General features: G+C 67.8%; 53 protein-coding genes (2 of these 53 only partly in view). 18 read left to right on the forward strand and 35 right to left on the reverse strand.

Translation table 11 applies throughout. The annotated features are described in order from the left end of the window. The 9 genes from FHS74_RS13115 to mog form a co-directional block, all read left to right on the forward strand. Positions 1-432: the final stretch of a nitrate/nitrite transporter gene (locus FHS74_RS13115; RefSeq protein ID WP_184801083.1), read on the forward strand. Its footprint begins 2319 nt before the window's first position; the window shows 432 of its 2751 coding nt (coding positions 2320-2751); its start codon lies off the left edge, out of view; it ends in the stop codon at positions 430-432. A 15-nt stretch (positions 433-447) separates the two neighbouring features. Beyond that, the gene (locus tag FHS74_RS13120; RefSeq protein ID WP_184801085.1) at positions 448-4191 is read left to right on the forward strand and encodes a nitrate reductase subunit alpha; all 3744 of its coding nucleotides are present in this window, start codon (positions 448-450) and stop codon (positions 4189-4191) included. After that, positions 4188-5714: a nitrate reductase subunit beta gene (narH, locus tag FHS74_RS13125; protein WP_184801087.1), complete on the forward strand. Its 1527-nt coding sequence runs from the start codon at positions 4188-4190 to the stop codon at positions 5712-5714. The genes FHS74_RS13120 and narH overlap by 4 nt, the downstream gene beginning before the upstream one ends. Next, on the forward strand, positions 5714-6403 hold the full coding sequence (narJ, locus tag FHS74_RS13130; protein ID WP_184801089.1) for a nitrate reductase molybdenum cofactor assembly chaperone: 690 nt from the start codon (positions 5714-5716) through the stop codon (positions 6401-6403). The genes narH and narJ overlap by 1 nt, the downstream gene beginning before the upstream one ends. Before the next feature lie 14 nt (positions 6404-6417). Further along, on the forward strand, positions 6418-7164 hold the full coding sequence (narI, locus tag FHS74_RS13135; protein WP_184801092.1) for a respiratory nitrate reductase subunit gamma: 747 nt from the start codon (positions 6418-6420) through the stop codon (positions 7162-7164). Between the two features lie 6 nt (positions 7165-7170). Then, entirely contained in the window at positions 7171-8067 is an 897-nt protein-coding gene (locus FHS74_RS13140) for a peptidylprolyl isomerase (RefSeq protein WP_246463101.1), read from the forward strand. A 9-nt stretch (positions 8068-8076) separates the two neighbouring features. Next, on the forward strand, positions 8077-8358 hold the full coding sequence (locus FHS74_RS13145) for a hypothetical protein (protein ID WP_184801094.1): 282 nt from the start codon (positions 8077-8079) through the stop codon (positions 8356-8358). Then, positions 8355-9359, forward strand: coding sequence for a GTP 3',8-cyclase MoaA (gene moaA, locus FHS74_RS13150; protein WP_343066912.1), 1005 nt, complete (start codon positions 8355-8357; stop codon positions 9357-9359). Before FHS74_RS13145 ends, moaA begins: the two co-directional genes overlap by 4 nt. 122 nt (positions 9360-9481) lie before the next feature. Continuing rightward, positions 9482-9907 (forward strand): molybdopterin adenylyltransferase, encoded by a 426-nt coding sequence (gene mog / locus FHS74_RS13155; RefSeq protein ID WP_343066913.1) that lies wholly within the window; start codon positions 9482-9484, stop codon positions 9905-9907. 39 nt (positions 9908-9946) lie between these two features. On the opposite strand, the gene FHS74_RS13160 is transcribed toward mog, so the two are convergent. Continuing rightward, on the reverse strand, positions 9947-10939 hold the full coding sequence (locus FHS74_RS13160; RefSeq protein WP_184801096.1) for a LacI family DNA-binding transcriptional regulator: 993 nt from the start codon (positions 10937-10939) through the stop codon (positions 9947-9949). Positions 10940-11101: 162 nt separating this feature from the next. Here FHS74_RS13160 and ptsP point away from each other — a divergent pair, with 162 nt between their 5' ends. The 4 genes from ptsP to FHS74_RS13180 all read left to right on the forward strand — a co-directional run bounded on the left by ptsP (position 11102) and on the right by FHS74_RS13180 (position 17789). Beyond that, positions 11102-13621 (forward strand): phosphoenolpyruvate--protein phosphotransferase, encoded by a 2520-nt coding sequence (ptsP, locus tag FHS74_RS13165; RefSeq protein ID WP_184801098.1) that lies wholly within the window; start codon positions 11102-11104, stop codon positions 13619-13621. Further along, positions 13618-14598, forward strand: a complete 981-nt coding sequence (gene pfkB / locus FHS74_RS13170; RefSeq protein WP_184801100.1) for a 1-phosphofructokinase — start codon at positions 13618-13620, stop codon at positions 14596-14598. The genes ptsP and pfkB overlap by 4 nt, the downstream gene beginning before the upstream one ends. A gap of 39 nt (positions 14599-14637) precedes the next feature. Continuing rightward, complete coding sequence (locus FHS74_RS13175) at positions 14638-16377, forward strand: fructose-specific PTS transporter subunit EIIC (RefSeq protein ID WP_184801102.1); 1740 nt, start codon at positions 14638-14640, stop codon at positions 16375-16377. A gap of 80 nt (positions 16378-16457) precedes the next feature. Further along, positions 16458-17789 carry a carbohydrate porin gene (locus tag FHS74_RS13180; RefSeq protein WP_184801104.1) on the forward strand — a complete coding sequence of 444 codons (1332 nt, stop codon included), beginning with the start codon at positions 16458-16460 and terminating at the stop codon, positions 17787-17789. 5 nt (positions 17790-17794) lie between these two features. Here the strand turns inward: FHS74_RS13180 and hypF are convergent, their stop codons facing one another. The 22 genes from hypF to FHS74_RS13290 all read right to left on the reverse strand — a co-directional run bounded on the left by hypF (position 17795) and on the right by FHS74_RS13290 (position 39042). Then, a complete protein-coding gene (hypF, locus tag FHS74_RS13185; RefSeq protein ID WP_184801106.1) occupies positions 17795-20116 on the reverse strand; it encodes a carbamoyltransferase HypF in 2322 nt (773 codons plus the stop codon). Beyond that, the gene (locus FHS74_RS13190) at positions 20116-21570 is read right to left on the reverse strand and encodes a nickel-dependent hydrogenase large subunit (RefSeq protein ID WP_184801108.1); all 1455 of its coding nucleotides are present in this window, start codon (positions 21568-21570) and stop codon (positions 20116-20118) included. Before FHS74_RS13190 ends, hypF begins: the two co-directional genes overlap by 1 nt. Continuing rightward, positions 21567-22592, reverse strand: a complete 1026-nt coding sequence (locus FHS74_RS13195; RefSeq protein ID WP_184801110.1) for an NADH-quinone oxidoreductase subunit B family protein — start codon at positions 22590-22592, stop codon at positions 21567-21569. The genes FHS74_RS13190 and FHS74_RS13195 overlap by 4 nt, the downstream gene beginning before the upstream one ends. Then, complete coding sequence (locus tag FHS74_RS13200; RefSeq protein ID WP_184801113.1) at positions 22576-23910, reverse strand: sensor histidine kinase; 1335 nt, start codon at positions 23908-23910, stop codon at positions 22576-22578. The genes FHS74_RS13195 and FHS74_RS13200 overlap by 17 nt, the downstream gene beginning before the upstream one ends. A gap of 3 nt (positions 23911-23913) precedes the next feature. Next, the gene (locus tag FHS74_RS13205; RefSeq protein ID WP_184801115.1) at positions 23914-25428 is read right to left on the reverse strand and encodes a sigma-54-dependent transcriptional regulator; all 1515 of its coding nucleotides are present in this window, start codon (positions 25426-25428) and stop codon (positions 23914-23916) included. Positions 25429-25440: 12 nt separating this feature from the next. Further along, complete coding sequence (hypE, locus tag FHS74_RS13210; protein WP_184801117.1) at positions 25441-26469, reverse strand: hydrogenase expression/formation protein HypE; 1029 nt, start codon at positions 26467-26469, stop codon at positions 25441-25443. Beyond that, on the reverse strand, positions 26466-27608 hold the full coding sequence (hypD, locus tag FHS74_RS13215; protein WP_184801119.1) for a hydrogenase formation protein HypD: 1143 nt from the start codon (positions 27606-27608) through the stop codon (positions 26466-26468). Before hypD ends, hypE begins: the two co-directional genes overlap by 4 nt. Then, on the reverse strand, positions 27605-27877 hold the full coding sequence (locus FHS74_RS13220) for a HypC/HybG/HupF family hydrogenase formation chaperone (RefSeq protein WP_184801121.1): 273 nt from the start codon (positions 27875-27877) through the stop codon (positions 27605-27607). The genes hypD and FHS74_RS13220 overlap by 4 nt, the downstream gene beginning before the upstream one ends. Before the next feature lie 10 nt (positions 27878-27887). Beyond that, positions 27888-28805, reverse strand: coding sequence for a hydrogenase nickel incorporation protein HypB (gene hypB, locus FHS74_RS13225; protein WP_184801123.1), 918 nt, complete (start codon positions 28803-28805; stop codon positions 27888-27890). Next, entirely contained in the window at positions 28805-29146 is a 342-nt protein-coding gene (hypA, locus tag FHS74_RS13230) for a hydrogenase maturation nickel metallochaperone HypA (protein WP_184801125.1), read from the reverse strand. Before hypA ends, hypB begins: the two co-directional genes overlap by 1 nt. After that, positions 29146-30111 carry a hypothetical protein gene (locus tag FHS74_RS13235; protein ID WP_184801127.1) on the reverse strand — a complete coding sequence of 322 codons (966 nt, stop codon included), beginning with the start codon at positions 30109-30111 and terminating at the stop codon, positions 29146-29148. Before FHS74_RS13235 ends, hypA begins: the two co-directional genes overlap by 1 nt. Continuing rightward, positions 30108-30662 carry a [NiFe]-hydrogenase assembly chaperone HybE gene (gene hybE, locus FHS74_RS13240; protein ID WP_184801129.1) on the reverse strand — a complete coding sequence of 185 codons (555 nt, stop codon included), beginning with the start codon at positions 30660-30662 and terminating at the stop codon, positions 30108-30110. Before hybE ends, FHS74_RS13235 begins: the two co-directional genes overlap by 4 nt. After that, positions 30659-30883 (reverse strand): rubredoxin, encoded by a 225-nt coding sequence (locus tag FHS74_RS13245; protein ID WP_184801132.1) that lies wholly within the window; start codon positions 30881-30883, stop codon positions 30659-30661. The genes hybE and FHS74_RS13245 overlap by 4 nt, the downstream gene beginning before the upstream one ends. Then, entirely contained in the window at positions 30880-31758 is an 879-nt protein-coding gene (locus tag FHS74_RS13250; protein WP_246463102.1) for a hydrogenase expression/formation protein, read from the reverse strand. Before FHS74_RS13250 ends, FHS74_RS13245 begins: the two co-directional genes overlap by 4 nt. Positions 31759-31768: 10 nt before the next feature. After that, a complete protein-coding gene (locus tag FHS74_RS13255) occupies positions 31769-32212 on the reverse strand; it encodes a thioredoxin domain-containing protein (RefSeq protein WP_184801134.1) in 444 nt (147 codons plus the stop codon). Next, positions 32209-32541: a HypC/HybG/HupF family hydrogenase formation chaperone gene (locus FHS74_RS13260; RefSeq protein WP_184801136.1), complete on the reverse strand. Its 333-nt coding sequence runs from the start codon at positions 32539-32541 to the stop codon at positions 32209-32211. Before FHS74_RS13260 ends, FHS74_RS13255 begins: the two co-directional genes overlap by 4 nt. Continuing rightward, positions 32541-33242, reverse strand: coding sequence for a HyaD/HybD family hydrogenase maturation endopeptidase (locus FHS74_RS13265; protein WP_184801138.1), 702 nt, complete (start codon positions 33240-33242; stop codon positions 32541-32543). Before FHS74_RS13265 ends, FHS74_RS13260 begins: the two co-directional genes overlap by 1 nt. A gap of 234 nt (positions 33243-33476) precedes the next feature. Next, entirely contained in the window at positions 33477-34184 is a 708-nt protein-coding gene (gene cybH / locus FHS74_RS13270) for a Ni/Fe-hydrogenase, b-type cytochrome subunit (protein WP_184801140.1), read from the reverse strand. A gap of 13 nt (positions 34185-34197) precedes the next feature. Beyond that, complete coding sequence (locus FHS74_RS13275; protein ID WP_184801142.1) at positions 34198-34779, reverse strand: HupE/UreJ family protein; 582 nt, start codon at positions 34777-34779, stop codon at positions 34198-34200. Between the two features lie 18 nt (positions 34780-34797). Beyond that, positions 34798-36597: a nickel-dependent hydrogenase large subunit gene (locus FHS74_RS13280; RefSeq protein ID WP_184801144.1), complete on the reverse strand. Its 1800-nt coding sequence runs from the start codon at positions 36595-36597 to the stop codon at positions 34798-34800. After that, positions 36597-37697 (reverse strand): hydrogenase small subunit, encoded by a 1101-nt coding sequence (locus FHS74_RS13285; RefSeq protein WP_281384647.1) that lies wholly within the window; start codon positions 37695-37697, stop codon positions 36597-36599. Before FHS74_RS13285 ends, FHS74_RS13280 begins: the two co-directional genes overlap by 1 nt. Positions 37698-37881: 184 nt before the next feature. After that, positions 37882-39042: a LysR family transcriptional regulator gene (locus FHS74_RS13290; protein WP_184801280.1), complete on the reverse strand. Its 1161-nt coding sequence runs from the start codon at positions 39040-39042 to the stop codon at positions 37882-37884. 289 nt (positions 39043-39331) lie between these two features. Between FHS74_RS13290 and FHS74_RS13295 the strand changes: the two genes are divergently transcribed. Next, entirely contained in the window at positions 39332-40594 is a 1263-nt protein-coding gene (locus FHS74_RS13295; RefSeq protein ID WP_184801146.1) for a gallate dioxygenase, read from the forward strand. A gap of 54 nt (positions 40595-40648) precedes the next feature. On the opposite strand, the gene FHS74_RS13300 is transcribed toward FHS74_RS13295, so the two are convergent. From FHS74_RS13300 to FHS74_RS13320, 5 genes are all read right to left on the reverse strand, one after another. Next, positions 40649-41686 carry an amidohydrolase family protein gene (locus tag FHS74_RS13300; RefSeq protein ID WP_246463104.1) on the reverse strand — a complete coding sequence of 346 codons (1038 nt, stop codon included), beginning with the start codon at positions 41684-41686 and terminating at the stop codon, positions 40649-40651. Then, entirely contained in the window at positions 41683-42531 is an 849-nt protein-coding gene (locus FHS74_RS13305) for an NAD(P)-dependent oxidoreductase (RefSeq protein WP_184801148.1), read from the reverse strand. The genes FHS74_RS13300 and FHS74_RS13305 overlap by 4 nt, the downstream gene beginning before the upstream one ends. After that, positions 42528-43592 carry a 4-oxalomesaconate tautomerase gene (locus tag FHS74_RS13310; protein ID WP_184801149.1) on the reverse strand — a complete coding sequence of 355 codons (1065 nt, stop codon included), beginning with the start codon at positions 43590-43592 and terminating at the stop codon, positions 42528-42530. Before FHS74_RS13310 ends, FHS74_RS13305 begins: the two co-directional genes overlap by 4 nt. Before the next feature lie 4 nt (positions 43593-43596). Further along, complete coding sequence (locus tag FHS74_RS13315; protein ID WP_184801151.1) at positions 43597-44289, reverse strand: 4-carboxy-4-hydroxy-2-oxoadipate aldolase/oxaloacetate decarboxylase; 693 nt, start codon at positions 44287-44289, stop codon at positions 43597-43599. A gap of 380 nt (positions 44290-44669) precedes the next feature. Next, positions 44670-45029: an SbtR family transcriptional regulator gene (locus FHS74_RS13320; protein ID WP_184801153.1), complete on the reverse strand. Its 360-nt coding sequence runs from the start codon at positions 45027-45029 to the stop codon at positions 44670-44672. A gap of 268 nt (positions 45030-45297) precedes the next feature. Here FHS74_RS13320 and FHS74_RS13325 point away from each other — a divergent pair, with 268 nt between their 5' ends. Next, positions 45298-46692, forward strand: coding sequence for a peptide MFS transporter (locus FHS74_RS13325; RefSeq protein WP_184801155.1), 1395 nt, complete (start codon positions 45298-45300; stop codon positions 46690-46692). Next, positions 46664-47404, forward strand: a complete 741-nt coding sequence (locus tag FHS74_RS13330; RefSeq protein WP_184801157.1) for a creatininase family protein — start codon at positions 46664-46666, stop codon at positions 47402-47404. Before FHS74_RS13325 ends, FHS74_RS13330 begins: the two co-directional genes overlap by 29 nt. 139 nt (positions 47405-47543) lie before the next feature. Here the strand turns inward: FHS74_RS13330 and FHS74_RS13335 are convergent, their stop codons facing one another. Both FHS74_RS13335 and FHS74_RS13340 read right to left on the reverse strand, forming a co-directional pair. After that, the gene (locus FHS74_RS13335) at positions 47544-47882 is read right to left on the reverse strand and encodes a Rieske 2Fe-2S domain-containing protein (RefSeq protein WP_211106270.1); all 339 of its coding nucleotides are present in this window, start codon (positions 47880-47882) and stop codon (positions 47544-47546) included. 80 nt (positions 47883-47962) lie between these two features. After that, the gene (locus tag FHS74_RS13340; RefSeq protein ID WP_184801159.1) at positions 47963-49705 is read right to left on the reverse strand and encodes an N-acyl-D-amino-acid deacylase family protein; all 1743 of its coding nucleotides are present in this window, start codon (positions 49703-49705) and stop codon (positions 47963-47965) included. Between the two features lie 206 nt (positions 49706-49911). Between FHS74_RS13340 and FHS74_RS13345 the strand changes: the two genes are divergently transcribed. Further along, complete coding sequence (locus tag FHS74_RS13345; RefSeq protein ID WP_184801161.1) at positions 49912-50253, forward strand: RidA family protein; 342 nt, start codon at positions 49912-49914, stop codon at positions 50251-50253. Positions 50254-50315: 62 nt separating this feature from the next. Here the strand turns inward: FHS74_RS13345 and FHS74_RS13350 are convergent, their stop codons facing one another. From FHS74_RS13350 to FHS74_RS13365, 4 genes are all read right to left on the reverse strand, one after another. Further along, complete coding sequence (locus FHS74_RS13350; RefSeq protein ID WP_184801163.1) at positions 50316-50729, reverse strand: DUF3830 family protein; 414 nt, start codon at positions 50727-50729, stop codon at positions 50316-50318. A gap of 14 nt (positions 50730-50743) precedes the next feature. Continuing rightward, positions 50744-51607, reverse strand: a complete 864-nt coding sequence (locus tag FHS74_RS13355; protein WP_184801165.1) for an alpha/beta fold hydrolase — start codon at positions 51605-51607, stop codon at positions 50744-50746. A gap of 62 nt (positions 51608-51669) precedes the next feature. Continuing rightward, positions 51670-53760, reverse strand: a complete 2091-nt coding sequence (locus FHS74_RS13360) for a TonB-dependent receptor (protein ID WP_184801167.1) — start codon at positions 53758-53760, stop codon at positions 51670-51672. Between the two features lie 322 nt (positions 53761-54082). Then, positions 54083-55210 (reverse strand): NAD(P)/FAD-dependent oxidoreductase, encoded by a 1128-nt coding sequence (locus FHS74_RS13365; protein ID WP_184801169.1) that lies wholly within the window; start codon positions 55208-55210, stop codon positions 54083-54085. A gap of 383 nt (positions 55211-55593) precedes the next feature. Between FHS74_RS13365 and FHS74_RS13370 the strand changes: the two genes are divergently transcribed. Continuing rightward, the gene (locus FHS74_RS13370; RefSeq protein ID WP_211106271.1) at positions 55594-56277 is read left to right on the forward strand and encodes a helix-turn-helix domain-containing protein; all 684 of its coding nucleotides are present in this window, start codon (positions 55594-55596) and stop codon (positions 56275-56277) included. 13 nt (positions 56278-56290) lie between these two features. Here the strand turns inward: FHS74_RS13370 and FHS74_RS13375 are convergent, their stop codons facing one another. Then, a protein-coding gene (locus tag FHS74_RS13375; RefSeq protein WP_211106272.1) for an indolepyruvate ferredoxin oxidoreductase family protein crosses the window boundary here: on the reverse strand, positions 56291-56675 show its 3' end. It continues 3020 nt past the right edge of the window; 385 of the gene's 3405 nt are visible here — the last part of the coding sequence; its start codon lies off the right edge, out of view; its stop codon occupies positions 56291-56293.

Below are 56675 nucleotides of genomic sequence, written 5' to 3' on the forward strand. Positions count from 1 at the left end.
TTCATCGGCACCAAGGAGCAGCCGCACGCCTTCACCGGCTTCTTCCTCTCCTTCCTGCTGCTGTTCTTCGCCACCGGCGTGGGCAACGCCTCCACCTTCCAGATGATCCCGGCGATCATGGGCAGCGAGATGGCCCGGCTGATGCCGGAGGCGGACGCGGTGACCCGGCAGCGCCATGCCGCGACCGAGGCCGCCGCCATCACCGGCTTCACATCGGCCATCGCCGCCTTCGGCGCCTTCTTCATCCCGAAAAGCTACGGCACCGCCATCGCGTTGACGGGCGGGCCGCAGGCGGCGCTGTGGGCCTTCTTCGGCTTCTACGTGACCTGCGTGGTCCTGACCTGGGCCGTTTACACCCGCAAGGGCGGGTTGTTGCACGACATCGAGCGCGCCCGCCGCGGCGCGCCCACTCATCCGGCTGCGGCCGAATAATAGGGGACGGGACAGATGTCTCATTTTCTCGACCGGCTGACGTTCTTCCGGCGCACCGCCGAACGGTTTTCCGACGGCCACGGCATCGTCACCAACGAGGACCGCTCGTGGGAGGACGGCTACCGCAAGCGTTGGCAGCACGACAAGATCGTCCGGTCCACCCATGGCGTGAACTGCACCGGTTCCTGTTCGTGGAAGATCTACGTCAAGGGCGGCATCGTGACATGGGAAACGCAGCAGACCGACTATCCCCGCACGCGGCCCGACCTGCCCAACCATGAACCGCGCGGCTGCGCCCGTGGCGCTTCCTACAGCTGGTATCTCTATTCCGGCGCGCGGGTGAAATATCCCATGGTGCGGGGCCGCCTGTTGAAGCTGTGGCGCCAGGCCCGCGCCACCCTACCGCCGGTGGCCGCCTGGGCCTCCATCGTCGGTAACGAGGCCAAGCGCGCGTCCTACATCTCCATCCGCGGCCACGGCGGTTTCGTGCGCGCCAGCTGGGACGAGGTGAACGAGATCATCGCGGCGGCCAACGCCCACACGGTGCGCGCCCACGGGCCGGACCGGGTGGTGGGCTTCTCCCCCATTCCGGCCATGTCCATGGTCTCGTACGCCGCCGGCTCGCGCTATCTGTCCCTGATGGGCGGCGTCTGCATGTCCTTCTACGACTGGTATTGCGACCTGCCGCCCGCCAGCCCGCAGACCTGGGGCGAGCAGACGGACGTGCCGGAATCGGCGGACTGGTACAACGCCGGCTTCATCATCGTCTGGGGGTCCAACGTGCCGCAGACGCGCACGCCGGACGCCCATTTCTATACCGAGGTTCGCTACAAGGGCACCAAGAGTGCCGTCGTCAGTCCCGACTATGCCGAGGCGACGAAGTTCGCCGACATCTGGCTGAACCCCAAGCAGGGCACGGACGCGGCGCTGGCGCTGGCCATGGGCCATGTCATCCTGCGCGAATACCACCTGGAGCGGCAGGTTCCCTACTTCGACGACTACACCCGCCGCTACACCGACATGCCCTTCCTGGTGCGCCTGGTGGAGCGTGACGGGCGCCTGGTGCCGGAACGGCTGCTGCGCGCCTCGGATCTGCCGGGCGGCCTGGGCCAGGGCAACAACCCCGACTGGAAGACCGTCGCCATCGACGAGGCGACCGGCGACCTGGTGGCGCCCCAGGGCTCCGTCGGGTACCGCTGGGGCGAAACCGGCAAGTGGAACCTGGAGGAAAAGGACGGCGACGGCCGCGACGTGCGCCTGGCCCTGACGCTCGCGGCGCCGGGGGCGGAGATCACCGCCGTCGATTTCCCCTACTTCGGCGGTCGCGCCACGGAACATTTCGTGGCGACCGACCATGGCGAGATCCTGACCCGCAGCGTGCCCTGCCGCACGCTGACGACCGCCGATGGCGGCCAGGTGAAGGTCGCCACCGTCCATGACCTGATGATGGCCAACTATGGCCTCGATCGCGGCTTCGGTGGCGGTAACGTGGCCGCCAGCTATGACGACGACGTGCCCTTCACGCCCGCCTGGGCGGAACGCGTCACCGGCGTGCCGCGCAACGCCATCATCACGGTGGCCCGTGAATTCGCCACCAACGCGGAAAAGACCAATGGCCGGTCCATGATCATCATCGGCGCCGGCATCAACCATTGGTACCACATGGACATGGCATACCGGGGGGTCATCAACCTGCTGGTGTTCTGCGGCGCCATCGGCCAATCGGGCGGCGGCTGGTCCCACTATGTGGGGCAGGAGAAGCTGCGGCCGCAGACCGGCTGGCAGCCACTGGCCTTCGCGCTGGACTGGAACCGCCCGCCACGCCACATGAACTCCACCTCCTTCTTCTACGCCCACACCGACCAATGGCGGTACGAGACGCTAACGGCTGCGGAAATCCTGTCCCCCACGGCGCCGGAGGGCGAGTGGGGCCACAGCTTCATCGACTACAACGCGCGGGCGGAACGCATGGGCTGGCTGCCGTCCGCCCCGCAACTGCGCCAGAACCCCTTGGACCTCGCCGCCCGTGCCCAGGCCGCCGGGCTGGAGGTCAAGGACTATGTGGCGGGCGGCCTGAAGTCGGGGGAGCTGGAACTGTCCTGCCATGATCCGGACCACCCCGACAACTGGCCGCGCAACATGTTCGTCTGGCGGTCCAACCTGCTGGGCTCCTCCGGCAAGGGCCACGAATATTTCCTGAAGCACCTGCTGGGCACCACCCATGGCGTCATGGGCAAGGACCTGGGCGCGGAAGGGGCGGTGCGCAACCAGGACGTCGTCTGGCGCGACCAGGCCCCCCAGGGCAAGCTGGACCTGCTGGTGACGCTGGATTTCCGCATGTCCACCACCTGCGTCTATTCCGACATCGTGCTGCCCACGGCCACCTGGTACGAGAAGAACGACCTCAACACCTCCGACATGCATCCCTTCATCCATCCGCTGTCCGCGGCGGTGGACCCGGCGTGGGAGGCGCGGTCGGACTGGGACATCTATAAGGAGTTGGCTAAAACCTTCTCCCGCGTGGCGCCCGAGGTGCTGGGGGTGGAGCGGGACGTGGTCCTGACACCCATCCTGCACGACACGGCCGGGGAACTGGCCCAGGCGCTGGACGTCAAGGACTGGGCCAAGGGCGAGGTGGAGCCCGTTCCCGGCCGCACCATGCCCTCGGTCAGCGTGGTGAGCCGCGATTATCCCCACCTCTACGACCACTTCACGGCATTGGGCCCCCTGCTGGCCGACGTGGGCAACGGCGGCAAGGGCATCACCTGGAAGACCGGGCACGAGGTGGAGGCCCTGGGCCAGCTGAACGGCGTGCAGGCCGAAGGCGCCGCCCGGGGCCAGCCGCGCCTTGAGACCGACATCGACGCCGCCGAGGCCATCCTGATGCTGGCGCCGGAGACCAACGGCGAGGTGGCGGTGAAGGCGTGGCAGGCGCTGTCCAAGGCCACGGGCCGCGAACATGCCCACCTGGCCCTGGCCAAGGAGGATGAGAAGATCCGCTACCGGGACATCCAGGCCCAGCCGCGCAAGATCATCTCGTCCCCCACCTGGTCAGGCATCGAAAGCGAGAAGGTCTGCTACAACGCCGGCTACACCAACGTCCATGAACTGATCCCCTGGCGCACCCTGACCGGCCGCCAGCAGCTGTACCAGGACCATCTGTGGATGCGGGCCTTCGGTGAGGGCTTCGTCACCTGGAAGCCGCCGGTGGACCTCAAGACCATCCCGGCGGTCAAGGACCTGCGGCCCAACGGCAACAAGGAACTGGTCCTCAACTTCCTGACCCCGCACCAGAAGTGGGGCATCCACTCCACCTACAGCGACAATTTGCTGATGCTGACGCTGAACCGGGGCGGCCCGGTGGTGTGGATCTCCGAGGATGACGCCAAGGCCGGGGGCATCGTCGACAACGACTGGGTGGAGGTGTTCAACGTCAACGGCGCGCTGACGGCCCGGGCCGTCGTCTCGCAGCGCATCAAGCCGGGCATGATGATGATGTATCACGCCCAGGAAAAGATCGTGAACACGCCGGGCTCGGAACTGACCGGCAACCGCGGCGGCATCCACAACTCGGTCACCCGCACGGTGCTGAAACCCACGCACATGATCGGCGGCTACGCGCAGCAGGCCTACGGCTTCAACTACTACGGCACCGTGGGCGCCAACCGTGACGAGTTCATCGTCGTCCGCAAGATGGCCAAGGTCGATTGGCTGGAACAACCCCTGTTGACCACTGGCCCGAAGGAGGCCGCAGAATGAAGATCCGCGCCCAGATCGCGATGGTGCTGAACCTCGACAAGTGCATCGGCTGCCATACCTGCTCGGTCACCTGCAAGAACGTGTGGACCAGCCGCGAAGGCGTCGAATACGCCTGGTTCAACAACGTGGAGACCAAACCCGGGATCGGTTATCCCCGGGAGTGGGAGAACCAGAACCGCTGGAACGGGGGCTGGCGCCGGCGGCGCGATGGCCGCATCGAGCCGCGCATGGGGGCCAAGTGGCGCATCTTGGCCAACATCTTCGCCAACCCCGACCTGCCCGAGATCGACGACTTCTACGAACCCTACACGGTCGACCACGAACATCTGCAGACCGCCCGTGAATCCCAGGCCTTCCCCACCGCCCGTCCCCGCTCCGCCATTACCGGCGAGCGCATGGAGAAGGTGGAGTGGGGCCCCAACTGGGAGGAAATCCTGGGCGGCGAGTTCGAGAAGCGGTCGCGGGATGTGAACTTCGACGGCGTGCAGAAGGAAATCTACGGCCAGTTCGAAAACACCTTCATGATGTACCTGCCGCGCCTGTGCGAGCATTGCCTGAACCCGGCCTGCGTCTCCGTCTGCCCGTCCGGCGCCATCTACAAGCGCGAGGAGGATGGTATCGTCCTGATCGACCAGGACAAGTGCCGGGGCTGGCGCATGTGCGTCTCGGGCTGTCCCTACAAGAAGATCTATTACAACTGGTCTTCCGGCAAGTCGGAGAAATGCATCTTCTGCTTCCCGCGCATCGAGGCGGGCCAGCCCACCGTCTGCTCGGAAACCTGCGTCGGCCGCATCCGTTACCTGGGTGTGCTGCTCTATGACGCCGACCGGATCGAGGCGGCGGCCAGCGTGCCGGATGAGAAGGACCTGTACCAGGCGCAGCTGGACCTGTTCCTGGACCCCAAGGACCCGGCGGTGATCGCCCAGGCCCGCGCCGACGGGGTGCCCGACAGCTGGATCGAGGCCGCGCGCCATTCCCCCATCTGGAAGATGGCCATGGAATGGAAGGTGGCCTTCCCGCTGCACCCGGAATACCGGACGCTGCCCATGGTCTGGTACGTGCCGCCGCTGTCGCCCATCCAGTCGGCCGCCGCCGCCGGCAAGATGGGGCTGGACGGCGACATGCCCGATGTCCGCTCGCTGCGTATCCCGCTGAAATACCTGGCCAACCTGCTGACCGCCGGCGACGAGGGGCCGGTGGCCCTGGCGCTGGAGCGCATGCTGGCCATGCGCGGCTACATGCGGGCCAAGACGGTGGACGGCCGTCTGGACGGGGCCATCGCCGCCAAGGTGGGCCTGACCGGCGCCGCCATCGAGGACATGTACCAGATCATGGCCATCGCCAATTACGAGGACCGCTTCGTCATCCCCACCGCCCATCGCGAATGGAGCCAGGACGCCCAGGACCTGCGCGGCGGCTGCGGCTTCTCCTTCGGCAACGGCTGCTCGGGTGGCGACACGGGCACCAACCTGTTCGCCACATCGCGCGTGAAGAAGGCGCGCAACCCGATGGAGATCGCGTGATGGCCACCACCACCCCTGCCTTCAAGGCGCTGTCGGCGCTGCTGACCTATCCCACGCCGGCGCTGATCGCCGTTCTGCCTGAGATCAAAAGCCTCGTTGCCGCCCAGGGGCGCACGGCCGAAGGGCTGTTGCGACCGCTGCTGAATGATCTGACGGGCCGGGACCTGTACGACCTGCAGGAAGGCTATGTCGACCTGTTCGACCGCGGCCGCCGGACGTCGCTGCACCTGTTCGAGCACGTGCACGGTGAAAGCCGCGACCGGGGCCAGGCCATGGTCGACTTGGCCGCCCATTACGAAACGGCCGGCCTGTCGCTGGCGGTGAATGAGCTGCCGGACTACCTGCCCCTGTTCCTGGAATTCCTGTCCACCCGGCCGGAGGATGAGGCCCGCGCCCTGCTGGGCGAGACGGCGGCCATCCTGGCGACGCTGGAGGAGCGGCTGGCCAAGCGCAGCTCCCTCTACGCGCCCATCTTCACCCTGCTGCTGGCCCTGGCGGGTGATGGCGCGACGGCGGGCGAGCCGGCGGAGGATGCGGAACCGGCCGATGACCTGGCGTCGCTGGATGCCGACTGGGAGGAGGCCGCCGTCACCTTCGGCCCCGGCACCCCCGGTGACGGCTGCTCCGTCGACCGCCTGCGCACCCGCCTGCGCGCCGAGCGCCGCGACGCGCGCCACGGCGCCGTTTGAAAGAGGAGGCGACGATGTCAGAGACCATCAACGGCATCCTGTTCGGCTGGTATCCCTATCTCTGCCTGACGGTGTTCCTGCTGGGCAGCCTCATACGTTTCGACCGCGAGCAGTACACCTGGAAGACCGGGTCCTCCCAACTGCTGCGCCGACGGCAGCTGCGGTTGGGGTCCAATCTGTTCCACATCGGCATCCTGACCATTTTCCTCGGCCATGCCGGGGGCCTGCTGACGCCCATCTGGGTGTTCGATGCCCTGGGCATCGGCCATGGCTTCAAGCAGGGTCTGGCCATCACCGTCGGCGGCATCGCCGGTGTCGCCTGCTTCGCTGGCATCGCGCTGCTGGCCCATCGCCGGCTGTTCGATCCGCGCATCCGCGCCACCTCCAGCTTCGGTGACACCGCCATCCTGCTGTTGCTCTGGGCGCAGTTGACCCTGGGGCTCAGCACCATCTTCGTGTCGCTGAACCATATGGACGGGCATGAAATGGTGAAGTTCATGGCTTGGGCCCAGGGCATCGTGACCTTGCAGCCCGGTGCCGCCGCCCATGTCGCCGACGTCCATCCCATCTTCAAGACCCACCTGCTGCTGGGGATGACCCTGTTCCTGGTTTTCCCCTTCACCCGGCTGGTTCATGTGTGGAGCGCGCCGGTGTGGTACCTGGCGCGGCCGGGTTACCAGGTGGTCCGCTCACGCTTCGCCCAGCCGCGCGGGGTGGTGACCAAACCTTCGGGCGCCGCGGCGCGCCATCCGGCGGAGTGACGGACCATGGGCGAGCATCATCACCCTCATCACCATCCCCACGCGCCCTCCGACGGGGCGGGCGAGGCCAAGGTCTCCCGCAACATCCTGATGGAGCGCCTGAAGGCGGCGCCCCCGCCGATCACAGTCAACGGCGTGGTCATTTCCCGGCAGGCCATCGCCGAGGAGGTGCAGTATTTCCCGGCGCAGACCCCCGCCCAGGCGTGGCAGGCGGCCGCCCGCGCCCTGGTCCTGCGTGAACTGCTGCTGCAGGAGGGGCGGCGCCTGGACATTCCGGTGACGCCCCAGGCCGACGCCGACGGCCGGGTGGAAACGGCGGAGGATGCGCTGCTGCGCGCCCTGCTGGAGCGTGAGGTGGCGCTGCCCCAGGCGGACGAGGCCAGCGCGCGCCGTTTCTACGGGAACAACCCCCGCCGTTTCATGACGCCGGACCTGTATGAGGCCGACCATATCCTGATCACGGCCCGCCGCGACGATGGCGCGGCCTTCGCCGCCGCGCGGGACAAGGCGACGGCCCTGGCTGGGACCCTGGCGGCGGCGCCGGATCGTTTCGCCACCCTGGCCCGCGAGTTTTCGGGCTGCCCCTCAGCCGCGGTGGGCGGCTGCCTGGGGCAGATCGGCCCGGGGGACACGACGCCGGAGTTCGAGGCGGCGTTGGTCACCTTGGCGGAAGGCGAGATTTCCCCGCCCGTCGAGACCCGCTACGGCGTCCATCTCATCCGCCTGAACCGAAAGATCGGCGGGCGCCTGCTGCCCTTCGAGGCGGTGCGGGACCGCATCGCCGCCTACCTGGAGGATCACGTGCGGCACCGGGCGACGGCGCAGTACCTGGCCCTGCTGGCGGGGCGGGCGGAAATCCATGGCATCGATCTGACAGGGGCGTCCTCGCCCCTGGTGCAATAGGGGGATCCCATGTTCGGAAACCTGATCGCGTCCCTGGACGATCCGGCGGTGGCGCGGGGCGTGCTCGCGGCGCTGGACGACCCGGCCCTGTCCGCGCGCGTGACGGCCTGGGCGGAGGTCACCGGCTACCCGTCGGCCAATGTCGTGGCCGTTTGCGTGCGGCATTTCCTGGACGCCGCGTCCGACGATCACTGGACCCAACTTATCGGCATCATGAGCCGCGCGGAGGATCCGGGGCTGGCGGCGGTGCGCGCCATCCTGGTCAAGGTGCTGCCGGAGGCGGAAGCGTGAGCGGCGGCTGCGCCCTGATCGACACCTTCGGCCGCCGCGTCAGCTATCTGCGGCTGTCGGTGACCGACCGCTGCGACCTTCGCTGCGTCTATTGCATGGCGGAGGACATGGTCTTCGTGCCCCGCGCCGAATTGCTGTCGCTGGAGGAACTGGACCGCCTGGCGTCCGCGTTCATCACCCTGGGCGTGACGACGCTGCGCCTCACCGGGGGTGAACCGCTGGTGCGGCGCGGCATCATGGACCTGGTCGCCGGCCTGTCTCGGCATCTGCGCGCGGGTCGCTTGCGCGACCTGACCCTCACCACCAACGGCACGCAGTTGGCGCGCCATGCTGATGACCTGGCCCGCGCCGGGGTGCGACGCGTCAACGTCTCCCTGGACACGCTGGATCCCGTCCGCTACCGCGTCCTGACCCGGGGCGGCGCCCTGGGCACGGTCATGGAGGGCCTGCGGGCGGCGGCGGAGGCGGGCTTGCGGGTGAAGCTCAACGCCGTGGCCCTGCGCGGCATCACGGAAGGGGAGGTCCACGACCTCATCGCCTTCGCCCACCGCCAGGGCATGGACCTGACCTTCATCGAGACCATGCCGCTGGGCGATGTGGGCGTGGACCGCACCGACCAGTACCTGCCGCTGGACCGGCTGCGCCGGGAGATCGAAACCCGGTGGTCACTGGCCGACACGGCCGACCGCACCGGCGGCCCGGCCCGCTACGCCCGCGTGGCGGAGACGGGTGGCCGCATCGGCTTCATCACCCCGCTCAGCCATTCCTTCTGCGAAGGCTGCAACCGCGTGCGGGTCAGCGCGACGGGCGTGCTATACACCTGCCTGGGGCAGGAGGAGCGGGTGGACTTGCGCGCGCCCTTGCGTGGATCGGAGGGGGACGCGGCGCTGCACGCCGCCATCGCCGCCGGTATCCTGGCCAAGCCGCGCGGCCATGATTTCCGTATCGATGCCGGGGGGCGCCCGGCCGTGGCGCGCCCCATGTCCGCTTTGGGGGGATAGGCCATGGTTCGGATCGGCGTTCTGACCATATCGGACCGGGCCAGCCGGGGCGAGTATGTCGACCGGGGCGGACCCGCCATCGAGGCATGGTTGCGGCAGGCCCTGGGACCCCCTGGACGCCCGTGTGCCGCATCGTTCCCGATGGCCTGGACAGCGTCCGCGACGCGCTGGTCGACCTGTGTGATGGCGACGGGGTGGACCTGGTGTTGACCACGGGCGGTACCGGCCCGTCGCCCCGTGACCTGACGCCGGAGGCGATGCGGCTGGTGATGGAAAAGGAGCTGCCGGGCTTTGGTGAAGCCATGCGCCTCGCCAGCCTGCGCGACGTGCCCACCGCCATCCTGTCGCGACAGACGGCGGGTATACGGGGCCGCACCCTGATCATCAACCTGCCGGGCAAGCCGGCGGCCATCGATGTCTGCCTCAGGGCCGTCTTCGCCGCCGTGCCCTATTGTCTGGACCTGATCGGCGCCGGGCGGATCGATACCGATCCCGCGGCCATCACCGCCTTCAGGCCCGCCGACAAGGGCGCGGCCGGAAACGGATGATCGTGGTTCGCCACCCTCGGCCCCCGCGCGGCCTGGCCGTCACGCCACCGGCCGGGGGGCCGTCGAGCCCCGGGCGACGCAACGGCCGGACAGCACCACTTTGCGCGTCGGGGCGTCCGGGGTCTTCAGGCGCTGGAACAACAGGGCCATGGCCTCGCGGCCGATGGTCTCCACCGGCTGCTCGATGACGGTCAGGCCCGGCTCCACCAGTTCCGTCCAGGGTTCGTTGTCGAAGCCCGCGATGGCGATGTCCTGGGGAATGCGCAGCCCCAGGGTCCGGGCCGCCTTCACCACCCCCGTGAGGAACAGCCCGTTGCTGACCAGCAGGGCCTGGGGCCGGTCAGGCTGCCGCAGCCAGTCGGTGGCGGCGCTTTCGGCGGCGTCCGCCGATGGCGCCACGAAGCGCGCCTCACCCGTCAGGCCCCGGGCCGCCATGGCCGCCAGATAGCCGTCGCGCCGTTCGACGCCGGTGGTGCTGGTGGCGCCGAACAGGCCGCCGATGCGGCTGTAGCCCCTGGCCACCAGATGATCCACCAGGGTGGCGCTGGCCTCGCGATTGTCCAACAGCACGGTGTCGAACTGGCCGCCCGGGCCGGCGCGATCGATCAGCACCATCGGAAAATCCAGGGTGTCCGCCTGTAGCCGGTCGACGGTGGCGCGGGTCGGGGCGAAAATCAGCCCCGTCACCCGTTCCTCCTGCATCAGGGTCAGGTACAGCGCCTCGCGCGCCGGATCCTCATCGGTGTTGCACAGGATGACCCGCATGCCGGCGCGGTAGGCCGCGTCCTCCACCGCCCGGCCGACGGCGGTGAAGAAGGGGTTGCGAATGTCGGCGACGATCAGGCCGATGGTCTGGGTGCGTTGTGAGCGCAGCCGCCGCGCGGACAGATTGGGCTTATAGCCGGTGGCGCGCACCGCTGCCCGCACCTGTTCCCGCACCTCGGCGCTGACCGGCCCCTCCCCCAAGGCGCGGGACGCCGTGGAAACCGACACGCCGGCAACCCGGGCGACGTCCTTGATGGTGACCGTCATGTTCGCAATCGTTTCCAGTTATTTTGCCTCAGTCTAAAGCCTTTCAGCGGTCGATCAAGGGGATTGCGGCCCATACCCCCAGCCCTATCGCCGGATTCCCTTTGACAATTTTTGTGGAAACGTTACCACTAATCCCAAGAATGAAATCGGGAGGTTCCGAGAATGCCCTTCGCCGTTGAGAGCGACCTGCTGCCCCGTGAGCTGATCCGCCTTGGCGCGCATCCGGCCGGAAAGCGTGACGCCATTGGCGAGGCCGCGCAGATGCTGGTCGCCGCCGGGTGCGTCGACCCCGCCTATGAGGAAAGCATGGTCCGTCGGGAAGAGGTGGCGAACACCTTCCTGGGCCATGGCGTCGCCATTCCCCACGGCCTGGGGGAAGATCGCCACTTGGTCCGCCGCAACGGCCTGGCCATCCTGCAGGTGCCCGATGGGGTGGAGTGGAACGCCGGCCAGCGCGCGCGCCTGGTGGTGGCCATCGCCGCCCAGTCCGACGCGCACATCACCATCCTGCGCCGCCTGACCCGCCTGATCCAGGATGAGAGCCGGTTGAACCGCCTGTTGACGACCACCGACGCCGGGGAGATCGCGGCCGCCCTGGGCCAGGAGACGCCCCCGCCCCCGGACACGGCCGCCGCGCCGGTGGGTGATCTGGGGCCGGGGTTCGACTGGACGGTGGATTATCCCACCGGCCTGCACGCCCGGCCGGCCGCCCACTGGGTGGACACCGCCCGCCGCTTCGCCGCCCAGGTCCGCGTCCGGCACGGCGACCACGCGGCCGATGCCAAGAACCTGATCGCCCTGCTGCAACTGGGCCTGCGCGCCGGCGACACGGTGGTCGTCTCGGCGGCGGGCGCCGACGCCGCGGGGGCCCTGGTGGCCCTGCGCCAGGCCATCACCGGCCTGAGCGCCCAGGAAAAGATGGATGCGGCGCTGGCCGCCAGCCGCGCCCGCCAGACGCCGCGCGCCGGCTGGACGCCCCCCGCACCCCTGACCGCCATCGGCGGTGTGCCGGCGGCCCCCGGGCTGGCCATCGGCCCCTTGCATGTGCTCAAGGCCGCCGACCCGGTGGTACCCGATAACCCCACCGGCCTGACGCAGGGCGGCAGCCTGCTGCAAGAGGCGCTGACCCGCACCCGCCAGCAACTGAAGGCCCTGGCCGACGATACCGCCCGCCGGCTGGGCGCCACCGACGCCGGCATCTTCAAGGCCCAGGCCGAGTTGTTGAACGACACCGACCTGATCACCCTGGCCTGCCAGTTGATGGTGGAGGGGCACGGCGTCGCCTGGGCCTGGAAGCAGACGGTGGACCGCATGGCCAGCCGGCTGGCCGCCCTGGGCAATCCCGTTCTGGCCGCGCGAGCCGCCGACCTGCGCGACGTGGGCCACCGGGTGCTGGGTCACATCGACCCGTCCTTGCGCGCCAACTCGCTGCTCGACCTGCCGAACACGCCCTGCATCCTGGTGGCGCCAGACCTGTCGCCATCCGACACGGCCGGCCTGGACCCGGCCCGCGTGGTGGGCCTGGCCACGGCCGTGGGCGGCCCGACATCGCACACCGCCATCCTGGCCCGCACGCTGGGCCTGCCGGCCCTGGTGGGCGGCGGTGCCGCCCTGCTGGAACTGGCCGACGGCGCCAGCGCCATCCTGGACGGCCAGTCGGGACAATTGTACCTGGAACCGACCGACGCCGACCTGGCCTCCGCCCGGCAGTGGTTGGCGGTCAAGGCGGAGGCCCGCGCCCGCGAGGCGGAGGCGCGCGCCCTGCCCGCCCGCACCCGTGACGGCCACACCGTCTCCATCGGGGCGAACATCAACCTGCCCGACCAGGCGGCCTTCGCCCTGTCGCAAGGGGCGGAAGGCGTGGGCCTGATGCGCACCGAGTTCCTGTTCCTGGAACGGGGGGAAACCCCCAGCGAGGATGAGCAATTCGACATCTATCGCGCCATGGCCGAAGCGCTGGGCAACCGGCCGCTGATCGTCCGCGCCCTGGATATCGGCGGCGACAAGCAGGTGGCCCACCTGAACCTGCCGCACGAGGAGAACCCCTTCCTGGGCGTGCGCGGCGCCCGGCTGCTGCTGCGCCGGCCCGACCTGCTGGAGCCGCAGTTGCGCGCCCTGTACCGCGCGGCCCGCGCGGGCGCCGCCCTGTCCATCATGTTCCCCATGATCACCACGGCGGCGGAGATCATCGCCCTGCGCGCGGTCAGCGAGCGCATCCGGGCCGAGGTCGACGCGCCGGCGGTGCCGCTGGGCATCATGATCGAGGTGCCGGCCGCCGCCCTGCAGGCCGAGGGGCTGGCCCGCCATGCCGATTTCTTCTCGGTCGGCACCAACGACCTGACCCAGTACACCCTGGCCATCGATCGCCAGAACCCGCAGCTGGCCGCCCAGGCGGACAGCCTGCACCCCGCCGTGCTGCGCCTCATCCAGGCCACCGTGGCGGGGGCGGCCAAGCATGACCGCTGGGTGGGGGTGTGCGGCGGCATCGCCGGCGACCCCTTCGGCGCGGCGCTGCTGACCGGCCTGGGCGTGCATGAACTGTCAATGACCCCACGTGAAGTGCCGGCGGTGAAGGCGCGCCTGCGCGACAGCGACCTGACCGCGCTGCGCGCCCTGGCGGCCGAGGCGCTGGCGTGCGAGGCCGCCGAAGACGTGCGCGCCCTGGGAGGAGGTATGGCATGAGCATCGATCTGCACACCGTCACGCTGAACCCGGCCATCGACGAGACCGTCACCCTCGACGGCCTGCGGCCCGGTCATGTGCACCGGGCCGTGGCCGTGCGCCACAATGCCGGCGGCAAGGGCGTGAACGTGGCCTCCTGCCTGGCCGACTGGGGCCTGCATGTGGCCGCGACCGGCCTGCTGGGCGCCGACAACGCCGCCCCGTTCGAGGCGCTTTTCGCCGCCAAGGGCATCCTCGACCGCTTCCTGCGCGCGCCTGGCGAGACCCGCACCAACATCAAGCTGCTGGATCGTCACGACGGCACCACCACCGACGTCAACCTGCCCGGGCTGGTGGCCGTCCCGGAGACGGTGGAGCGGATCCAGACCTACCTTGAGGAATCGGTTGGTCCAGGCACCCTGGTGGTGCTGGCCGGCAGCCTGCCCGATGGCCTGCCACCCGACACCTATGCCCGCATGGTGGCGGGCCTGGCCCCCACCGGTGCCCGCGTGCTGCTGGACAGCAGCGGGGAGCCGCTGGCGCGGGCGTTGGCCGCCGCCACCCTGCCCCATTGCGTCAAGCCCAACCGGCATGAGCTGGAAGGCTGGGCCGGCCGGCCGCTGGCGCCACCCGACCTGTTGGCCGCGGCGCGGCACCTGCAAGGACATGGCATCCCCCTGGTCGTCGTGTCGCTGGGGGCCGGCGGCGCCCTGTTCGTGAACGCCGGCGAGGCCCTGCACGCCCAAGCGCCCGAGGTGCGGGGCGGCAGCACCGTGGGCGCCGGTGACGCCATGGTGGCGGGCCTGGCGGCCGGTCTTCATGCCGGCCTGGGGCTGGAAGCCGTCGCCCGGCTGGCGACCGGGTTCGCCGTGGCCAAGCTGGGCCGCGCCGGCCCCCATCTGCCGGGGGTGGAGGTCGTCCGTGACCTTGCCAGCCAGGTAACGGTGACACCCGCCGAGACCTGGGCGCAAACCACCGCGTCGCATACGCCGCACTGAAGGACGGGCGGGCCCAAGACCCGCCCCGGGGGAGGAAGCATGTCTGCACTGTTGGCCGTGATCGGCGCCGGCGAAATGACCATCCATGCCATGCTGGCGGCCGAGGCCCTGCGCAAGGCCGCCACCCGCCTGGGCCACACCATCGCCGTGGAGGTGCGCACCGAACAGGGCATCCTGGGCGCGCTGGAGCCCGCCCGCATCCAGGAAGGACAGGCCGTTCTGCTGGTGGGGACGGGCGTGTTGGACGCCGACCGCTTCGGGGCCATACCCCAACACAGCGCCACCATCGAGGCCGTCCTGGCCGATCCCGCCGCCGCCCTGGGCGCCCTGGCACCGGCCCAGCCGGACCGGACCGCAAGCCCCTCAAAAGCCGACGGCCCGCGCCGCATCGTCGCCATCACCTCCTGCCCGACGGGCATCGCCCACACCTTCATGGCGGCGGAAGGCCTGCAGCAGGGCGCCAAGGCCCTGGGGCACGCCATCCGCGTGGAGACGCAAGGATCGGTCGGGGCGCGTGACGGCCTGACGGAGGAGGAGATCGCGGCCGCTGACATCGTCATCATCGCCGCCGACCGCCAGGTGGACCTGGGCCGCTTCACCGCCAAGCGGGTGTTCCAATCACCAACCAAGCCGGCGATCACCGATGGCGCCGGCCTGATCCAGCGGGCCCTGGCGGAAGCGGCGCCCCTGAACGCATCGGCGGGGAATGCGCCGGAGGGGCGCGACCTGGCGCAAGCCGCCGCCGCCGGCAAGGCCGCGCGCGGCGGGCGCGCCGGCCCCTACAAGCACCTGATGACCGGCGTTTCCTTCATGCTGCCCTTCGTGGTGGCGGGCGGACTGCTGATCGCGCTGGCCTTCGCGCTGGGCGGCATCTACGCCTATGACGACGCCCACAAGGGCACGCTGGCCTACGCCCTGTTCCAGGTGGGGGCCAAAGGGGCGTTCGTGCTGATCGTGCCGGTGCTGGCGGGCTACATCGCCCATTCCATCGCCGACCGGCCCGGCATCGCGCCCGGCATGATCGGCGGCATGGTGGCGGCCAATCTTCAGGCGGGATTCCTGGGGGGCATCCTGGCCGGATTCATCGCCGGCTATGGCACCGCTTTCCTGAACCGCCACATCCGCCTGCCGCGGACGCTGGAGGGACTGAAGCCGGTGCTGATCCTGCCCTTGCTGGGCACCCTGCTGACCGGCCTGCTGATGATCTACGTCGTGGGCGGTCCGACAGCCGACGCGCTGGCGGCCCTGACCACCTGGCTGAAGGGCATGCAGGGCAGCAGCGCCATCCTGCTGGGCGTCCTGATCGGCGGCATGATGGCCTTCGACATGGGCGGCCCCATCAACAAGGCGGCCTACGCCTTTTCCACCGGCCTGATCGCCAGCCAGGTCTACACCCCGATGGCGGCGGCCATGGTCGCGGGCATGACACCGCCCCTGGGCCTGGCCCTGGCCGCCCAGCTGTTCGCCAACCGCTTCACGGCGGAGGAGCGGGAGACCCGGGGCGCGGCGGCCGTGCTGGGCCTGGCCTTCGTGACCGAGGGTGCCATCCCCTTCGCCGCCCGCGATCCGCTCCGGGTCATCCCCGCCCTGGTGGCGGGCTCCGCCGTGGCGGGCGCCATCTCCATGGCCATCGGCGCGGAATTGCGGGTGCCCCACGGCGGCGTGTTCGTCCTGCCCATCCCCAACGCCGTCAGCCACGTCGGCGGCTATGTCGCGGCGCTGGCCATCGGCGCCGGGGTGACGGCCATCGTCCTGCGCCTCCTGAAGCGCCCGGTCTGACGGTCGGGCCCACCAACCACGCAATCCCCCAAAACAACAGCCCCAAAACCATAACCAAGATTCCAGGGAGAGGTGATCCCATGCGCCAGATCGCGCGTTCCGTGCTGCGCCCACTGCTACGCCCTGTGGTGGAAACGTTTCCAGTGGCCGCCATGGCCGCGATACTCTCGGGCCCCGCCCTGGCGGGTGACCCGGGCACGGGCGAGACCATCGACTGGCTGGCCAGCTATACCGGCGAGGCGGCGGCCAACCCCAGCGGCGGCATGCGTCAGGGGTCGGCCTATGCCGGCCAGATCCTGCTGGGCGCGGACGTGAACCTGAACAACGCCGTGGACTGGAGCGGCGCCACCCTGCATGTCGCCGCGGTGAACCGCCACGGCAGCAACCTGGCGGCCCAGTACCTGGGCAGCACCACCTCGCTCCAGGAGATTTATGGCGCGCAAAACACGCGCCTGGCCCGCTTCACGGTGGAGCAATCCCTGATGGACGGCCGTCTGGTGGTGGAGGGCGGCCGCACGGTGGCCAACATCAGTTTCCTGGGGTCGTCGCTCTGCGCCAATTTCCAGATAAACTCCGCCTGCGGCAACCCGACCTTCGTCTTCAAGACCAGCAGCTTCACCTGGTGGCCGGTGTCCAGCTGGGGCGCCCACGCCACCGCCTGGCTGACACCCACGGTCTATCTGCACGCCGGCGCCTATGAGGTGAACCCCAGCCACCAGTCCAGCACGGAGCATGGCTTCGACTGGGGCACCGCCACCGCCACGGGCGCCATCGCGCCGATGGCGCTGGGCTATCAGACGACGTTCGCCACTGACCGCCTGCCCCGCAAGTACGAGATTGGCGGCTGGTATGATGGCGCCGACTACACCGACCCGCTCCGCGACGCCAGCGGTCGCGCCGCCGTGGTCAGCGGCCAACCCAACGCCACCCTGAACGGCCGCTCGGGCGTGTTCTTCCGTTTCGAACAGATGGTGCTGCGCCCCGACGACACGTCCCAGCGGGGCCTGACCCTGTTCGGCGTGGCGATGACCGGGACCGGCGGCCGGTTGATCGAAGACCATTTCCTGGAATTGGGCCTGGTCCAGCGCGGCACCTTCGCCGGCCGCGATGACGACACCATCGGCTTCGTCGTCAACCAGCAGAAATACAGCCACGACGCCCTGGAAGCCCTGCGCCTGGCCCGCGCGGCAGCGGGCGGCAGCGGCACGCCGGCGGATGACCAGATCATGATGGAGTTGAGCTACGGCGTGCAACTGGACCACGCCATCCGCATCCAGCCCAACCTGCAATATGTCATCCATCCCGACCAGTTCAGCGACCCCGCCCGTCTGCATGACGCGCCCAACGCGTTCGTCATCGGCCTGCGGTTCGACGTGGACATCGCGGGGCTCATGCGGGGGCGGTCGCTATAGGGTCGCTACGCGGTGGGCGCCATGAGGGCGCCCAGCACGGCCTGACCCAGCGCCAGGCCGCCGTCGTTGGCGGGGACTTGGCGGTGTGTCACCGGCCGGCAGCCAATGCCCCGCAAACGGGACTGGAGTTCGCCCAGGATGATGGCGTTCTGCAGGACACCGCCCGACAGCGCCACCACCGTTCCCTGGCTGGCGCCGACACGCGCCACCGCCGCGACCAGCGCCTCGGCGACCCCCAGGTGAAACCGGGCGGCGATACGCCCAGGCGATTCCCCGGTGGCAAGGTCGGCCAGCAGCGCCCGCCACATCGGGGCCCAGCCCATGACCACGGGATCGCCGCCGCCCAGCGCCACCGGATAGGGCTGCACCCCGCCGAGGTGGGGCCGCGCCAGCGCCTCCAGCGCCATGGCGGCCTGGGCCTCATGCCCGATGCGGGCGGGGTGGACGCCCAGCGCCGCCGCGACGGCATCGAACAGCCGCCCGGCTGAGGAGCAGGGCGGCGTGTTGGTGCCGGTTTCAAGCATGCGCTCCAGCAAGGCCACCGGCGCGCCGGGCGGCAAATGGGCCAGAACCGCGCCGGCATGATCGCGCCAGGCGGCGCCAAAGGCATGCCGCAACTGGGCCACCAGGTTGCGCCACGGCTCGCGCATCGCGGCCGCACCGCCGGCTAGGGCGACGGGCGCGATATGGCCAACGCGGGCAACGCCGCGATAGCCGCCCTGCAAAATTTCGCCCCCCCAGAGCGTTCCGTCGGCGCCCAGGCCCAGCCCGTCCAGCACCAGGCCGAAGGCGCCCTCTCCGCCCTCCGCCAGCCCGATACCGGCGTCGGCCAGGCAGGCGGCCATATGGGCGTGGTGGTGGCCCACGCGCACCAGCCGGGCGCCGCATTCCCGCGCCAGCGCAGCACCCAGCGTGGTCGAGAGATAGTCGGGATGGGCATCGACCGCGACCACCGCCGGCGTGAAATCGAACAGGTCGCGATAGAGGCGCAGCATGGCCCGGTAGTCGTCCAGGGCGGCCGCGTCCTCCAAATCACCGATGTGCTGGGACAGGATGGCCTGCCCCTCCCGCATCAGGCAGAACGTCGCCTTCAGCTCGCCACCCATGGCCAGGGTCGGCGGCAGGCCCTCAAAGCCCGACGGCAGGGGCAGCGGCACCGGCGCGTAGCCCCGGGCCCGCCGCAGGATGACGGGCGCGCCAGCGCTGGTGGTGACGACGCTGTCGTCCAGCCGGTTCAGGATGGCGCGGTCGTGCATCAGCCAGGCGTCGGCCAGCCCGGCCAGACGGTCCCGCGCGTCCCCGTTGGCCGTCACCTGCGGCTCATCCGACCGGTTGCCGGAGGTCATGACCAGGGGGCCGTCCAATCGGGCCATCAGCAGATGGTGCAACGGCGTGTAGGGCAGCATGAAGCCGAGATGGTCCTGGTCCGGCGCCAGACCGTCCGGCAAGGGCGCGCCGTCGGGCCGGCGGGGCAGCAGCACGATGGGGGCGGCGGGCGAAGTCAGCAGATCGCGGGCCGCCGCATCCAGCCGGCAATAGCGCCCGACCTCCTCCACGCTACGGGCCATCAGGGCGAAGGGCTTGGCATCGCGCGCCTTGCGGCGGCGCAATTCCATCACCGCGCCGGCGTTGGCCGCGTCACAGGCCAGGTGGAAACCGCCGATGCCCTTGAGGGCGACGATGCCACCGGCGCGCAACAGCGCCGCCGCCGCGTCCAGCGGGTCCGTCCCCGCGTCGGGCGCGGGCTCCAGCCACAGCCGGGGGCCGCAGGCGGGGCAGGCCGTCGGCTGGGCATGGAAGCGGCGGTCGGCGGGGTCGGCGTATTCCGCCGCGCACGCCGGGCACATCGGGAAGGCGGCCATGGCCGTGTTGGCCCGGTCATAGGGAATGGCGCTGACGATGGACAGCCGGGGGCCGCAATGGGTGCAGTTGCCGAAGGCGTAACCGTGGCGCCGGTCGGCGGGATCGAACAGCTCCGCCTGGCAGGCGGGACAGGTGGCGGCGTCCGGCACGACGCCCGTCCGCACCCGGCCGGCGGCGCTGGCCGTGATGGTGAAGCCGCCGGGCGCCGGGCCGTCATGGGGGGCGGCCTCCATGCCGTCGACGCGCGCCAAGGGCGGCGCCTCACGCCACAGCCGTGCCTGAAAGCCGTCCAGCGTGGCCGCGTCCCCCCAGACGTGGATGACCACGCCCTCGCCGTCGTTGGCGACGCTGCCGGCCAGGTTCAGCGCCTGGGCCAGGCGCCAGACATGGGGCCGGAAGCCCACCCCCTGGACCAGCCCGCGCACGCGGATGCGTCGGCCCACCCAGGCGTCGGCGGCCGTCATCAATGCACCGTGCAGACCATGCAGGGATCAAAGGAGCGGACGATGTGCTGCACGGCCACCGGCTCGGTCTCGCCCTCACGGACGGGCGCGCCGCGCAGCGCTTGCTCCAGCGGCCCCGGCACACCGGCGGCATCGCGCGGGGAGAAGTTCCAGGTGGTGGGGGCGATGATCTGGTAGTTGGCGATGCGGCCTCCCTGAAGGCTCACCCAGTGGCCCAGCGATCCCCGGGCCGCCTCCGTCAGGCCGGCGCCCTCCCCCACCGCCGGCAAGGGCGTGTGGTCGATGAACGGGGCCCCTGGGTCGAGGACCCGCAGCCAGCGTTCCATGGCCAGGGTGACCAATGCCACCTCCAGCAGCCGCGCCACCACCCGCGCCTCCACCGTCGCCCCGTCCAGCACCACCAGATCGCGTGCCAGCGGATGGCCGGCGACCAGCTGGCGCGACAGGGCGCCCACCTCCGCCACCTCCCCCTCCAGGCGGGGCGCCTTGCACCAGGAGTAGGCGTCCTCGCGCATGGCGTCCGGCGGCGCCCCCGGCTCACGCGGCGATCGCGGCGCGCCGTCCGGGGCGGGGCGATACCAGGCGTGGCTGACATCCTCGGCGATGCGGTCCACGGGCAGCGCACCGGCGACACGGTTCCGGAACACCCCGCGCGGAAACAAGGGTCCCTCGGCCAACGGGTAGGCGCCATAGCTCATGTGCCGCAGGTCCGTCCGGCCCAGGCGGTTGAGGCCCAGCGCCTGGGACAGGGTGACGAAGCGGGCGAAGTCCCCCCGGCCGGCCCGCGCCCCCGCCCAGGCCAACAGGGCGTCGCGGGTGGACAGGGCGGCCACCGCCTCCAGCGTGTCGGCGAACAGGGTGCGTTCCAGAAAGCGGCGGAACCCGGCCAGCAGGGCGCCCAGCCGCGCCAGCTCCGCCCGCGAGACGGCCCGGGTCGATCCGCCGGGCTGCACCGCCAGGGTGTGGGGCCACTTGCCGGCCAGGATGCCCAGCAGGTTCATCAACTCCGCCCGGGCGGGCAGCACCTCCCGCGCCGCGTCGCCCTTCACCGCCGTGAACCGCTCGGCCATGTCGGCATGCCAAGGTTCCGCCGCGTAGGCCGGGCGGGCGAAGTCGGGCATGAAGAACAGGTAGAAATGGGTCAGGTGGTCGGCGACGTTCTCCACCGCGTGGATCAGGTTCACGGCCAAGGTGCCGTTGGCCGCCTGCGGCACCGGGCCGGTCGCCGCCAGCGCCCGCGCCGCCGCCACCGATTGCGAGACGGAGCAGATGCCGCAGATGCGCGGGGCGTAGACCAGCGCGTCCAGCGCCGGCTTGCCCACCAGCATGGCCTCGAACCCGCGATAGAGCGGAGAGACGACGCGGGCGTCGGCGACCATGCCGTCGCTGATGTCGAGACGCACCTCCAGGTCACCTTCGACCCGGTTGAAGGGACCGACGATCAGGCGGCTCATGCGCTGTCCTTGCGCTTGTCATGGGGAAGGACGACCGGCGACGGCCGCGCCGCGTTGTCGCGCAGCCGCTTGGGCGTCGCCGCCTTGGACAGGGACGCCAGGGCCACGAACCAGGCCTTGGGCATGTCCGTTGGCAGGCCGATGGGGATGCCCGCCACCTTGGGCGTGACGGCGAAGGCGTGGCCTGGCTCCTCAAAACCCGGTGCCGTGCAATTGATGCACGCGTAGTTGCCGTCCAGGCAGGAGCCGCCACCGTTCCACGGCCGGATGTTGCAATCCGCCCGCGCCTGCGTCCCCTTGCAGCCCAGATTCTCCATCATGCAGCCCAGGTCGCCCGGCTGCTCCGCGCTGGCCTTGAACTCATAGAATTCGTTGCGGGCGCAACCGTGGTGGACCAGATGGGCGGTATAGGCCAGCGGCCGCTCCCACTCATCCAGGTCGCCGGGCGTCAGCATGCCGGCACCGATCTGCAGCAGTGTGTCGGTGAACCAGCCGGGATGGATGGGGCAGCCGGCGATGTTGATGACCGGCAGGCCCTTGGCCGACCGGAACCCGGCCCCCAGCAGGCCGCCGGCGCGGGTGCCGTCATAGGCCAGGCCGCAGGCCTCCACCTCATTGCCACCGGCGGCGGTGACGCCGCCAAAGGCGGCACAGCTGCCCACGGCGACGACATAGCCGGCCCGGCGCGCGAGGGCGGCGATCCAGTCGCGCATGGGCTTGCCCGTCCCCGCCATCAGGTGGAAGCGGCCGGTGCCGCCCGGCCCGTTGATGACCGAGCCTTCCAGGCACAGGATGTCCACCGGCTGTTCCCCCGCCGCCACGGCCTCCAGGATGGCGCGGGCCTCCCCGCCCGTCGCCTCGCTGAGGGAGGGATGCCACAGCAGTTCCACATTGGCCGCCGCCAGCGCCGTCAACAGATCCGGCTTCTCCGCCCCCAGCAGGGACAGGGTGCAGCCGCCGCAGCCGCCGGACTGCAACCACAGCAGCCGCAGCGGGCGGGCCGGTTCAGACGCCGCGGTCATCGGCCGGCACCTTCAGGGTGAAGACGGCGCCCCCGCCGTCCGCGTTGGCATAGCTCAGGCTGCCGCCCAGTTTTTCCGCCATGTTGTAACTGACATACAGGCCCAGGCCCGTGCCGGTGCCGATGGGCTTGGTGGTGAAGAAGGGCTCGAAGATCTTGTCCTGGTTTTCAGGCGGAACGCCCGGGCCGTTGTCCGCGACCGACAGGACGATCCAGTTGTCCTGCTCCCCCGCTTTGATCCGGATCAGGGCGCCATCGCGGCCGTCCACGGCGTCCACCGCGTTCTGCACCAGATTGACCAGGATCTGGTGCAGCTGGCCCTTACGGCCCACCATCTCCAGCTGCGGGGGCAGGTCCAGGCGCACCTCCGGCTTGGTGCGCTGGGTCTTGATCACCCAGTCGGCGGCGGTGTGGACCAGGCGGACCAGATTGAACGCCTCCGGCTCCTCGCGCTGGTTGGAGGAGAAGCGGCGCAGGTCCTGCACGATGTCGCGCACCCGCTCCGCCCCCTCCAGGGTGCCATCGACCAGGGGGCCGATGTCGGCCAGCACCTTGTCGATGCGCAGGCTGTCGCGCAGGGCCGCCAGCTCCGCCCGCGGCGTGCCGGCGTCAACGGCGGCCAGATAGCCGGTGATGGCGGCGCCATAGCGCTTCAGCGCGTACATGTTGCCGAAGACGAAGCTGATGGGGTTGTTGAGTTCGTGCGCCACGCCGGCCACCAGCCGGCCCAGCGCCGCCATCTTTTCCGAGGTCAGCAATTGCTGCTGGGTCTGGCGCAGGCGCTGATGGGCCTTGTCCAGTTCCCGATAGGCCCGCAGCAGCTCCCCCACCGGGCGGCCGGCCAGGACCATGCCGGCGAAGCGGCCGCGCCCATCCCGGCGGGGCGCCCCGTTGACGGACACCGCCGCCCGCTGGCCATCGGCCGCCAGCAGCTGCCAGCCCTTGTCCTCGATGGCCCGGCCCTCGGCCAGGCAGGCCCGGATGTCCGCGTGATCGGCGGGGTCGAACAGATCCAGCAGGGGGCCCCCCAGCAACGCGCCCTCCTCCCGTCCCAAGGCGGCCGTCAGCGCCGCGTTGACCCGCAGCACCGCGCCGTCGGCATCGCAGACGATCAGCACGTCGTTCATGGCGCCGAGGACGGAGTGCATGAAGTCGCGCGCTTGCTGCAGGCGCTGGTTCTGTTCCTCCAGCGCCACCTGCGAGGCGACGAGATCGCTGTAGACCACGTCCATGCGCCGGATGACATCGATCCACAGCTGCTCGCCCTCGCCGTCCGCGTCGGGCGATGGCAGGTCGGCAAGGGGATCGTGGTTGCCCATGGCTCAGGTCCCCGCCGCGCGCTTGGACGCCAAAGCCGGCGCCAGGGGGTGGACGTTCTCCAGCCCATACCGTTCCAGCTTGGCGCGCAACCCCACCCGCGACAGGCCCAGTTCCCGCGCCGCCTGGCTCTTGTTCCAGCGGTGGCGGATCAGCGTCTCGCGGATGATGCGCGCCTCCAGGACGCTGACCCGTTCGCGCAGGTCGCCCGCCAGCCCGGCGATGTCGGTGAAGTCGTCCTCGCGCGCGGAGGCACAAACCGGCTCGGCCCGCAGGATATGGGGGGACAGCAGGTCAGCCTCCAGCCGCCGGCCCTCGGCCCCCCGCACCACCAGGCGCTGCACCTCGTTCTGCAGCTCGCGGACATTGCCGGGCCAGTCGTAGCGGGCCAGGCACTCCAGCGCCTCCGGCGAAATGCCGGGCACGCGCTTGCCCATCTGCGCCGTGGCCCGGTCCAGCAGGACCTCCACCAGCAGGGGCAGGTCGCCCTTGCGGTCCTTCAGGTCGGGCAGGCGGATGATCATGCCGGCCAGACGATAGAACAGGTCGGCGCGGAAGCGCTTGGCCCGCACCTCCTCCTCCAGGTCCTTGTTGGTGGCGGCGATCACGCGCACATCGACCTTGCGCGTGCGGGTGCCGCCCAGGGGGCGTATCTCCCCTTCCTGCAGCACGCGCAGCAGCTTGACCTGGAAGGCGGGGGAGACCTCGCCGATCTCATCCAGGAAGACGGTGCCGCCATCGGCGCGCTCGAACAGGCCGACATGGTCCTCAATGGCGCCGGTGAAGGCACCCTTCTTGTGCCCGAAAAGCTCGCTTTCCAGCAGCTCGTCCGGCAGGGCGCCGCAATTCTCCACCACGAAGGGCTTGTTCCAGCGCAGCGAGCCGTAGTGCAGGGCACGCGCCGCCAGTTCCTTGCCGGTGCCGGAGGAACCGAACAGCAGGACCGGCACGTCGAAGGGCGCCACCTGGGCCAGGCTGTGGCAAACCCCCTCCATGGGGCTGCCCTTGGCGCGGACGATGCCGTCGTCGACGTTATAGGCGCGGCGCAGCTTCTCCTTGCGTTCCCCCACCATGCGGGAGGCTGTGGCCGGCAGCATCTTCATCTCCACCGCCAGCAGCTCGTTCTGCCGTTGCAGCGCGTAGAGGCGGCAGGCGCCCTTCAGCGTCAGCAGCAGGTTTTCCGGGTGCCAGGGCTTGGTGATGTACTGGAAGATGCCCGCCTGGTTGATGCCGTCGATGATGTCATGCGCGTCGGTGTAGCCGGAGATGATCATGCGCACGACTTCGGGCCAGCGTTCCTTGACCTCAGTCAGGAACTCAACGCCCGTCCGTTCCGGCATGCGCTGGTCGCACAGCACCACCTGGACCAGGTTGTCGGCCAGCCGCCGCTCGGCCTCGAAGGTGCTGGCGGCGGTCAGCACCTCGAAGTCCTCCTCCAGGATACGCCGCAATGATTCCAGGGAGCGCAGCTCGTCATCCACGATCAGGATGGTCGGCAGGTTGGGGGAAGGGTCGGCCATCGCTCCTCTCCGCTAACAGATGCGCGGAAGTTGTTCACCCGACAGCCAGTCGACCACACGCTGGCCGCCGATGGCCGTCGTCATGCAGACGAACCCGGCCGGTCCCACCGTAACATGACCGATCCGCGCCGCGTCACGGCCTTCGACATGGGCGCGCATCACGGCCAGCAGCGTTTCCGCGTCCTCCCCCTCGCAGATGCAGACCAGCTTGCCCTCGTTGGCGACGTTGAGGGGGTCCAGGCCCAGCAGTTCGCACGCCGACGCCACCTCCGGCCGCACCGGGATGGCCCGCTCATCCAGCTGCATGCCCAGTCCGGCGGCGCCGGCTAGCTCGTTCAACGTGGCGGACAGGCCGCCCCGGGTGGGGTCGCGCAAGACCGCGATGCCCGGGACCGCCGCGACCATATCGGCCACCATGCGGTGCAAGGCGGCACTGTCGGAGCGGATTTCCGTGCCGAACTCAAGGCCCTGCCGCTTGGACAGGATGGCGATGCCGTGGTCGCCAATGGGACCCGACAGCAGGATGGCCTGCCCCGCGCGCAGACGGCGCGGGCCGATGTCCACGCCTTCCGGCACCACGCCGACACCGCTGGTGGTGATGAAGACGCCGTCGCCCTTGCCACGCTCCACCACCTTGGTGTCGCCCGTCGCCACCGGCACGCCGGCCTCGCGGCAGGCGCGGCCCATGCTGGCGGCGATGCGGTCCAGGTCGGCCAGGGGAAAGCCTTCCTCGATGATGAAGGCCGCCGTCAGCGCCAGGGGCCGCGCGCCGGCCATGGCCAGGTCGTTCAGCGTGCCGTGCACGGCCAGCGAACCGATATCGCCGCCGGGGAAGAACAGCGGCGAGATGACGTGGGCGTCCGTCGTCACGGCGATGCGGCCGGACCCGGCGTCGATACGGGTGGCGTCATGCCCCTGGTCCAGCAGGGGGTTGGCCAGGTGGCGCAGGAAGATGTCGCGGATCAACCGCGCCATGGCCCGGCCGCCGCCGCCATGGCTCATGTCGATGCTGCCGCTGAGATCGGGGGCCGGGAGGGTCATTCGGCGGCCATCTCCGCCAGGGTTTCCAGGCGCCGATAGGTCCAGTAGGCGGCGCACGCCCCTTCGGAGGAAACCATGCAGGCGCCCATGGGCGTTTCCGGTGTGCACGCCTTGCCGAACAGCTTGCAGTCCTTCGGCTTCTTGACGCCGCGCAGGATGGCGGGGCATTCGCAGGACTTGGTCTCGCGGCTCTGCTTCTCGCTGAGGGCGAAGCGCTTCTCCGCGTCGAAGGCCGCGTAGTCCGCGCGGATGGCCAGCGCGCTGTCCGGCACGCTGCCCAGGCCGCGCCATTCAAAGCTGGGCCGCAGCTCAAAGATGCGGGCCACCAGGTCCTGCGCCTTGCGGTTGCCGTCCCGCGTCACCACGCGGGTATACTGGTTCTCCACCTCCACCCGGCCTTCGTTCACCTGGCGGATCAGCATCAGGACCGACTGCATCACGTCCAGCGGCTCGAAGCCCGCGATGACCACCGGCTTGGCGTAGCGGGCGGCCAGGAACTCATAGGGGCGGGAGCCGATGACGGCGCTGACGTGCGACGGCCCCAGGAAACCGTCCAGGCGGGCGGCCTGCGCGGGGTCGATCTCCGGCACCTCCAGGATGTGGCGGATGGCCGGGGGGGTCAGCACGTGGTTGCAGAAGACGGAGAAATTGGCGATGCCCTCCGCCTGGGCCTGGGCGATGGCGGCGGCGCTGGGCGGGGTCGTCGTCTCAAACCCGATGCCTAAGAAGACCACCTCCCGCCCCGGGTTGGCCCGGGCGATGTCCAGGGCGTCCAGCGTGGAATAGACCATGCGGATGTCGGCACCGTCAGCCTTGGCCTTCAGCAGCGACCGCCGCCCCGTGCCCGGCACGCGCAGCATGTCGCCGTAGCTGCACAGGATCACGCCATGCCGCTCCGCCAGCTCGATGGCGTCATCCAGGCGCCGCGCCGGCAGGATGCACACGGGACAACCGGGACCATGGACGAAGCGGACGTTGGCCGGCACCAGATCGTGCACCCCATAGCGGAAGATGGCGTGGGTGTGGCCGCCGCAGAACTCCATGAAGTTGTAATCACGCGCCGGGTCGGCGGCGACGGCGATGGCGGCGGCCAGGGTGCGCGCCAGGTCCCGGTCGCGGAATTCGTCGACGTATTTCATGAGGCTCCTCCCGCCAATCCCGTCGTCTGGGCCATCTCCGCCACTTCCGCCTGAAGCAGCCCCGCCTCCGCCATCATGGCCAGGGTGCGGCGCGCCTCCTCCTCGCTGACGCGGTGCAGGGCGTAGCCGACATGCAGCAGCACGTAGTCGCCCACCGCCACCGCGTCCAGCAGGGCGACGGAGATCTGCTTGGCGATGCCGCCCACCGACACGCTCGCCATCGCGCCGTCGTGCAGTTCCGTCACCAGCGCGGGTATGGCCAGGCACATGGGATTCCCCCTATTCCGCCGCCCGGGACGGCCGGCCGGACAGCGCCATCAGGCGGGCGCCGCGGATCCAGTCCAGCCAGGCCACCATGCCTTCGCCCGTGCGGGCGGAGACCTGCAGCAGGCGCACCTTGTGATTGACCTTGCGGGCGTTGGCCATGGCCAGCTCGACATCGAAGTCCAGATAAGGCAGCAGGTCCGTCTTGTTGATCAGCACCAGGTCGGCGGCGGCGAACATGTCGGGGTATTTCAGCGGCTTGTCCTCGCCCTCGGTCACCGAAAGGATGGCGACCTTGTGCGCCTCCCCCAGGTCGAAGGCGGCGGGGCAGACCAGGTTGCCCACGTTCTCGATGAACAGGACGGAGCCGTCGGCGGGATCCAGATGGTCGACGGCATGGCCCACCATGTGGCCGTCCAGATGACAGCCCTTGCCCGTGTTGATCTGGATGGCCGGGGCGCCCGTGGCGCGGATGCGGTCGGCGTCGGCGCTGGTCTGCTGGTCGCCCTCGATGACGGCGCTGGGGAATTCGCCGGCCAACATGGCCAGGGTGCGGCACAGCAGGGTCGTCTTGCCCGAGCCTGGGCTGGATACCAGGTTCAGCGCCAGGATGCCGGCCTCGGCGAAGCGGGCACGGTTAGCGGCGGCATAGCCGTTGTTCTTGCCCAGGATGTCCGCCTCGATCTGGATCAGGCGCGCCTGACTCATGCCCGGGACGGTCGTGCCCGCGGGCCCGGCGCCATAGTCCAGCGTCCCATCCGCGCCGTGATGGTGATGATCATGGTCATGATGAGCGTGACCGTGATCATGATCGTGGCCATGGCTATGATCGTGCGGGTGATCATGGTGATGTCCATGGTGGTGGTGATCATGACCGTGGGGATCGGCCTCGATCTTGGCCCCGCCGTCGCCGCATCCGCAGACCGTGCACATCACATCACCTCCAATTCGCGTATCTTCATCTCTTCCCCGCCCGTCACCTGCAGCTGGTGCGAGCCGCAGCGGGGGCATGGGTCATAGCGGCGGCCGATGGTCACCGTCACGGCGCAGGGCAGGCACCAGGCGGTGCCGGCCGTCTCGACGATATCCAGCCGGGCCCCGGCGGCGACGCCGCCGCGCATGACGACGTCGAAGCCGAAGCGCAGCGCCTCCACCTCCACGCCGGACAGGGCGCCGATTTCCAGGCACACCCGTTCCACCCGGCTGAAATTCTGGGTCCGGGCCTGTTCCTCGATGAGGACGCGGATGTTCTCGCAGATGGCCATCTCATGCATCAGGCCACCTCGACCGCATAGTCAACGCAAGGATCCAGCGCCAGCATCATCACCTCGGCCAATCGTGCCCGGTCCGCGGGGGGCCAGGCGCATAGTCCCTGGAACCGCCGCTCAGCCGGTCCGCCCGGCGCGAAGGTGCTGTCCGTGGGCGACAGGATACGATAGCGCTCCACCCGCCCGGCCACCACGCCGACCTCATGGACCAGGGTGCCACGGGCGCAGGGCACCGCCGCCCTTCCCGAACCCGGGCCCATCGCCGCGCCGCGCACAGCCGTGACGCCGTCAGCCCGCAGGGCGGCCAGACGCGCGGGCGCGCGGCAAAGGTCGATGACCCGCGCGACATGGCACGCGATCAGCGACCCAACGGGCAAGGCGCGGGCCAGCAGGGGATGGTCGGCATGGCGTGCCGCCAGCGACCCCGCCGCCGCCTCCCCCGCCGGGGTCAGCGTCGGCAGCTCGAACAGGGTGGCGATGAAACGCGCCGCCACGGTGCGCCCGGCCCCCGCCCAGCGGGCCAGCTGGACGGTGGACGTCATGGCCAGCCATCCTTCCGGCGGCAGACCCGTCACCGCGTCGCGGATCAGGGCCCCGGGATCCTCCGCGACGGACAGCGCCACGAAGGCGCGCGCCCGCGCCAGATCCGGCGCCTCGCCCAACAGCCGCGCCCAGTCCAAGCTGATGCGCAGGCCATGCTCCCGCATCCCCTCCATCCACGTCCGGGCCTCACGCTCCGCCAGGATCTCGGGCGCGGCCTCAAGGCCCAGCGCCGCCTCCACCGCCAGCTCGGCGGCATGGCCCTGCGCGTTGGCGCAGACCGCGAACAGCGACCGGACCAGGGACGGCACCCGCTCCACCGGCACGGCCGCCAGCAGGGCGGTGATATCGCCGCGTGGCACATAGCTCAGCGCCGCCTGGCCGCCGTCCCCGGCGGGAAGCCGCAGGGTGATGCCCGCCGGGCGGGTCATGGCGCCCTCTCCTCACGTGCCGGTCCCTCACCCAAACCGAACAGGGCGCGCCGGCTCAACGGTTCCGTCCTGGCCGGAACGGGTGCCGGGGGTGTTCCGGCCCAGATCAGGGCCATGCCGTCGCCACCGGCCGCCGTCCCCTCCCCCACGGTCCCCTCTGCCACCGTCATGATCTCCGCCAGGGCGGCATCGGCCGTCGCCACCGCCGTCTCCTGGTCCGCGAAGTCGAACATGGGGGAGAACAGCGAACAGCTCCAATACCCGCCCAGCGCGTCCTCATGGCCCCAGATGCCTTCATAGCCGCCGGATGGCAGGGCCAGCGCCGTCTTCCCCCCCACCCGCCGGGCGCCGTCATCCGTCACGGGCAGCAGCAGCAGGTTCATGAACCAGGGCGTCACCAGCACGCCGACCCAATGTCCGCCATGGCGGTGCAGCCCCCGCATCGCCACCGACAGCGCGGGGTTCATCACCGGCACCCCGGCCATGCGCGTTTCCGCGATGCGGGTGAAGGCGGCCTCGATGCGGGCGGAGAGGGCGGGCGCGTCGGTCATGCGTCGCCAACCACCATGAAGCCCGCCTTGGCGCTGTCACACTCAGGACAGGTCCAATGCTCCGGCAGGTCGGCGAAGGCCGTGCCGGGCGGCACCTGCCAGTAGGTATCGCCCACCGCCGGGTCATAGACGTGCCAGCAAATCTTGCATTCCAGCTTCGTCGTCGGCCCGATCTTGCTGACGTCGCCCCCGAACGATCCGGCGAAGAAATGGTCCGTCACCGGTAGATCTCCATGATCTCACCCAAGCGCTCGACGGAATCCACCAGGTCTTCCGCCGCCGCCAGGGCGACCTGCGGGATGGGGCAAATCTCGATGCTGTTGAGAATCAGCGTGTCCTGGGAATTGAAGTACTGCGTCCACCAGCAGCCGCGCGTCCCCGTGGAGCGGATACGGCAGTTGCCGTAGCCGCGCGACAGGATGACCAGACCGCCCCGCCCCAGCGCCTCATCCAGGAAGGCCAAATCCTCCTCGGTATGGGGCAGCAGGGACAGGTTGATGACATGGCCCGGCCCGCCGGGCTGTCCCATGAGGGGGCCCATCAGCGGAATATGCTCATTGATCTCGGCGATCAGCGGCGGGGCGTTGAAGATGTTGGGCCGCGCCGTCTCCGGCAGGATGGCCCCGCCCCGCGCGCCGTCGAAGGCGCGCTCCACCACGCCCGTGGGAAAGGGGCCGCAATCGACATAATCGCGCCGGCGCCGCCCGGCGGCATCGCTTTCCCGCACCCGCCACACCCCGGCCAGGACGGATTCCTGCGCCTGGATGTCGGTGCCAAAGATCACCGACACCTCGCCCTCGCCCAGCAACTGGTCGATGAAGGCCAGGTTGGCGGCGTCCAAATGGGTCAGGTCCACCTGCTGCGGGCCGGCGCCGTCCACGACCCGGGTCAGGGCCGCCAGGATGGCATCGCCCGCCGCCACGCCCTGCGGCACCGCCTGGGCGACGTCCGCCTCCGGCACGTTGGCGGCGGAGAAGATGGCCATGCCATCGGGCATGACCATGTAGTCCAGCTTGCCGCCATCGAAATCGGTCGGCTGGCTGCCGGGCCCGACCAGGGCGCCGCCGCCGAGCGGGGTGGCCATGGGATCGTTCATGGCTTTCTCCTCAATGCACGGCGTCGGTGCCGCAGCCGGCGGGCAGGCGGAAGGCGGGGGGCACGCTGGGCTCGCGCTCCAGGATCTCCGGGATCTCGCGCATGTAGTCCGCCCAGTCGCGGATGCCCTCGATGGCGCCCAGATAGTCGCCCAGGCGCAGGAAGACCAGGGCGGGGTAGCGGGCGAAGCGGAAGCGCCGCTGCAGCGCGCGCTCGTCGGCCTTGGCGGCAATCAGCGGCACGACATGGCCGCCCATGGCGTCGTCCAGTTCCGGCAGGATGGCGGCGACGTCGTCGCTCTCCGCCACCCGCCAGTGGTCACCAGCCAGGAACAGCACGGCCAACGGCTGGCCGGCGCACATCTCCAGCAAATCCGCCTCCCCCACCACGCGATAGCCGCGCCGGTCCATTACGGACCGCAGCAGGGGGGAATAGTCGTCACGTCTGTCGCTCATGCTTCCGGCTCCGGGATGGGGCGTAAATGGTCGGGCACCAAATGGGCGGGTAGTTGGGGTTCGCGGCCGATAAGGTCGGCGAAAGCGGCGTCCAGGTCAGCGGGTTCCCCCCGCATCACCGCCTCCAGGGCGGCCAGCGCCGCCAGCGACCGCTGGGCGGCCTCGGCGCTCATCACCTCCCGGGCGGCCCCCAGGAAGGTCATGAGCCAAGTGCCGGGCGCGACATCACCCACCAGGCTGGTGTCGATGTCGTGCAGCTCGGCGCCGGACCGGCAGCGGGCATGGCCCGATCCCACCTCCACCACCTGCATGGGAACACCGACGCACATCAGACGCCCGCCCCGGGGCCGGCCACCAGGGCCCGCATCTCCGCCTCGAAATCCGCCGGCCCGGTCCAGCCGCCGGCGCCCAGCACCCGCGCGTCGCCGCCGCGGAAGGCCGCGCCCTCGTCCGGACGCCCTGCCTCATACCGGTCCAGCATCATTTCCAGCGACCCGATGCCCTGCTCCGCCGGCAGCGGCGCCGGGCGGGGGGCGGCGGTGATGCCGAAGCCGGCCAGGTAGTCCAGCGCCAGCGCGATGGCCGGCCCCACCTGGGCCTTCACCTCCGGTCGCAGGCTCCCGCCGAAATCCTCCAGCTCCACCGGCTGCACCCCGATCAGCAGCTGGTGGGCGGGGCTGTCGCCCATCATCTCCGCCATGGCCAGCACCTCCTGGAAACCGGTCTGATGCAGGGAGATTTTCTTGGCGCCCAGGAACTTCGGCACCTCGTCCCCCTCCACCCGCTTCAGCGTGCCGGGCGGCAGGGCGTAGTCGACGGCGTCGAAGACGACGAGGATGTCGGTCTCACGGATTTCCTGGACCAGGTAGATGCCCTGGGTCCCACCGTCGATCAAGTGGACGTTGGCGGGAAAGGCATAGTGGCGGTGCATATGCTCCACCGCCCGCACACCAAAGCCCTCGTCCGCCCACAGCAGGTTGCCGATGCCCAGCACCAGCACGCGGGGGCCGCTTGCCGTTGTCACTTCCACGCGTCTCCCTCCCCTGTCATCCGACTTGCCGGACGTTGGAAGCCTGTTGAGCAAGGGGCATGCCAGCGCACCATTCGGCGCCGAAATGGCTGGTTTCCGGGCCGGCGACGGTCCCCGCCACCAGCGGAGTTGGATAGTTTCCTTCCATCTGGAAATCAGACTGGAATATGTCCTTCCAAATGGAAAGGGAGGGCGCGAAGCCCTCCCTGCCCTTACCGGCAAGCGACCGGACACTCAGTGTTCGTCGGTCGGCCCGCCGTCTCGGAAGGTGCGCCAGCCGGAGAACATGGAGGAGATGATGGACTGGCGGGACATGATGTCCTCCCGCACAGCGGCGTAGATGTGCACGATGGCGAAGATCACGATGACCCACATGGCCATATGGTGCCAGGTGTGGACCGTCTGGCTCTGCCCGAACAGCGGGATGACCCAGCTGGTGAACAGCCGGTGGAGCCAACCCGGCCCCTCCCCCTCGCCATAGAGGGCCAGGCCGGTGACAATCATGAACAGCGTGCCCCATACGAACAGGATATGCATGGACAGGATGGCCAGCGGGTTGTGGCCGCTGTACTTCTTGGGCGCGTGTTCCAGCATGGCGTACCAGCGGACCTCATGGATCACGCCCTGCCAGAAGCTTTTCCGCCACACCGGCGGCCGGAAGATTTCGCGGGCATGGTCGTTGCCGACGAAGGACCAGTAGAAGCGGAAGACGAAGCCAACGACCAGGATCTGCCCCGCCGAGAAATGCAGGAAGCGGATCCAGCCGAATAGGAAGTGGCTGCTGGGCTCGCCATGGATGGATGGCAGGGGTGAGCCGATGAGGTAGCCGGTGACACACAGCACCAGGATGGCGGCCGCGTTGGCCCAGTGCCACAGGCGCACCGGCGCCTCATAGACATAGACCGCCTCTTCCTTATGGCCCCGGAGGGAGGTCTCGCTCATGGCGCGCCCTCCCTCAGAGCGCGGCGAGCGCGAGGCCCGCTGCGCCCAGGGTCAGGCCGGAGGCGAACCGCCCCCAGCGGGTGGCCAGCAGGCCGGCGCCCAGGCGCCAGCCGGCGGCGTGCAGCAGGGCCGATGCCGCCATGAAGCCGGCGAAGTAGCCCAGCAGATGGCCTCCCGCCTCCATGCCATGGGCATAGCCATGCACCGTGGCGAACAGGGCGATGAGGCCCAGGCCCGCGGCGTCGGGCAGCAGGGGGGCCGCGATCAGCATGAGGCCCAGTAGGGTCACCGACAGCGCCGCCAGCGTGTCCACCGGGGCGAAGGCGCCACCGGCCACGCCGGCCAGCGCGCCAGCCACCAGCATGGCCACAAACAGCGCCGGCGCCTGCCAGGCACGCGCCGCCGGCCGGGTGGCCGCCCACAGGCCGACGGCCAGCATGGCGGCCAGGTGGTCCAGGCCCGTCAGCGGGTGGATGATGCCAGCGGCGAAGCCCCCATCATGGCCCGGGTGGGCCACCGCCGGGGTGGCGATGAAACCCACCGCCATAACAGCCGCCGAGACGCGGGGAACCGATTTCGTGATGAACGTCTTCATGGGATCAGTCTCCTCTGTTCAGCGGACTTTGACGTCGGCCAGTTCCTGCCCGTCCGGCCCCATCACATGGGTGGAGCAGGCCAGGCAGGGGTCGAAGCTGTGCAGGGTGCGCAGGATTTCCACCGGCTCTTCCGCACGGGCCACCTTGGTGTTCATCAGCGACGCCTCGAAGGCGCCGATGTTGCCTTTGTTGTCGCGCGGGCTGCCGTTCCAGGTGGTGGGCACGACGCATTGGTAATTGTCGATCTTGCCGTCCTTGATGCGGATCCAGTGCGCCAGCGCGCCGCGCGGCGCCTCGGTGAAGCCCACGCCCTTGACCTCGGTGGGCCAGGTCTTGGGGTCGAACTTGGCGGTGTTGGCGGTTGAGGTGTCGCCCGCCCTGATGGTGGCGATCAGCTTGTCCAGGAAGTAGCGCTGCTTATGCGCCGCCCACTGGGCCTCCAGCGCGCGGGCCGCCGTCCGCCCCAGGGTAGAGAACAGCGCGTCCAGCGGCACGTTCAGGGCCGCCAGGGTGCGGTCGACCTGGTCCTTGATCTCGACATTGCCCTGCATGTAGCCGACCAGGTAGCGGGCCAACGGCCCCACCTCCATGGCATGCCCACGCCAGCGCGGCGCCTTGATCCAGCTGTACTTGGCCGCTTCGTCGATCTCGATGATGTTGGTGCTGGTGCCCTTGGCCTTGGCGCCCAGCTGGTAGTGGGGCTCCGTGACACCGTCCCAGGGGTGCAGGCCCTTGCTCTCGTCCGGGTATTTGTACCAGCTGTGGGGCACGAACTCCTGCACCTGCTCGGGATCCGTCAGGTCGACGGGGTGCACCTCCGACAGCTTGCCGTCGATGATGGCCCCATGGGGCATCAGCAGGTTGCGGGGGCTGTAGTCGTTGGCCCGGTCGGGGATGTCGCCATAGGCCAGCACCGACTTGTTCGACAGCCCGCCGCCGTAGAGCCAGTCCTTGTAGAAGCCACCGATGGCGATGATGTCGGGAATGTAGACGTTCTCCACGAACTCGATGCAGCGATCGGTGATGGAGGAGACATAGTTCAGCGACGCCATGTTCACCGGCGCGCCGGCCGCCATGTCGCCATCCAGGTTGATGGCGCAGGGCACGCCACCAACCAGCCAGTTGGGGTGGATGTCCTTGCCGCCGAAGATGGTGCGGACCCGCATGATGTCCTTCTGGAAGTCCAGCGCCTCCAGATAGTGGGTCACGGCCATCAGGTCGGCCTCGGGCGGCAGCTTGTAGGCCGGGTTGGTCCAGTAGCCGTTCTTGAACGGCCCCAGCTGGCCGGAGTCCACGAACTTGCGCAGGCGGGTCTGGATGTCGCGGAAATAGCCGGGGGAGCTGTTGGGGTGGTGGGGGGAGACGGCCTGCTGCAGCTCCGACGTCGCCTTGGGGTCCGCCTTCAGGGCGTTGACCGGGTTCACCCAGTCCAACGCGTGCAGGTGGTAGAAATGCACCAGATGGTCATGCACCTGCAGCGACAGCTGCATGATGTTGCGGATGCTGTTGGCGTTTTCCGGGATCTGGATGTTCAGGGCGTTTTCCACCGCCCGGACGGAGGTCAGGGCGTGGGTGCCGGTGCACACGCCGCAGATGCGCTGGGTGAAGGCCCAGGCGTCGCGCGGGTCGCGTCCCTTGAGGATCACCTCAAGGCCGCGCCACATGGTGCCGGTGGACACGGCGTTGCGGATGATGTTGTCGCCGTCGAGGTTGACCTCGCAGCGCATGTGGCCCTCGATGCGGGTGACCGGGTCGACGACGACGCGCTTGCCGCTGGTGTCGAGCTGATAGCCGTTGGGTGTCGCGAGCGTGGGCATCAATCCCGTCCTTCCGTCTTGTCGTTCGCGCCGCCGTTCGAGCGGGCGCGCTTGACCGCGCTGGCCGCGGCATGCACCGCGGCGGCGGCACCGACGATGCCGGCCGCCGTGCCGCCGATCTTGTCGGCGTTGGCCTCGACCCCGAAGCCGTTGATGTCGCTCAGCCGTTCATAGAAGCCGCCCTTGTCCCAGAAGCCGTCCTCGGAACAGCCGATGCAGGGATGCCCCGCCTGGATGGGGAAGCTGAGTCCGCCGTTCCAGCGCACGGTGGAACAGGCGTTGTAGGTGGTCGGGCCCTTGCAGCCGACCTTGTAGAGGCAGTAGCCGCGCCGCGCCCCTTCGTCATCGAAGCTTTCCACGAACTGGCCGGCGTCGAAATGCGGGCGGCGGTAGCATTTGTCGTGGATGCGCTGGGAATAGAACATCTTGGGCCGGCCCTGCATGTCCAGTTCCGGGAAGCGGTCGAAGGTCAGGATGTAGGCGATGACCGCCGTCATGACCTCGGCGATGGGCGGGCAGCCCGGCACCTTGATGATGGGCTTGGCCGGCAGGCCCGGCACCTTGTGGATGGGGGTCGCCTGGGTGGGGTTGGGCCGGGCGGCCTGGACGCAGCCCCAGCTGGCGCAGCTGCCCCAGCTGATGATGGCCTTGCAATGGTCGGCCGCCTTCTTCAGCTGTTCCAGATAGGGCTTGCCACCGATGATGCAGCTCATCCCCTCCTGGTTCAGCGGCGGGTTGCCCTCGCACGCCAGGATAAAGTTGCCGTTATACTTCTCGATGGTCTCATCGATGATGGATTCCGCCTGGAACCCCGCCGCCGCCATGATGGTGTCATCATAGTCCAGGCTGATCATCGACAGGATGACGTCCTTGGCCAGGGGATGGGCCGAGCGGATGAAGCTTTCCGAACAGCAGGTGCATTCCAGGCCGTGCAGCCACAGCACCGGGATGCGCGGCTTGGTCTCCATCGCGGTTTCGATGGCCTGGGCGTAGGACGGGCCCAGGCCCAGCGCCGCCGCCGTCAGGCTGCAGAATTTGGTGAAGCTTCGCCGTGTGATGCCCTGGCGGCGCATCACCTCATAGAACGTTTCCATCGCCATTCCGGCATTTCCTCCAACCTACCCGGCGGGGCTGTCTCGCTCCGCATCGGCATCGTTTGGGGCAAGAAGCATGCCAGGTGAAAGATCGAGGAAACGGAGGGGTTTAGCCGTATCCCCGCCCCACAGAGGGTGGAAAGCGACCTTCCGCTTGCAAGGTAAGTTCGCAACCGGAGCGATGCCCGCGTCAGACCGTTTCCGTCGCCAGCCCCGCGGCGACGTCCCGCAGGCCGTCGAGGAATTCAGCCTGGACGCGGGTCGGTCGCCAGGATGCCCGGGTGGTGATGCCGATGGTCCGACCCAGGCCCCTGGGGCGGGCGATCACCGCCAGCCATCCGGCCTCCGTTTCCGCCATGATCTGATCCGGCGACAGCAATGTCAGGAAATCACCGTCCATCAGCAGATTGCGGATGATCATCACGGATCCGGCCTCGACCGGCGTGGCTGGCAGGGGAAGGCCGGCGGCGCCGAACATCCGTTCCCACGCCCCTCTCAACGGCGTGCCCGGGGCGGAGATGATCCAGGGATAGGCCGCCAGATCGGCGGGATGCGGATCAATCCCCGCCAGGGGGTGGCCGGCGCGGCCGATGACGGCCGGCTCATCATGGAACAAGGGTGCCTGAACCAGGTCAGGCTCCAGCAACGGTTCGCGCAAGGCGCCAATCATCAGATCGATCGCACCATTCCGCAACGGTTCAACCAGCTCCGCCCGCGACCCTTCACCGATCGACACCCTGACCAGCGGATGCCGCCGCAGAAAGTGCGATACGGCCCGGGGCAGCACCCGCGCGCGCGACAAGGGCATCGCCCCGATGGCGATGCGGCGCGTTTCATGCCCCGTGAGGGCCTCCACCTCCGAAAGGCCCGCCTCAAGCTCGACCTTGGCGAGGCGGAAGGCGCGGGCGAGTTGCTCGCCGTATTTGGTCAGGGCCACGACCCTGCCACGGCGTTCGACCAACGGCCGACGCAACAGGATCGCCAAATCGTTCACCGCGCGGTGCAAGGACGCCTCGGGCAAGCCGGTCAGGGCGCTGGCCTTGGCGTAACTGCCGCCGTCGGCCAGCGCCAAGACAGCATGAAGCCGCGACATGGTCACATGCGCGCTGCCGATATGGTCGAGGGCCGCCTGGATGCGCGGCACCAGCAGGTCGGCCGCGGCGGTGGCGACCATGCCATCCCGGCTGCGGTCGAAAAGCGGCGTGCCGATCACCTGCTCCAGCCGCGCCAGCGCCTGCGAGATCGCCGACTGCGTCAGGCTGACCGCGGCGGCGGCGGCGTGCGTCGTTCCCAGGTGCGCGATCTGCGCGACCGCGCGCAGGTGGCGCAGATTCAGGTTCCAGATGTCCATGGGGGAATTCTTATCAGAATCTAATCGGGATGCCACGGTACCTTGCGTGCCCATCCGGCGCTCGGCCGCCGTTCGATCCAGCACAGATTCCATATTCCGGCCAATCAGACACCGACGGCTCCGGCACCACCGCCAGCGAGTATGACAGGGAGGGAGGTCACGGGATTTTATCAACCCGCCGGGAAATTAATCACCCGTAGGGCGTGGTTGCCGCCAGGATGGGTCCCGCGCCGCGATGCGGTCGGCGGCCCCCGCCCATCCCGGCTTTCACCCAAGAGCGGACATGTAAATGGCGCGTATCATCGGTGCGATCGGTACCTCCCATACCCCGACCATCGGCTATGCCTTGGACACGGGCAAACAGCGGGACCCCGCCTGGGCTCCGATCTTCGCCGCCTATGAGCCGTTGAAGGCATGGCTGGCGGAGAAGAAGCCGGACGTCGTGTTCGTGATCTACAACGACCACGTCACCTCCTTCTTCTTCGACCATTATTCCGCGTTCGCCCTGGGCATCGGCGCCTCTCACGCCTGCGCCGATGAAGGGGGGGCGCCACGACCGTTGCCGGACATCGCCGGCTGCCCGGAACTGGCGGCCCACATTGGCGAGCACTTGATGGCCGCCGAGTTCGACATGTCGTTTTTCCAGCGAAAGCCGCTGGACCATGGCTGCTTCTCGCCACTCAGCCTGCTGTACGACACCAAGGACGGCTGGCCGGTCAAGCTGGTCCCCCTGGCGGTGGGGGTGTTGCAGAACCCCGTGCCCAGCGCGCGCCGCTGTTGGAAGCTGGGACAGGCCCTGCGGACCGCCATCGAAAGCTATCCGGAGGATCTGTCGGTGGCCCTCATCGCCACCGGCGGGCTGTCGCACCAGGTGCATGGGCGGCGAGCGGGCTTCAATGACCCGGTCTGGGACCGGCAGTTCGTGGATCTGCTGCTGGATGATCCGGAGACCTTGGTCCGTATGAGCCAGGCCGAGTTGGCGATGCGTGGCGGCTGGGAGGCGTCCGAGGTCGTGATGTGGCTGATCATGCGCGGCGCCCTGGCGGCGCGCCCGGATGTCCTGGCCCGGAATTATTATCTGCCATCCATGACCGGCATCCAGACCTTGCTGCTGGAAAACCGCGCCGGCCTGGCCGACCTGAAGCCGGCGTCCGACCTGGACCCGTCCACGCTGGCGCCGCCATCGTCGCGGCCATTCACCTTGGGCCTCAGCGTCCAGCGCTACGCCCTCAACCGCTTCCTGAACCGGATGATTGAGCCGGCGCACCGCGCGGCCTTCCGCGAGGACGAGGAAAAGGCCCTCGCCACCTCCGACCTTTCACCGGAAGAGCGGGACCTGATCCGTCGCCGTGACTGGAGCGGCCTGATCGCCCACGGGGCCATTTTCTTCGGGCTGGAAAAATTGGCCGCCGTGTTGGGGCTGCCGAACGCCGTGGTCTATGCCCACATGCGCGGCGAAACGCTGGAGCGGTTCCAGGCCAGCCGCAATGCCCCCGGCGCCCTCTATTCCGTCGGCGGCCGGCACGACCTCGATCCGGACGCCGGCCGCTAGAGGCGGCCGGCCGCGAAATCACTTCGCCGCTGATGGAAGCCCGGTGGACCCTCGTCACCTACCCTGCGCGCGCAGGGCGTGATCCAGGCGGGGGAACACCCGTCGGGCGTTGCCCTCATAGACCGCATGGCGGTCCTCAGGCGACAGGCCCAGCGCATCGACATAGCGCTTGGTATCGTCGAAATAGTGCCCCGTTTCCGGATCGACACCCCGTACCGCCCCCACCATTTCCGACCCGAACAGGATGTTCTTGAGGTCGATGACCTGGAACAGCAGGTCGATGCCGGGCTGGTGATAGACACAGGTATCGAAATAGACGTTCCGCATGACATGCTCCGCCAGGGCCGGTCGCTTCAGCATGTCGGCCAGACCGCGGTAGCGCCCCCAGTGATAGGGCACCGCGCCGCCGCCGTGCGGGATGATCAGGCGCAGATCGGGGAAATCACGGAACAGGTCACCTTCGATGAACTGCATGAACGCCGTGGTGTCGGCACTGATGTAGTAGGCGCCGGTGGCGTGGAAGGCGGGGTTGCACGACCCCGACACATGGATCATGGCCGGCACGTCCAACTCCACCATCTTCTCGAAGAAGGGATACCAGTACCGGTCATAAAGCGGCGGCGCGCTGAAATGCCCGCCCGAAGGATCGGGGTTCAGGTTGCAGCCGACGAAGCCCATGGCCACGCAACGCTCCAGCTCCGCGATGGATGCGTTCAGGTCCATGCCCGGCGACTGCGGCAACTGGCAGACGCCGATGAAATTTTCCGGATAGAGGTCCACCACCCGCTTGATCAGGTTGTTGCATTCCGCGGCCCAACGCCGCGACAGGGCGGCATCGCCCACATGGTGGCCCATGGCCGAGGCGCGCGGACTGAAGATGGTCATGTCGGCGCCCCGGTCCCGCAGCAGCTTCAGCTGGTTGCTCTCTATGGTCTCGCGGATCTCGTCATCGCTGACCGCCACACCAGCCGGCGCCGGCAGGGTCGGATCCGCGAAGTGGGCCACCTGGGCGTCGCGGAAGGTGTTCAGCGCCTTGGGCGCCGTGGTGTAATGGCCGTGACAGTCGATGATCAGGGGATGTTCAAGGCTCATGGCGTAAGCTCCTGCCGGACGGCGTCCAGCATCGTGGCGAGATCGGGACTGTCGGCGGCATCGCCGAACCGGGCGGCCCAGCGCTGGACCTGGGCGGTGGCGGCGGCCATGCCGGGAGCCAGGCCGCTGGCGGCCACGGTGGCGGCCGCCTCTTCCATCTCTTCCGCCCGGCGCACGCCGTGCCGCAGGGCGCGGGACATCATATAGCGGGCGTGCCCCGGCCAATCAGGATGGGGCAGCACGTTGCCCAGGCTGGCCAGGATGGTGTCCTCAACCCCGTAATGACGGGCGGCCAGGAAGGCCTCGATCACCAGGGCCTCCATGCCCTTGACCAACACGCTGCGGCACAGCTTGGTCGCGGCCGCCCGGCCCGGCACGGCGCTGTGGAAGCATGCCCCGCTGAAACCCAGGGCCTGCGCCACCGGCACGAACGCCTCGGCATGCGGTCCTCCCAGCAGCAGGGGGGACGCCATTCCTTTCGGATGGATGGGCGACATCACGGAGACCTCGACATAGCGCCCGCCGGCCCCATCCACAGCCTCCGCCGCCGCGATCTTCTGGGATGGCGAGGCGGAGTTGAGGTCCATGTACCAGGCGCCCACGGCCAGATGCGGCGCAACCGCCCGCGCCACGATGGCGGTCTGCGCCGCGGTGACCGCGGAAATCACAAGGTCAGCGCCCGCCACCGCCGCGACCGCCGTGCGGCAGCCCTGGTCGGGCAAGGGCGCGGCGACGGCGTCGAACAGGCGATCATAGATGCGCAAGGCGCGACCATTGCCAAGCGGCCCGGCCAGGGCCTGCCCGACCTCGCCGAAGCCGATCAGGGCGACACGAACCGGGATCATACGAAGACCTCCCCCACCATCAGCTTGCGCGCGGTCCGCAGCAAGGCGGAGCGAATGACGCGACCCTCAGTCCCTGTGGCCGCCACCTCCATCCGTACGGTGAAAAAGCCGGTGGGGTGCTCGATATCCAGGTCGACGATGCCAGGGTCGACGGGCGGAAACAGGCCAGCCGCCACCGTGCCCGGCAAGACCCCGGCGGTGGCGACGCTGACGGCGCCAAAAACGCCGATGGCCTCATGCACGCGGTGGGGAATGAAGGTGCGGGTGGCGATGGCGCCGCCCAGCCGCGGCGGGGCAATCAGGGTGATCTTGGGCACCGACTTGGCGGCCACGTCGCCGAGGTTCATGAGGGGACCGGCAGCCAGCCGGATACGTTCCACCCGGGCGGTCAGTTCGCCATCGGCCTCCAGTTGGGCCGGTGTCTCATGACCGCTCTTTCCCAAATCCGCCGCGTTGACCACGATGACGGGCATGCCATTGTCGATCAGGGTGACGGGCACACCGTCGATGACATCCGTCGGCCGCCCAGTGGGCAGCAGGGCACCGCAGCTCGACCCCGCCATCTCCAGGAAATCGATGGGGATGCCGGCGGCCGTGCCCGGCACGCCGTCGATGCGCGTGTCACCCTCATAGCGCACCTTCCCACCCGGCGTGGGCACATGGGCCACGGCGCGGCTGCCGGTGTTGACCAGGAAGATGCGCACCGGCGTGACACCGTCCTGCGCCGGCATCAGGCCCCGCTCAATGGCATAAGGCCCGACGGCGGCCAGGATGTTGCCGCAGTTCTGCTGGTCGGTGACGATGGCCTTGTCCGGGAAGACCTGAAGGAACAGGTAGTCCACATCGGCATCCGGCCGGGCGGAGCGCGAAACGACGGCGATCTTGGATGTCAGGGGATGGGCGCCCCCCATGCCGTCGATCTGACGGGGATCGGGGGAACCCAGGGCGCGCAGCAGCAGGGTGTCGCGGGCGACGGTGTCCCAGGGCAGGTCGTCCTTCAGAAAGAACAAGGCCTTGGACGTGCCGCCGCGATAGACGCTGCAGGGAATGGCGGTCTGCATGGGACTACCAAGCCTCCGGCAACCGGTCGACGTAGCGCAGGCCCTTGGCAGCCAGCTTGTCCCGCATGCCATAGAGATCCAGGCCCAGTTCACCCTGCTGGAACCGTGCGCGGTTGGTGGCCTCTTTCGCTGCGCGGATCTCGGCCCTGGCCAGGATGTCCGCAACGGAATGCCGGGGCACCACCACCACCCCGTCATCATCCGCCACGATCACATCGCCCGGATTGACGCGGGCGCCGGCACAGACGACGGGCACGTTGATATTGCCCAGCGTTTCCTTGACCGTGCCCTGGGCCGACACGCATTTCGACCACACGGGGAATTGCATCGCCGTCAGGTCGGCGATGTCGCGGACACCGGCGTTGATCACCAACCCGCGCACGCCCCGCGCCGTCAACGCCGTCGCGAACAGGTCGCCGAAATAGCCGTCGTCGCAGGGGCTGGTGGGCGTCACCACCAGGATATCGCCCTCCCGGCAATGCTCGATGGCCACATGGATCATCCAATTGTCACCGGGCGCCACCTCACACGTCACCGCCGACCCGGCAACGCGCACCGGGCGGTAGATGGGCCGCATATACGACGCCATCAGACCGGTACGGCCTTGCGCCTCATGCACCGTGGCGACCCCGAAGCGGGCGAATTGATTAATGATCGCGAGGTCTGGACGATCAATGGCGGTGACGACGATACCCATGGCTTGCACTCACATTGCGTGGACCGCCGGTATGCTATGGGTTCCGCCAGCACCATGGTTATGAGAAGCTCTGCCTGATCGATAAGATTTTGCTAGGGTTCCAGCGGCTGGGAACAGAGCCTTTGCCCGCCCGACCGACCGGAACGCCCCTTGATTCGACAAAGGAAGCCATTGGCGCGAAAGCGCCTCGTCGGGGGTCGAGACTCTTCTCGCGCGAGGAATCGTTACCGGATGGCCGAGACGCCATCCGACAATTCCGCGGGTGGCGGCTCGGTGGCGGAGCCATCGAGCCCGGTCCGGCCAGGCCGGACGTGCCCGCGATACGTTTATCGAAATCGCGTCAAAAACCCCCGCTTTCTTAGCAATGGTATCCTTGACGACTACCGGGCTTCGCGGAGACGCAGGCCATCCGCGAGTAAAGCGACCATCCGTTCCACTTGTTTGGGATCACGGCTCCCGGACAGCGACAAGCGGGCCACAGCACCGAGCAGATCATCCGCCGCGACATCGGAACGAACCTGCCCGGCGGCGATCCCTGACGCCAACAGGGATTGAAGCGCGGGCTGAAGCCGAAGCTCGAAATGTCCCGGCAGCGCTTCGTAAGCTGCGTCGCCGGAATGCAGGGCGCTGGCCAGCCCGCGCTTGGTTGCGAAGAATGCCGCAAAGCGTTGCATCCACTGCGACAAGGCCTCGAATGCGAACCGGCGCCGAAAGGGAGCCCCAAGCTTGATCGCGCTCAATAGCCTGATAAATCAGCGAAAAGCCGGAGACTAAGCTGTGAATCGGCGCCAAGGTGGATCTAGACAAAAATCCAGGAACATATTGAAAAATCAATAAGAAAGCAGGTCCTTCGGCACCAATCCACACCGATTCATAAAATGGACATCTCAGGCAAAATTTCTCATCCGGCTGGATCTGCCCTGATATTTTCATGATTTGCCATATAAGAAAAAATTTTGCCGTTCTGCCTAAACTGGAATAATGTGGCTTCATCTCAGCATGACGGGAATGAAAATAGCCATGGGACGACGGTCGGAATTCCTCGGCCATCCGCGCGGTCTGCTGGTTCTGGCGGGAACGGAACTGTGGGACCGCATCTCCTTCAGCGGGATGCAGGCCATCCTGGTGCTTTATATGGTGGAAAGGCTGTTTTTGCCCGAACACGTCGCCAACATCGTCGGTTTCGTTACACTTCGGCGCACCATCGAATATGCCACTGGCGCCTTGACGCCCCAGGGCCTGGCCACACAAATCTTCGGCCTCTACGTGGGCCTGACCTACCTCACCCCGGCGGCAGGCGGCTTCGTTGGTGATCGTGTTCTCGGGCGGTCGCGTTCAGTCATACTCGGGGCATTGCTGATGACTGCGGGCCATTTCTGCATGGCATTCGAAGCCTCGTTCCTCCTGGCGCTATTGTTGTTGATTGTTGGCGCCGGCTTTCTTCGCGGAAATCTTACCCCCCAAGTGTCCGAACTTTATCCGCTTCAGGATAAGCGGCGGAGCGTGGCCTTTCAGATTTATTTCAGCATGGTCAGCATCGGCGCTTTCGTTGCCCCCTTGGTGACCGGCCTATTGGCTCAAACCTATGACTGGGACATGGCGTTCGGCTTCGCAGGCGTCGGCATGCTGGTTGGCCTAATCGTCTACGTCGGCGGATACCGGACCTTGCCGAGAACGGCGCCGCCACGAAATTTCGCCGCGCGCCGCCAGCTCACCCCTGCGGAGCGCCGGGTGGTAATTTCACTGCTGGCCATCTTGCCCAAAGCAACGCTCTTTTGGGTCGCCCAGGCTCAGATCTGGAACACCTACAATCTTTGGGTCCGCGATCATGTGAATCTTCAATTAGGCAGCCTGACCGTTCCGGTTCCCTGGCTACAGGCTCTCGATGGGCTTGCCGCCCTCGTCACCTTGCCTGCGCTATTGCTGCTGTGGCGCTGGCAAGGTCGGAAGGGCCGTGCGCCGGACGACTACAAGAAAATGGTGGTGGGGTTATTTCTGTTCGCCGCGTCAGTCGGCATATTGGCCGCCGCCCAGGCCCTGACGGGAGCCAGCGGAAAGATCCCGCTAATCGTCCCTGTGGCCTTCCATTTCGCTTCGAACGTCGCCTGGCTCTATTTCGCGCCCAGCGCCAACTCACTGTTCGCCAGCACGGCACCAGCATCCCTGCGGGGAACCCTGACTGGGACCTACACCCTGTCGATGTTCTTCGGCAGCATCATCAGTGGCCGCCTCGGCGGGCTGTATGAAACGCTCTCGCCGACGGCCTTCTGGTGCATCCACGCCGCCCTGGCGGCGTTGGGTGGCCTATGGCTGTGGTCCAGCGGCAGCCATCTTCGCAAACATTCCCTTATCTCGAACGACGGAAAACCGCATCATGCTGCTGCACCTGTCGACGTGGCCTGAGATCCGCGACGCGTTGGAGCGGTCGAAAACCATTGTCATTCCCATCGGCTCGACAGAACAGCATGGGCCGACCGGGCTGCTCGGGACTGATTGGCTGTGCCCGGAAATCATCGCCCATGAAGCGCACCAAAGCGGCGCGGACATTCTGGTCGGCCCGACGATCAATGTCGGCATGGCCCAGCACCACCTGGGATTCCCCGGTTCCCTCACCCTGCGTCCCTCCACCTTCATGGCGGTGATAGGTGACTGGGTGCGGTCACTGACCCTTCACGGCTGGAACAGGATATATTTTCTCAACGGCCACGGCGGCAACATACCAACGATCCAGGCGGCCTTCTCGGAACTCTATGCGGAAGCCAGCCTCGCCGGACGCCCTGCTTCATTCGCCCTCAAGCTGGGGAACTGGTGGGAACTTCCGGCCGTCGCCGAGGTGATCGCACGCCACTATTCGACCGGCCACGGCAGCCATGCGACTCCCTCGGAAATCGCGATCACCCAGTGGGCGTATCCTCATGCGGTAAAGCGGGCCGACTACACTCCCCGGATTGCGGGGGCCGGCCCGATCCGCGATGCTGCGGATTTCCGGCTCCGCCATCCGGATGGGCGCATGGGCTCCGACCCCGGTCAGGCCACCCCCGAAATCGGAGGTCTGCTGGTTCAGACCGCGGTTCAGGGTCTGCTGGCCGCCATTGCCGCGTTTGGCCGCGAATGATCCCGAGGGGCGGCCTCAATAAATGGCCCTGATCAGCTCCGGCTGAGCGGCCGTGACACTCAGCTGGACCATCTTGAAATCGGGATCAAGTTCCAGATTGCGGTGAAGATACCCATCCAGGGACCGCCAAGCCGGATGATCAACGCGTGTCCAGAATCTGAGCCGGATCTGCCATCCAGATCCGGACCCAGCGGTGGCGTTCGATGACTGGAAAACTCCTGACCTTGGCTCGCGCGGGCACCCTTTCCTGGGCGGGCGCACTGACGCATTGGCCGGTCCGGTCGAACAACAACCCGTGATACGGGCAGCGAATGCGGTCGCCGCCGTTCTCCACCCTTCCGAGGGAGAGCTTGGCTCCCCAGTGGCAACAGCGGTTCTCCAGCGCAGCGATATTCCCGGCGTCCGTGCGCCAGAAGACTAGCGGAATATTGATGATGGTTCTCGACAGTAATCCCCCGCTCGGGATCTCGTCATCCATGCCGCAACATACCAACAATTTTTCAGGTACATCGCGCTACTCCAGCGCTTGGGCCCGCCGTGAGGCGATCCGCCCCAGCATCACCCCCAAACCCAGGGCCAATCCTTGGACGACGACCGGCAGCCCCCATTCGGCCAGCCGCGCCAGCCCTGCCCCCGCACGACGCGGCCCGCCCGCGCCGGGGTGACCTTTCCGTCATCGAGCGCGGCCCCCCCGTTCACGAAGACGTACTGCACACCCGTCGCCAGCTGCTGTGCGTTGGCGAAGGTGGCGTGATCCTGGATGGTGGCGGGGTCGAAAACGACGACGTCGGCGAAATAGCCCTGCTTGAGCAAACCCCGGTCCTTGAGAGACAGGTTCGCGGCCGGCAATCCCGACAACCGGTGGATTGCATCCTTCAGCGGCACGATCTTTTCATCGCGGACATAGTGCGCCAGAACCTTGGCAAACGTGCCGTAGGCCCTGGGATGCTGGGCCGACCTCAGGAACACGCCCTCAGGCGCGGTGGCTGCCTCGTCCGACGCGAAACTGACCCACGGCTGCGCGATTTCCTTGCGCACATTATCTTCCGACATCACGGTATAGGCCACGCCGATCCTGCTGCCATCCTCGATCACCAGGTCGATCACGGCCTCTTCCGGGCTTACGCCGCGCGCCTTCGCGACCTCGGCAAGGGTCTTCCCGGTCAGGGGCTTCAGCTTCTCGTTCTTGAACTGCAACAGCAACGCGCCTTCTGGCCCGGATGCCACCAGGGCGCTTTCAAAACCTGGCGGCGGGTTCTGCATTTCCTTCACCACCCGCGCCCGCGCCTCGGGGTCCTTGAGGCGTGCGATCCAGGCCTCCAGTCCGCCGTCCAGCACCCAATGCGGCATCGCCGCATCAAACCCGGTCGCGCCGGCGGTGTAAGGATAAAGGTCGGCGGTCAAGCGGACGCCTGCGGCCCTGGCGCCTTCGATTTTGCCCAGCGCGGCGTCCAGTTTCGACCAATTGGCCTTTCCCGCCACCTTGAGATGATAGACCTCCGCCGGTGCGCCGGATGCCTTGGCGATGGCAATGGTTTCATCCAGTGCGCCCAGCAGGTCGTTCCCCTCGCTGCGCATATGGGTGATGTAGATCCCGCCGCAGCGCCCGGCTTCCGTCGCCAACGCGATCAGCTCCGGCGTCTTGGCGAAGGTGCCGGGGGCGTAGATCAGCGCCGACGAGACGCCAAGCGCGCCATCCGTCATGGCCTGGCGCACCAATTCCTGCATCCGCCCCAACTGCTCGGAACCCGGCTGTACGTCCCCCTCGCCAAGAACATAGTCGCGAACCGTCGCCGCCCCCACCATCGAGGCGATGTTCAAGGAAATGCCCTTCTTTTCGAGGGTTTGCAGATAGTCGCCCAGGCTCCGCCACGTGATGGGGAATTTGGTGTCCCCCTGGCGCTGCCGGTCGCGCTCCGCCATGGCGTCCGACAGCGGGCCCATGGATGTACCCTCGCCCGTGACCTCAAGCGTCACACCCTGGACCAGGTCGCTCTCCCCGCGGCCGTCCACCAGCAGACTTTCCTGCGCCTGGCTCAGCATGTTGATAAAGCCGGGAGATACGGCCCGGCCCCGCGCGTCGATGACACGCTTGGCCGTCATCGCCTGATGCGGACCAACATAAGAGATCCTGTCCTGATCGATCGCCACGTCGCCGACATACGGCTCACCGCCCGTGCCATCGTAGATCGTGCCCCCCTGAATAAGCACGTCGTGCTGGGCGGGCGAAGCGGAAGAAGGCCCGGCGGCGGCGCAAAGAGACAGCGCAAGAACGGATGTTACGGCAAGATTCTGCTTCATGGGCGCCCCTTGAATGCATCGACGCGCTTCGCGCTGGGTCGGCAAGGTGGATTCGGCCGCACGTTGGCGGCGAAGACCAGACCAAGTTGCCATGTTGGAAAATTACGTTCAAGTAGAAAATATTTTGCAAATATGGATATTTACACCCAATATACCCCGGCGCCCGGTCTTGATCCGACGCCCCCTCAGAATACAAGGAAGAGATAATGAAACCGCCGCACCTGTCCCCTTTCCAGGAAGCCGGAGGGCTTGTTTACATCTCCGGTCAACTTCCCTTCGATGCAGACGGAAAAATATCCGGCGCCGGCGTCGCTGAACAGACCACACAAGTGCTTCAAAATATCGACCGCGTTCTCGGCTCGATCGGGCTTGAACGCTCCAACATTGTGAAGACGACTGTCTGGTTACGGCCGGACGCCGACTTCACCGCGTTCAACGACAGCTATGCGGCCTTCTTCGGGGAGCATCGTCCCGCCCGGTCGACGGTCCTCAGCGGTCTGGTCCTGGCGGCGGCAACCGTCGAGATCGAAGCGATCGCCTGCCGTTAGCCTGCCCGACAGCCTCCGGGAGGGAGCGCAATGCCTCCGGCAATGCGCTCCGTTCCGCCCACCTACACCCGGTCGATCACAATTTCCTGCGCACCTTCCCACAGTGTCCGACGCCCCAGCTCCGGCAGTTGATGCAAGCCATCGGTGACGGTCAGGAAATGATTGCCGGCCAACTGTCCGAGCTTGCTTGCGAACTGGACGGCACCATAGGCCAGAAGGATTTCAGCTTCGCTGTATCCGCCGGGATAGAAGAGGAATTGCCCGGGCATCGGATAGCTGGTGGCGTTTTCCACCGGGAAGCTCAGCGCGGTTTCGCCAAGGGGGATCCAGCAGCCTTCGCCACTCCAGCGAACGTGGATCAGTTTCGTCCGGTAGGGCAACAGGGTGCGAAAATAGGCGCTCGTCTTCGGCGCCAGATCCGTTTCCAGCCGCGCGCCGAAACTGAAAGAACCGGCAATGATCTTCATATGGGTCATGACCATCCCTCCACTCAGCGCTTCCGCGCCATCATATCCACGACCGCCTGCACGATCACCTCCGGGCGGTCGTGCACGACATCGTGCGAACTGCCTTGCGCCGAAACCAGCTGGCGATTGGGGGCGCCGCCGGCGAACCGCGCATGCGCATCCCGCCACCATTGGGCATCCGCCGGGGCGTCGAACGGCGTCTTTTCAGAGACGATGACGACGGCCGGCACCGCCGCGGGCCAGACGGCCTTGTGAAACGCGCGCGAGGTCTCAGCGAAGGAATCGGCCAGGGCCAAAAGCTGGCGTCCCTGCGGCGTCGGGCTCTGCGCCTTCAAGGCCGCGATCATGGGAGCGTATGACGCCATCTGGCGGTCGATCACGTCGTCGGTGAAAAAGTCGGGGACGTTGGCGTCCACTAGGACGGCGCCGGCAATCCAGTCGGGATGGCGTCCCGCCAGATATGTGGCGATCTCTCCGGCCAGGGAGTGCGACACCAGGATCACGCCATGGGTGGCGCCGAGGGCACGCAGCCCGTTCTCCAGGTCCTCCGTGGCGCCCTGAACGCTCCACGGCCCGGGAACCTCGTCGCTGGCCCCGGACCCCGCACGGTCATAGCTTATGATCCGGGCGCCGGTACGCCGGGCCAATTCAGGCACCAGGGCATCCCAGTAGTAGGCGTCCAGGCCGCCTCCCGCGTCCAGGACGATGACGGGCCCGTGCGCCACGTCCTGGCCAGGCGCGGGATGCGCCGGGAAGATGTGAAACGCGGTGTTGTGCCCCGCGCGCGCGATCAGGCGGGTGGCGGGTTCGTCCGCCCGGGCCGGAACGGAAACCAGAGGCGCCAGGCACAGGCAGAGACCCAACCACGCGGCTTTCGTTATTCTCATTCTTTTCTCCCAGATGACATTGGCTTCCGAGCCCGCCCGGAAGGCTTCCGCAGGGAACCGCGTCAGAACTTGGCATCAAGCGAGAGGCCGATGGTCCTCGGCTGAAGCACCGTCGCCTCTATCTGCGTCAGGGCGCCCGTCGCCTGGTTGACCAGCGGCGTGTAGGAAAGATAGGCGTGCCGGTCGGTCAGGTTCTTGGCAAAGATCTGCAGGGTGTACCGGTCGTTCGAAACGCTGACGTTCATGTCCAGCGCGCCGTACCCGGGAATGACGCGGGCATCGTACGCGTGGTTCACATCGGAATACCGGTCGCCCGTCAGACGCAGGCCGGCGCCGACGGCGCCCATCCACCCATCCGCCAGGTCATGGCTGTAGGTCGCCCGCAGCGAGCCGCTCCACCGAGGAACGTTGGGCAGCCTGTCGCCGCTGAGACCGCTGATCGCCGCGACATCCTCGGTGAGGACGGAGTCGACGAAGGAAAAGGTGGCATCGAGCGTCAGGCCGTCTATCGGCCGAACGGAGGCGTTCGCCTCGATCCCTTGGCTTTTCGCCGATCCACCGTTCAGGATGTAGTTGAACCCGGAACCGTTCGATAACAGCTGGATGTCGTTCCAGTCGATATAAAACGCGTCGATGTCAAAGAGAACACGGTTGTCCAGGAACTGTGACTTGAGGCCAACTTCGTAGTTGGTCAGGGTGTCGGAAGCGAAGGTCGGGGCCACGCCCGCGATGGCCAGGTTGGGGCCGCCCGGCTGGTACCCGCTGGCAATGCGGATGTAGGCCATCACCTTGTCGGTTATGTGATAACGCCCGCCGACGCTGTAGGTCGCGACCCCCTCATGCGATTTCTGACCGAGCAAGCTAATCGGATCGATGATGGATCCGCTGCCATATTCACCGAAGGTCTGGTGGTTTTCGGAGTACCGCACCCCCGCCAGCAGGTCCAGCCGGTCGGTGGCATGGTAGGTCACGGTGCCGAAACCGGCATATTCGGTATAGGTCGACGGCAATTGGCCCGTGAACAAGGGATCGAGTCCGGGAATGGGCTCACCGTCCATGGTCAGGGCGCTTGGCGACTGGAAGTTCTTGGAGTCCTCGTGCGTTGCGAAAAGGCCGGCCTGCCACTCCAAGGTCACGCCGGGATGCGACTGCAGCCGGATCTCTTGCGTATATTTGCGAAGATGCAGCCGGTAATCGTAGGCGGAAGTACCGGCCGGAATACCGAACGCGGGGAAAGCCACGCCGTATGTGTAGGAGGCATCCTGCGTCTGGCTAGTCCGCGTATTCGTGTAGCTGGACGAGGAGATCAAATCCGCCCACGGCATCGTGTATTCCACCGCCAGCGAATAATATTGGATTTCCTTGTTAAAGGGTTGGTCGGTCAAGTTATTGTCGGTGCGCGAACCACCCAGCGGCTGCAGGGTATTGGGATCCAGGGCGGTGTTGGCATCGCCGTCCGCATCCACTTTCTGGTAAAGCGCGTTCAACTTGACCAACAGATCGTCGTTCGCCTGCCAAACCAGTCCCAGGCGGGCGCTCTGCTGCTTGACGCCATTCTCGTCGCGTCGGCCGGTTTGGCTATTGTCAATGAAGCCGGGCGTATCCTGCTGGGAATAACTGGCGGTGAAGCCCAGCACACCGCCCACGATGGGCCCGCTGAGCATCCCTCGGAAGCCACCGCCGGGCTTGCTGGCGCCGGATACAGCGGAAACGTCGCCGCCGACGCGGGCTTCGAACGTATCGAGCGACGGCGTGGTCAGCACATATTTCAAAAGGCCGCCCATGGAACTAGCACCATAGAGGGTGCCTTGTGGCCCCCGGAGCACCTCCAGCCGCTGCACGTCATAGGGTAGCAGGTCGAGGGCGAATGCATTGCCGCCGCCATAGGTGGAACTGCTGCCCACCGGCGCATCGTCGATGTAGGTGGCCACGGTCGCGCCCCGCCCGATGGGGGCGATGCCGCGCATGCTGATGGTCGTCTGCCCGGGGGAACCGGCGGAGTCGATTTGCAACGCCGGCACATACGCCCCGATGTCCGTCAACTGCGTCGCATGCAGATCGTGCAGCATTTGGCTCGACACCGCGCTGACCGCGGCGGGAACATCCTGAATGTTCTCGCCGCGCTTCTGCGCGGTCACAATGATCTCTTCCAATTGCCCGCCTCCGGACTCTTGCGAAAAGGCGGAGAAAGAAAAAGATAGTGCAAGCACAGCACAGCTTGCTGTCAGTAGAACTCGACGTGAAATCCCTGTCCCGTTGCTCATTTTTTCGTCCTTGTTTGGTGTGCGTCAGCAATGCACTGCGTCCTGGTCGCCTCTCCCGGTGGCCGGCCACGGAAAACGCTCCGACGCCGTAGTACGGCCGGGTTTATCCATTCGGCCGATTATGTGGTGATCCCGATATCTATTTGCGGTTTCACCCTTTTCTTCTCCATCTTGCCGTCGCTGTTTCATGCCGGGTGCCGGCGACAGGGCCCTAGCGCAGCCGCGCCGGTGAGATGTCATCGGCGCACAGCCCGAATGGCGCCGAACCCTGGTCGCGCCACCGTCCCAGCACCAAGTCCGCGGCCATGGCGCTCAGTGCCGGCGCGGTCTGGATGCCGTAGCCACCCAAGGCCGCCATCCAGAAAAAGCCAGGCTGCAACCCGTCGAAACCGACCACCGGGGAGCGATCCCGCACGAAGGAGCGCAGACCGGCCCATTTGCTCCGGATGCGGCGAACCTCCAACGTTGTCGCGGTCTCAAGCCGATCGATGGCGATGGCGATGTCCATCTCGTCGGGCTGGGCGTCGCAGGGGGCCGTAAGGGTTTCATCCGCCGGGGAAAGCAGCAGCAACCCGGCATCGGGCTTCATGTAGAAACGTTCCTCGACATCGAGGACCATGGGCCAATGGTCCGACGTCGCATCGCGCGGCGGTTCGATCAAGGCGGCAGTGCGGCGCCGCGGTTCCAGCCCGATGTCCTGCGCCCCCGCCAGGCTGCCCACCTCACCCGCCCAGGCCCCCGCCGCGTTGACGATGATTGCGGCGCGAAAGGTTCCGACGGCACTGTGAACGATCCAGCCCTTGGCATCCCTTTGGATATCCGTGACCCTGGCCGCGGTGCTGAGGCCACCGCCCCCTCGCTTCAAAGCCCTCAAATAACCGTGGTGCAATTCATGCACCTCGATATCGGCCGTACCGCGATCAACCACCGCCCCCAGCAATCCTTCTGGTCGCAAAACGGGGCACAGGCCGAGCGCCTGGTCCACCGTCAGCGCCTCGACCTCCGTGCCCGGCACCGCCTGCCGGACGGCATCGTCAAACGCCACCTGCTGCCCCACTTGGCCGATGATCAGGACAGGGCGCGGCTTCAGAAGGGGAACCGAACAGAAGCCCGGCGGCGGAGAAGCCAGGAATGACCGGCTGGCCCGCGTCAAGGCGCGGATTGCCGTATTGCCATAGGTCTCCGAAAAGAGTGCGGCAGACCGGCCGGTGGAGTGATAGCCCGGCTGCTCCTCCATCTCCAGAACGTGGACACGGGCATGTTCCGAGAGGTGCGCCGCGATGGAGGCGCCGGCAATGCCGCCGCCGATGACCAGGATGTCACACATATGGTCTGTCATAGGCATTCCTATTGCGCGCCCCCCTGAAAGGAGACGCGACTAAAGATCATGGACCCATGGCCGCCCTATCTCCCCCGAGGGGCCGCGCGGCCAGTTCACTGCATGTCTGGAAAACGACCCGGGGATTGTGCCACGGAAATTCCCTGAATTGGAATATTTTCTCTTATTATCGGTCAATTTATCTGTTTTGGAAAATTTCTCTGGCGCCTCGCCTCGTCACCCGTCCTGTTGGCCGACCCGCAGGACGATGCCTGGGCGCCCCCGTCCCGCCAATCCGGCAGCGCGGGAACTGAAGACGCAATTGATTTGCCATGCTCGCCAAAAGACCAAAAAATTGTTATTTTGTGCGATCTTTAGTGACGTGAGCGTGAGAAATGACGAACATGGCCAAGCCCGGCGCGATGCTCAAGGCCCTGCGGCAGCAGAAAGGCTGGAAACTATCGGATGTCGCGGAGAAAACGGGCTTTCCTGTTTCCACATTGTCAAAAATCGAAAATGACAAGGTGGCGCTGACCTATGACAAGATCGCCCGTATCAGCAAGGGCATGAACGTCGACATCGGAGTCTTCTTCGCGGAGGAGACGCCGCCGCCCACCGTCACGCTGACGACCGGGCGCCGCAGCATCGTCCGAAAGGGCGAGGGCCGCGTCATCGAAACGGACAACTACGTCTATCGTTTCGTCGCGACCGACCTGCTGAGCAAGAGGTTCGTGCCCATCTTCGGCGAATCACACGCCCGATCCATGGAAGAGTTCGGCGAGATGATCCGCCACACGGGTGAAGAGTACACCTATGTCATCGAAGGCACGTTGGAACTGCACACCGATCTCTACGCCCCGGTGCGGCTGGAGGCAGGGGATTCCATCTATTTCGACAGCGGCATGGGCCACGCCTATATCGATGTCGGCGACACGCCCTGTCGCACCTTGACCATCTGCTCGGGTGAGGAATCCCTGTTGATGACGGCGCATCAGAAGGAGGCCGGCTCCTCAAGAGAAACGGTGGAGACCCCTCCCCCGCCGCCAACCGTGAACCGGGCGCGCAAGCGCCGGCCCCCTCAGGACTGATCCCCTCCCCTCCTCAAGCCACGCCGGGCAAAAGTCCCGTCAGCCGCGCCAGCAGCGCTTCCGCGGACGGGGCCTTCACATGACCATAGCCACGCACGTCCAAGGGCGCGCCGGCGACGGCCACGGCGGCATCCAGGGTATCGGCCGTCACGGTGGCGATGACGTTTTCCATGACCGCCAGATAGGTATCGCGGAGCGATCGCTCGAGCCGGCGCTCCGGGGTCCGGCCGAACAGGTCGAACGGGCCCTCCCGCAACCCCTTGAGAGCGGCCAGCAGGCGAAACACCGGCATTACCCAGCCGCCAACCGTTATCTTGCGCGGCAGCCCCGTGTGGGGATCCATAGGCGCGAACAGGGGCGGCGCCAGATGGAACCGGAGGGCGCGCACATCCTGGAAT

It is taken from the genome of Nitrospirillum iridis (assembly GCF_014205765.1).
Classification (GTDB): Bacteria; Pseudomonadota; Alphaproteobacteria; order Azospirillales; family Azospirillaceae; genus Nitrospirillum; species Nitrospirillum iridis.

What these genes read in the sequence shown, in the direction of transcription:
- FHS74_RS13120 (WP_184801085.1), top strand. Translation starts at nt 448, where the DNA reads ATGTCTCATTTTCTCGACCGGCTGACGTTCTTCCGGCGCACCGCCGAA.
- narH (WP_184801087.1), top strand. Translation starts at nt 4,188, where the DNA reads ATGAAGATCCGCGCCCAGATCGCGATGGTGCTGAACCTCGACAAGTGC.
- narJ (WP_184801089.1), top strand. Translation starts at nt 5,714, where the DNA reads ATGGCCACCACCACCCCTGCCTTCAAGGCGCTGTCGGCGCTGCTGACC.
- narI (WP_184801092.1), top strand. Translation starts at nt 6,418, where the DNA reads ATGTCAGAGACCATCAACGGCATCCTGTTCGGCTGGTATCCCTATCTC.
- FHS74_RS13140 (WP_246463101.1), top strand. Translation starts at nt 7,171, where the DNA reads ATGGGCGAGCATCATCACCCTCATCACCATCCCCACGCGCCCTCCGAC.
- FHS74_RS13145 (WP_184801094.1), top strand. Translation starts at nt 8,077, where the DNA reads ATGTTCGGAAACCTGATCGCGTCCCTGGACGATCCGGCGGTGGCGCGG.
- FHS74_RS13160 (WP_184801096.1), bottom strand. Translation starts at nt 10,939, where the DNA reads ATGACGGTCACCATCAAGGACGTCGCCCGGGTTGCCGGCGTGTCGGTT.
- ptsP (WP_184801098.1), top strand. Translation starts at nt 11,102, where the DNA reads ATGCCCTTCGCCGTTGAGAGCGACCTGCTGCCCCGTGAGCTGATCCGC.
- pfkB (WP_184801100.1), top strand. Translation starts at nt 13,618, where the DNA reads ATGAGCATCGATCTGCACACCGTCACGCTGAACCCGGCCATCGACGAG.
- FHS74_RS13175 (WP_184801102.1), top strand. Translation starts at nt 14,638, where the DNA reads ATGTCTGCACTGTTGGCCGTGATCGGCGCCGGCGAAATGACCATCCAT.
- FHS74_RS13180 (WP_184801104.1), top strand. Translation starts at nt 16,458, where the DNA reads ATGCGCCAGATCGCGCGTTCCGTGCTGCGCCCACTGCTACGCCCTGTG.
- hypF (WP_184801106.1), bottom strand. Translation starts at nt 20,116, where the DNA reads ATGACGGCCGCCGACGCCTGGGTGGGCCGACGCATCCGCGTGCGCGGG.
- FHS74_RS13190 (WP_184801108.1), bottom strand. Translation starts at nt 21,570, where the DNA reads ATGAGCCGCCTGATCGTCGGTCCCTTCAACCGGGTCGAAGGTGACCTG.
- FHS74_RS13195 (WP_184801110.1), bottom strand. Translation starts at nt 22,592, where the DNA reads ATGACCGCGGCGTCTGAACCGGCCCGCCCGCTGCGGCTGCTGTGGTTG.
- FHS74_RS13200 (WP_184801113.1), bottom strand. Translation starts at nt 23,910, where the DNA reads ATGGGCAACCACGATCCCCTTGCCGACCTGCCATCGCCCGACGCGGAC.
- FHS74_RS13205 (WP_184801115.1), bottom strand. Translation starts at nt 25,428, where the DNA reads ATGGCCGACCCTTCCCCCAACCTGCCGACCATCCTGATCGTGGATGAC.
- hypE (WP_184801117.1), bottom strand. Translation starts at nt 26,469, where the DNA reads ATGACCCTCCCGGCCCCCGATCTCAGCGGCAGCATCGACATGAGCCAT.
- hypD (WP_184801119.1), bottom strand. Translation starts at nt 27,608, where the DNA reads ATGAAATACGTCGACGAATTCCGCGACCGGGACCTGGCGCGCACCCTG.
- FHS74_RS13220 (WP_184801121.1), bottom strand. Translation starts at nt 27,877, where the DNA reads ATGTGCCTGGCCATACCCGCGCTGGTGACGGAACTGCACGACGGCGCG.
- hypB (WP_184801123.1), bottom strand. Translation starts at nt 28,805, where the DNA reads ATGTGCACGGTCTGCGGATGCGGCGACGGCGGGGCCAAGATCGAGGCC.
- hypA (WP_184801125.1), bottom strand. Translation starts at nt 29,146, where the DNA reads ATGCATGAGATGGCCATCTGCGAGAACATCCGCGTCCTCATCGAGGAA.
- FHS74_RS13235 (WP_184801127.1), bottom strand. Translation starts at nt 30,111, where the DNA reads ATGACCCGCCCGGCGGGCATCACCCTGCGGCTTCCCGCCGGGGACGGC.
- hybE (WP_184801129.1), bottom strand. Translation starts at nt 30,662, where the DNA reads ATGACCGACGCGCCCGCCCTCTCCGCCCGCATCGAGGCCGCCTTCACC.
- FHS74_RS13250 (WP_246463102.1), bottom strand. Translation starts at nt 31,758, where the DNA reads ATGAACGATCCCATGGCCACCCCGCTCGGCGGCGGCGCCCTGGTCGGG.
- FHS74_RS13255 (WP_184801134.1), bottom strand. Translation starts at nt 32,212, where the DNA reads ATGAGCGACAGACGTGACGACTATTCCCCCCTGCTGCGGTCCGTAATG.
- FHS74_RS13260 (WP_184801136.1), bottom strand. Translation starts at nt 32,541, where the DNA reads ATGTGCGTCGGTGTTCCCATGCAGGTGGTGGAGGTGGGATCGGGCCAT.
- cybH (WP_184801140.1), bottom strand. Translation starts at nt 34,184, where the DNA reads ATGAGCGAGACCTCCCTCCGGGGCCATAAGGAAGAGGCGGTCTATGTC.
- FHS74_RS13275 (WP_184801142.1), bottom strand. Translation starts at nt 34,779, where the DNA reads ATGAAGACGTTCATCACGAAATCGGTTCCCCGCGTCTCGGCGGCTGTT.
- FHS74_RS13280 (WP_184801144.1), bottom strand. Translation starts at nt 36,597, where the DNA reads ATGCCCACGCTCGCGACACCCAACGGCTATCAGCTCGACACCAGCGGC.
- FHS74_RS13285 (WP_281384647.1), bottom strand. Translation starts at nt 37,697, where the DNA reads ATGGCGATGGAAACGTTCTATGAGGTGATGCGCCGCCAGGGCATCACA.
- FHS74_RS13290 (WP_184801280.1), bottom strand. Translation starts at nt 39,042, where the DNA reads ATGGACATCTGGAACCTGAATCTGCGCCACCTGCGCGCGGTCGCGCAG.
- FHS74_RS13295 (WP_184801146.1), top strand. Translation starts at nt 39,332, where the DNA reads ATGGCGCGTATCATCGGTGCGATCGGTACCTCCCATACCCCGACCATC.
- FHS74_RS13300 (WP_246463104.1), bottom strand. Translation starts at nt 41,686, where the DNA reads ATGAGCCTTGAACATCCCCTGATCATCGACTGTCACGGCCATTACACC.
- FHS74_RS13305 (WP_184801148.1), bottom strand. Translation starts at nt 42,531, where the DNA reads ATGATCCCGGTTCGTGTCGCCCTGATCGGCTTCGGCGAGGTCGGGCAG.
- FHS74_RS13310 (WP_184801149.1), bottom strand. Translation starts at nt 43,592, where the DNA reads ATGCAGACCGCCATTCCCTGCAGCGTCTATCGCGGCGGCACGTCCAAG.
- FHS74_RS13315 (WP_184801151.1), bottom strand. Translation starts at nt 44,289, where the DNA reads ATGGGTATCGTCGTCACCGCCATTGATCGTCCAGACCTCGCGATCATT.
- FHS74_RS13325 (WP_184801155.1), top strand. Translation starts at nt 45,298, where the DNA reads ATGAAAATAGCCATGGGACGACGGTCGGAATTCCTCGGCCATCCGCGC.
- FHS74_RS13330 (WP_184801157.1), top strand. Translation starts at nt 46,664, where the DNA reads ATGCTGCTGCACCTGTCGACGTGGCCTGAGATCCGCGACGCGTTGGAG.
- FHS74_RS13335 (WP_211106270.1), bottom strand. Translation starts at nt 47,882, where the DNA reads ATGGATGACGAGATCCCGAGCGGGGGATTACTGTCGAGAACCATCATC.
- FHS74_RS13340 (WP_184801159.1), bottom strand. Translation starts at nt 49,705, where the DNA reads ATGAAGCAGAATCTTGCCGTAACATCCGTTCTTGCGCTGTCTCTTTGC.
- FHS74_RS13345 (WP_184801161.1), top strand. Translation starts at nt 49,912, where the DNA reads ATGAAACCGCCGCACCTGTCCCCTTTCCAGGAAGCCGGAGGGCTTGTT.
- FHS74_RS13350 (WP_184801163.1), bottom strand. Translation starts at nt 50,729, where the DNA reads ATGACCCATATGAAGATCATTGCCGGTTCTTTCAGTTTCGGCGCGCGG.
- FHS74_RS13355 (WP_184801165.1), bottom strand. Translation starts at nt 51,607, where the DNA reads ATGAGAATAACGAAAGCCGCGTGGTTGGGTCTCTGCCTGTGCCTGGCG.
- FHS74_RS13365 (WP_184801169.1), bottom strand. Translation starts at nt 55,210, where the DNA reads ATGACAGACCATATGTGTGACATCCTGGTCATCGGCGGCGGCATTGCC.
- FHS74_RS13370 (WP_211106271.1), top strand. Translation starts at nt 55,594, where the DNA reads ATGGCCAAGCCCGGCGCGATGCTCAAGGCCCTGCGGCAGCAGAAAGGC.